The sequence below is a fragment of the Streptomyces enissocaesilis genome, from assembly GCF_039533765.1.
Taxonomy (GTDB): domain Bacteria; phylum Actinomycetota; class Actinomycetes; order Streptomycetales; family Streptomycetaceae; genus Streptomyces; species Streptomyces enissocaesilis.
In genome coordinates, this window is sequence record NZ_BAAAUD010000047.1 from 172,165 (window position 1) to 229,835 (window position 57,671).

A 57,671-nucleotide genomic window follows, 5' to 3' on the forward strand; every position below is an offset into this window, starting at 1 on the left:
ACGCCGGCGACGACCTTCTGGTCCATGAGGAGCGCCGCGATGGTGGTGCGGCTGCGGGAGACGCGCTGCCATGCCTGGTCGGGAGCGGCGTCGTCGCGGAGGGGGTCGGGGCCCAGGCGGTCGTGTATCGCCCGCTTCTCGCCGTCGGTGATCAGGGCGCAGGTGGTGGGGCCGCGCAGGTCGGCGTAGTGGCCGGCGTTGACCAGCCGCAGGCGGACCGTGTCGGTGGGGGGCGGGGCGGGCGCCGCGCCGAAGCCGAGCTTGCCGAAGAGGCCGAGGTGGATGTGGATCCAGCCGGTGTCCTCGAAGCCGAGGAAGAGGTGCTTGCCGTGCGCGTCCACCGCGTCGAGGCGGGCGCCGTCGAGGAGCGCCGCGCTGTCCGCGAACTTGCCCTGGGGGCTGGTGACGCGGACCGGGCCGCCCACGAAGCGGGCGCGGTGGTCGTCCGCGAGGCGGTGGATGGTGTGCCCCTCGGGCATGGGTCTACGCCTCCTGCGGGTGCGTTCCGCGTACCGGTGTCGCTGCTTCGGGGCGGTGCGGCGCGGGGGCTTCGGGGTCGGTGCCGCGCCGGCGCGCCCCCTTCCGCCACCGCGGCCTGCCGGGCGGCGGCGCGGGAGGAGCCGTCGGTGCGGTCCCTCCCGGCGCCGTGGGCTCCGCGGCGGGGGTTACGGCTGCTGCGGGTGGTGGGGCGGGACCGGGGGGAGGTCGCCGGTCTGCTCGTACGCCGCCAGCATGTCGATGCGGCGCTGGTGGCGCTCTTCGCCCGAGTAGGGGGTCGAGAGGAAGATCTCCACGAACTTCGTGGCCTCCGCCTGCGTGTGCATGCGGCCGCCGATCGAGATCACGTTGGCGTCGTTGTGCTCACGGCCGAGCGCCGCCGTCTGCTCGCTCCAGGCCAGCGCGGCCCGTACGCCCTTGACCTTGTTCGCGGCGATCTGCTCGCCGTTGCCGGAGCCACCGATCACGATGCCCAGGCTCTCCGGGTCCGCGGCGGTCCTCTCCGCTGCACGCAGGCAGAACGGCGGGTAGTCGTCCAGGGCGTCGTAGATGTGGGGGCCGCAGTCCACGGGCTCGTGCCCGTGGGCCTTCAGCCACTCGACGAGATGGTTCTTGAGTTCGTATCCGGCATGGTCGGAACCGAGGTACACGCGCATGGGACGAGTGTGGCACGGGAGCCGGCGGGTAGCTGTCGCCGGGGTGCGGGAGGGAACGGTGCTTCGGATTTCGTACAACGATCCGGAATCGGGTCTTCCGTCCCGCGCGACTTCCGGTTTGAATGCGGGGGCTCGTAACCCGAGAAGCTAAGGATTGTGCATGAGCGCGCAGCCGACCCTTGCGAAGACAGGCGGAAACCCTGAAGAACCAGGGAATCCGCAGGTCTCCGACGGTCTCCAGGCCGGTCTCAAAAACCGCCATTTGTCCATGATCGCCATCGGCGGTGTCATCGGCGCCGGCCTCTTCGTGGGGTCGAGCGGCGGCATCGCCGCCGCCGGTCCGGCGATCCTGCTGTCGTACACGCTCGTCGGCGCGATGGTCGTCTTCGTCATGCGGATGCTCGGCGAGATGGCCGCCGCCAACCCGACGTCCGGTTCGTTCTCCGCGTACGCGGACCGCGCGCTCGGGCGCTGGGCGGGCTTCTCCATCGGGTGGCTGTACTGGTTCTTCTGGGTCGTGGTGCTGGCGGTCGAGGCGACCGCGGGCGCGAAGATCCTCGAAGGGTGGATACCGGCCGTACCGCAGTGGGGCTGGGCGCTGATCGTGATGGTCGTGCTGACCGCCACGAACCTGGTGTCGGTTTCGTCGTACGGCGAGTTCGAGTTCTGGTTCGCCGGGATCAAGGTCGTCGCGATCGGCGGCTTCGTGGTGATCGGTCTGCTGGCCGTGTTCGGTGTGCTGCCGGGGTCCGACAACCCGGGCACCGGATTCGCGCATCTGACCGACAGTGGCGGGTTCTTCCCGCACGGGCCCGGCGCGATCCTGACCGGTGTGCTGATGGTCGTCTTCTCGTTCATGGGCAGCGAGATCGTCACGCTGGCGGCCGGTGAGTCGTCGGACCCGCAGCGGGCCGTCACCAAGGCCACGAACAGCGTGATCTGGCGCATCGGCGTCTTCTACCTCGGCTCCATCTTCGTGGTGCTCACGCTGCTGCCGTGGAACGACAAGTCGATCCTGGAGGACGGGTCGTACGTCGCCGCCCTCAACTCGATCGGGATTCCGCACGCGGGTCAGATCATGAACGTCATCGTGCTGACGGCCGTACTGTCGTGCCTGAACTCCGGGCTCTACACCGCCTCGCGCATGGCGTTCTCGCTCGGCCAGCGCGGTGACGCGCCGAAGTCCTTCGCCCGTACGAGCGGGAAGGGCGTGCCGCGGGCCGCGATCCTGTCGTCGGTCGCTTTCGGTTTCGTCGCGGTCTTCTTCAACTACAAGTGGCCCGACACGGTGTTCGCGTTCCTGCTGAACTCCTCGGGCGCGGTGGCGCTGTTCGTGTGGCTGGTCATCTGCTTCACGCAGTTGCGGATGCGCGGCATCATCCTGCGCGAGGCGCCGGAGAAGCTGATCGTGAAGATGTGGCTCTTCCCGTACCTGACGTGGGCGACCGCCGCGATGATCATGTTCGTGATCGTCTACATGGCGTTCGACGACGCGGCGCGCGAGCAGGTGCTGCTGTCCCTGCTGGTGGCGGTCGTCGTCGTCGGCATCGCGTTCGCCCGCGAGAAGGTGAAGCGCGGGCGGAAGGTGCAGGCGCAGTGACGGAAGGGCCCGCGCCTCCTGGGAGGTGCGGGCCCTTCGTCGTGCGTACGGGACGGACTCAGCCGCGGTCGCCCATCAGCTTCCACGCCGTCGGCAGGGCGCCCATCGCCAGCGCCGCCTTCAGCGCGTCGCCGAGGAGGAAGGGGACCAGGCCCGCCGCTACGGCCGCGCTCAGCGACATGCCGGCCGAGAAGGCGAGGTAGGGGACGCCCACGGCGTAGATGACCGCCGAGCCCAGCACCATCGTGCCCGCGGTGCGCAGCACGGAGCGGTCGCCGCCCCGGCGGGCCAGCGCGCCGACCACGGTGGCGGCCAGCAGCATGCCGAGTACGTAGCCGAAGGACGCGCCGCCCGCGCCCGAGGTGCCGCCCGCGAACCACGGCATCCCGGCCATGCCGACCAGGGCGTACAGCGCGAGGGAGAGGAAGCCGCGGCGGGCGCCGACGGCGGTGCCGACGAGCAGCGCCGCGAAGGTCTGGCCGGTGACGGGGACCGGGGAGCCGGGGACCGGGACGGCGATCTGGGCCGCGATGCCGGTGAGCGCGGCGCCGCCGAGCACCAGGGCCGCGTCGCGGGCGAGGGCCCGGCCGGCGGTGGTGGCGGACGGGAGCAGGTCGGCGAGGACCGCTCCGGGACGGGCGGGGGCGGCAGCAGTGCTCATCGGGACTCCGCAGGTGAGAGAGGGGGCGGGCAGGAAAGGACACCGCGACCGTAGCCCAGGGGTCAACGGGCGATCACCATCAGTGGCCGACAAAGCGGGGGTTGATCGCTTGGTGGGGTTCGGACAAAGGCCGGGCGGGGGCGCCGTGGGGGCGTGACGCTCGTCACTGAGGTCCGGGGGGCGGGGGCGCTTTTGCGGAGAAGGGGCGGGCTCGGGGAGACTGTGGGTTCTTGCCAAACGGACCGTCGAACGGTCCGCCGGACGTTCCCAGAGCTGCGAGCACCATGCACGACGACCAGGCCGAGCCCCTCGCCCACGGGCTCAAGCAGCGCCACCTGACCATGCTCGGCCTCGGCGGGGTGATCGGCGCCGGACTGTTCGTGGGCTCGGGCGCCGGGATCGCGGTCGCCGGCCCCGGCATCGTCGTCTCGTATCTGATCGCGGGCGCGCTCGCGATGCTGGTGATGCGGATGCTCGGCGAGATGTCCGCCGCGATGCCCGCGTCCGGGTCGTTCTCGGTGCACGCGGAGCGGGCGCTGGGGCGCTGGGCCGGGTTCAGCGTGGGGTGGCTGTACTGGTTCCTGCTGGTCGTGGTGTTGGCGGTGGAGGCGACGGCCGCGGCGCAGATCGCGAACGGCTGGGTGCCGGGCATCGCGCAGTGGGCGTGGGTGCTGATCTTCATGGTGGTGTTCACCTGCGCCAACCTCGCCGCCGTGAAGAACTTCGGGGAGTTCGAGTTCTGGTTCGCCGCGCTCAAGGTCGGCGCGATCGTCCTGTTCCTCGGGCTCGGGGTGCTGGCCGTCTTCGGGGTGCTGCCGGAGACCCGGCCTGTGGGGTTCGGCAATCTCACGGGGCAGGGCGGCTTCCTGCCGAACGGGTGGGAGGGCGTCGTGTCGGGTGTGCTGACGGTCGTCTTCGCCTTCGGAGGGCTCGAGGTCGTGACGATCGCCGCCGCCGAGACCGAGGACCCGGCCCGCAATGTCGCCCGTGCGGTGCGTGCCGCGGTGTGGCGGATTCTCTTCTTCTACGTGGGGTCGATGCTGGTCATCGTGACCGTGCTGCCCTGGAGCGCGCAGCGGGCCGGGCTCAGCCCGTACGTCACCGTGCTCGACGCGATCGGCGTTCCGGCCGCCGGGCAGGTGATGAACGTCGTGGTGTTCGTGGCGCTGCTGTCCGCGCTCAACGCCAATCTGTACGGGTCCTCGCGGATGGTGTTCTCGCTCGCGGAGCGCGGTGAGGCGCCCAAGGGGCTGCTCAAGGTGTCGGGAGGCGGGGGCGGTGGGGTGCCGCGCCGGGCCGTGCTGGCCTCGGTCGCCTTCGGGTTCGTCTCCGTACTCCTCAATCTGCTGTGGCCCGAAACGGTCTTCCTGTACATGCTGAACGCCGTCGGCGCGGTGCTGTTGTTCGTGTGGGGGCTCGTCGCCGCCTCGCAGCTGCGCCTGCGCCGCCGCATCGAGCGGGAGGCCCCCGAGCTGCTGACGCTGAGGATGTGGGGCTTTCCCTGGCTCACCTGGGTCACGCTGGCCGGGCTCGGCGGCGTACTGGTGCTGATGCTCACCGACGACGCGGCGCGGCCGCAGCTGCTGTGGTCGGCCGGCGCGGCCGGTGCGGTGCTGCTGGTGGCAGTGGTGAGGGAATTGCGCGCGAAACGTACGTGACTGTTCACTTTGTGTGAGCGTCGTGTCCGTATAGCGGTCAAGTGTTCCCTGTGAGCGGTGCGCGTACTCAGACTGTGGCGTCTGTTTCCCCGTATCAGCTACTGAACAGGGCCCGCCCATGTCCCGGACTCCCGCGCCGACGCCCGTCGAGGATGTCGGCGCCGTCGACAACAAGGTCGACTCGCCGCTCACGCACGGACTCAAGCAACGCCATCTGTCGATGATCGCCCTCGGCGGCGTCATCGGCGCGGGGCTCTTCGTCGGGTCGGGCGCGGGCATCGCGGCCGCCGGTCCCTCGATCATCGTCGCGTACGCGATATCCGGGCTGCTGGTGATGCTCGTGATGCGCATGCTCGGCGAGATGTCGGCCGCCAACCCGGCCTCGGGCTCCTTCTCCGTGCACGCGGAGCGGGCGATCGGTCCGTGGGCCGGCTTCACGGCCGGCTGGGCCTTCTGGTTCCTGCTCTGCGTGGCCGTCGGCCTCGAAGGCATCGGCGCCGCGAAGATCATGGTGGGCTGGTTCCCGGACACACCCGAGTGGGCCTGGGTCGCCCTCTTCATGCTGGTGTTCTGCTGCACGAACCTGGCGGCCGTGAAGAACTTCGGCGAGTTCGAGTTCTGGTTCGCCGCGCTCAAGGTCGGCGCGATCGTCGTGTTCCTGGGCATCGGCGTCCTCGCGATCCTCGGCCTCCTGCCGGGCTCCGACACCTCCTCCCCCGGCGCCGGAAACCTCACGGGCATCGGCGGGTTCATGCCGAACGGCTCCGAGGGCCTGATCGTCGGTCTGCTGGCCTCGGTGTTCGCGTACGGCGGCCTGGAGACGGTCACCATCGCCGCGGCCGAGTCCGAGCACCCCGTCCAGGGCGTCGCGAAGGCCGTGCGCACGGCGATGTGGCGCATCGCGGTCTTCTACATCGGCTCGATGGCGGTCATCGTCACGCTGGTGCCGTGGAACGACGAGACGGTGGTGGCGAAGGGTCCGTACGTCGCGACCCTGGACCACCTGGGCATCCCCGCCGCCGGTCAGATCATGAACGTCGTCGTGCTGATCGCCCTGCTCTCGGCGATGAACGCCAACATCTACGGCGCCTCCCGCATGGCCTGCTCGCTGGTCTCCCGCCGCCAGGGCCCGAAGCTCCTCGGCGCGGTCTTCGGCGGTGTGCCGCGCATCGCCGTTCTGGTGTCCTCCGTGTTCGGCTTCGTGTGCGTGCTGCTCAGCTACTGGCGTCCCAACGACATCTTCCAGTGGCTGCTCAACATGATCGGCGCGCTGATCCTGGTCGTCTGGATCTTCATCGCCGTCTCGCAGCTGCTGCTGCGCCGCAGGACGGAGCGCGAGGCGCCGGAGAAGCTGGTCGTGAAGATGTGGCTCTACCCGGCGCTGACCTGGGTCGCGCTCGCGGGCATGGCCGCCGTCTTCGTGCTCATGGCGCGTGAGGAGGACACCCGGCTCCAGCTGTACTGGAGCGGCGGCCTGACGCTCTTCCTCGCCGTCGTCGGTTACGCGCTCCAGCGGGTCCGCGCGTCGGCGGCCGGTGCGGACGCGGGAGTCGCCACGGGCAAGGAAGACTGAACGGAGCGATACGTACGTCTGTGCGCCCCGGCGCACCGGACCCCCCGGCCGCCACGGCCGGGGGGTCCTTCGCGTCCGCACCGCAGACGGGCCGGGGGCGAGCGGGCGGCCGTACGCGTCGGTGGGCGGGGCCGCGCCCGAGGACGATGTTCAGCCGTGCCGTGCCGTTGCCGGACCGCACACGGTCCTCCCGCGTCATCGCCACCGCCGGTGAAGTCCGCACCGCACACCGTGTTTTTCCGTTGCACGAGGGATTGACGCCCGACTACCGCTGTTCCAAGCTCTGTTAACCAACCGACTGCACGTGTGGGCGGAGGTCGTGACGGACATGCGCGTACCTGACCGACGGCGGTTCCTCACCCTCACGGCGGCCGCGTCCGCCACCCCCCTGCCGAGCGCCTGCGGAGCGGGCTTCGGCGGCGACGAGGAGCACAAGGGCGGCGGGTCGGCGGCCGACGACGTCACCGGCTCCTTCGACCGGAGGAAGGCGAAGGGCAGGACGGTCGCATCGACCTGGAACAGCGCTCCGGCGAACTGCTGGGCCTGCTCGGGCCCTCCGGCTGCGGCAAGTCCACCACGCTGCGGATGATCGCGGGCCTGGAGGCGGTGACCGGCGGGACATCCTCGTACGAGACCCACGACAGCCCGGCGAACCTCTTCGTGGCCGGCTTCGTCGGGGAGCCCGCGATCAACCTGCTGCCGGGGGCGGCCGGGGCCGACGGGCGCGTGCGCCTCCCGGAGGGGGTGCGGCCGGCCGTTCCCGTACGTCTGGCGGCGGGCCGGGAAGTGGTGCCGGGCGTCCGGCCGGAGGACCTGCGGCTGGCGGGCGAGGGCGCGGCGGAGGCCGTACGGGCGAGGGCCGGCGCCCGTGAGCCGCTCCTGGAGGCGGGCATCGCCACGCTCGCGCTCGACGGGGTGGCCGGGCCCCTCGTCGTACAGACCGGTCCCGGGGTGCGCCTCGACCGGGACGAGACCGTACGGGTGAGCGCGGACCCGCGGCCCACCCATGTTTTCGACGCCGAGACGGGAGAGGCCTGCGATGAGGATCCTGGCAGCCGGTGACCACTTCGTCCTCGACACGCTGATCGGTGACGCCCTGGAGGCCGCCGTCACCGCATCCCCCTTCGAGCTGACCGGACTCACCCTCCCCTGGCCGCTCGGACCCTTCGGCGGGGTGGCCGAGGCCGACGAGGCCGGTGACTGCGAGGACGCGCTGATCGAGGCGTTGCGGGACGTCGAGGTGTGCGTGACCCGGATGGCGCCGTTCACGGAGCGGGTGCTGGATGCCTCCCCCGCCCTGCGGCTGGTCGTCGTCTGCCGCGGCGGCGGCCCGGACAACGTCGACGTGGAGGCGGCGCGGGCGCGCGGGGTGCGGGTGTGCTTCGCACCGGACCGCGACGCGGCCGCCGCCGCCGAGTTCACGGTCGCGATGATGCTGGCCGCGATGCGCCGGATACCGGAGGCGCACGACTCGCTGGCGCGGCGCGGGGTCTGGGGCGGCTCGTACTCCACGTACGAGGGGTGCGGCTTCGAGCTGGAGGACACGCGGGTCGGGCTGGTCGGCTACGGCGCGGTCGGCAGCCGGGTCGCGCGGGTGCTGAGCGCGTTCGGTGCGGAGGTGGAGGTGTACGACCCGTACGTGCGCGGTGACGTGCACGGCGTGCGGGTCGCCTCGCTCGACACGCTGCTGTCCCGTTCGCGCGTCGTCACCCTGCACGCGCGCCTGACCGACGAGACGCGCGGCCTGATCGGCGCCCGTGAACTGGGCCTGCTGCCGGACTCCTCCGTGCTGGTCAATGTGGCGCGGGGTCCGCTCGTCGACACGGGGGCGCTGTGCGACGCGCTGGAGAGCGGGCGGCTGGCGGCGGCCGCCCTCGACACGTACGAGCAGGAGCCGCTGCCTGCCGGTGCGCGGCTGCGGGGCGTGCCCGGGGTCGTGATGACGCCGCGTCTGGGCGGGGCGAGCCGCCAGGTGGCCGAGAAGGCGGCGCGGACCGCGGCGGCCGAGGTGGCCAGGTACGCCGCGGGGGCACCGCTCGCGCACTGTCTGACCTGAGGAGGCCGTCGGGATGCCGGAGGTTCCGGAGGTACCGGGGACGTTGTACGTCGGTGTCGACGTGGGCACGTCCCTGGTGAAGGCGGCGGCCTTCGACGCGTCCGGGCGGGAGGTCGCGGTCGAGTCCCGCCCGGTCGCGCTCGACGTCCGCGAGGGGCGCGTCGAGCAGGACATGGACGAGGTGTACGCGGCGGTCGTGGACGTACTGGCGACGCTGACCGCGTCGGTGCCGGGGCCGGACGGGTCCGCCGCGGTGGAACTGGCCGGGCTCACGGGGCAGGGCGACGGGGTGTGGCTGGTCGACGCGCGGGGCCAGCCGGTGCGTCCGGCGATCTCCTGGATGGACGGCCGGGCGCACGCGCTCCTCGACGAGTGGATGGCGTCGGGCGTCTTCACCGCCGTCTACCGGCGCACGGGCAGCGCGATGTTCCCCGGGTGCCCGGGGCCGGTCCTGGCATGGCTGGACCACCGGGTGAACCCCGCACGGCCACCGCGTGGAGTTCCTGCCCGCCGGATTCCGCCGCGGCACCGCGCCCGAGGACTTCGGGGACGCCTTCGCGGAGTACGCGCTGCACTACGGGCTCGGCGTCGACGCGGTCGTGACCGACTTCCCGGACCTGGCGGTCCGGGCGAGGGAGGCCGCCGGGTCCCAGGACCGACGGACGACCGGGGGCTGATCGTCTCCGAGCACTCCTGCTGCTAATCTGCACTTGCATATTGGTCGCAATAAGCAGTCGGAGGGCTCGGACATGGCCACTTACACACTTCCTGAACTTCCGTACGACTACGCGGCGCTCGAACCTGTCATCAACCCGCAGATCATCGAGCTGCACCACGACAAGCACCACGCGGCCTACGTGAAGGGCGCGAACGACACGCTCGAACAGCTCGAAGAGGCGCGCGACAAGGAGTCGTGGGGAGCGATCAACGGCCTGGAGAAGAACCTCGCGTTCCACCTCTCCGGCCACATCCTGCACTCCATCTACTGGCACAACATGACCGGTGACGGCGGCGGCGAGCCGCTGGAGAAGGACGGTGTCGGCGAGCTCGCGGACGCGATCGCCGAGTCCTTCGGCTCCTTCGAGAAGTTCAAGGCCCAGCTGACCAAGGCCTCCGCGACGACCCAGGGTTCGGGCTGGGGCGTCCTCGCCTACGAGCCGGTCAGCGGGCGCCTGATCGTCGAGCAGATCTACGACCACCAGGGCAACGTGGGGCAGGGATCGGTCCCGATCCTGGTCTTCGACGCCTGGGAGCACGCCTTCTACCTCCAGTACAAGAACCAGAAGGTGGACTTCATCGAGGCGATGTGGAAGGTCGTCAACTGGCAGGACGTGGCGAAGCGTTACGCCGCCGCCAAGGAGCGCGCGTTCAACCTGCTGCTCGCGCCGTAGGCGCGCCATGGCGTCCTGCTCGTGATCGTCTTCTCAACCTTCACCTGCAGGCGGATGAAACGGCCGGCCCCCGCGAGGACGTGACTCGCGGGGGCCGGCTGCGCGCGCACCGGTACGGAAAGGGCCGCCGGTCAGCCGGCGCGGCGGGCGGAGACCGCCTTGCGGACCACCGTCACGACGGCGCAGACCAGCAGGACGTTCACGAGCGCGCCGCCGGCGAGGTGGACCATCGGGCCGAACGGGTTCGCGGCGCCCCCGGCCGCCGGGTCCCCCGCCCCGAAGAGCGCTCCGAGCGGGAGCAGGACGAAGGCGGTCACCGGCACCGACCCCGGGAAGGCCGCGAAGTACAGCTCGGCGAGGTGGTCCCGCGGGGCGCCGGCGATGCCGTGGGCCGGCCCGGCGGCCGCCACCAGGCCGACGTACAGGAGGGCCGGGGCCCGGGCCGCCGTGGCGGGGCGGGTGCGGTCCATGTCCGGAACCTGTCTTTCCGCGGTGGCCGTGTCGGGGGCGGGCCTGCGGATCCGCCGGCCCGCCCCCATTATTGAACACGTTCAACACCGTGGCCACCCCACCCGGGAGCAGCCCCCGTCAGTCGAAGACCGGGCCCTGCGTGCGCGTGCGCTTGATCTCGTAGAAGCCGGGGATCGAGGCCACCATCAGCGTGCCGTCCCACAGGCGCGCCGCCTCTTCGCCCTTCGGCGCCGGAGTGACCACCGGGCCGAAGAAGGCGATCTCCCCGCCGTCCGGTCCGGGGACCGAGATGACCGGGGTGCCGACCTCCTGGCCGACCTTGTCGATGCCCACCGCGTGGGAGGCGCGCACCTCGGCGTCGTACGTGTCCTTGTCGGCGTACTCGATCAGGTCCGCCGGGAGGTCCGCGTCGGCCAGCGCGCCCGCTATCGCCTCCAGGGTCGGGCCCTCGCCCTTGGTGTGGAAGCGGGTGCCGAGCGCGGTGTACAGGTCGCCGACCACCTTGTCGCCGTGCAGCTGCCGGGCCGCCGTCACCACCCGTACCGGACGCCAGCCCTTGGGGCCGAGCAGCTCGCGGTACTGCTCGGGCAGCTGGTCGATCTTGTCCTCGTTCAGCACGGCCAGGCTCATGACGTGCCAGCGGACCTCGACATCACGGACTTTCTGCACCTCCAGCATCCAACGGGACGTCATCCAGGCCCAGGGGCACAGCGGGTCGAACCAGAAGTCGGCGGCGGTCCTGCCGTTCTCGGACATGTCTCTCCTCATGGATGGGGCGGTCACACCTCGACGGGGGCAACACCGCTGGTCGGCGGAGGCATTCCCGCGCGTGCGGCGTCCGTGCCGCGTGGGAGTATCGGCATGTTCGAACGAGACACGAAGGAGTGCCCGTGCCCGGTGAGAATCTGTCCCGCGACGAGGCCCGCGAGCGGGCCGAACTGCTGTCCGTCGACGGGTACGAAGTGGCCCTCGACCTGCGCTCCGCGGTCGGGGAGGGCGACGGGGAGCGAACGCGTACGTTCCGCTCGGTGACCACCCTCCGCTTCCGGTGCGCGCGCCCCGGCGCGGACACCTTCGCCGACCTGCTCGCGCCGTCGGTGACGGCGGTCACGCTGAACGGCGAGGCGCTGGACCCGGCGGCCGTCTTCGACGGGACGCGGGTCGCGCTGGCGGGGCTGCGGGAGGAGAACGTCCTGGTCGTGGACGCCCAGTGCGCGTACAGCCGCACGGGCGAGGGCATGCACCGCTTCGTCGACCCGGAGGACGGCGAGGTCTACCTCTACACGCAGTACGAGCCGGCCGACGCGCGGCGCGTCTTCGCCAACTTCGAACAACCGGACCTGAAGGCGCCCTTCCGGTTCGAGGTGACCGCTCCCGACGGATGGACCGTGTGGAGCAACGGCGTGGGCGAGGTGACGGACGACGGGGTGTGGCGGTTCGCCGGCACCGAGCCGATCTCGACGTACATCACCGCCTTCGTCGCCGGTCCGTACCACTACGAGAGCGACCTGTACCGGCGCACGCTCGCCGACGGCACGGAGATCGAGATCCCGCTCGGCGCCCTGTGCCGCAAGGGGCTCGCCCGGCACTTCGACGCGGACGACGTCTTCACGGTCACCAAGCAGGGGCTCGACTTCTTCCACGACCACTTCGACTACCCGTACCCCTTCGGGAAGTACGACCAGGCCTTCGTGCCCGAGTACAACATCGGCGCCATGGAGAACCCGGGCTGCGTGACCTTCCGCGAGGAGTACGTCTTCCGCGGCAAGGTCACCCGGGCGTCGTACGAGCGGCGGGCCAACGTCATCCTGCACGAGATGGCGCACATGTGGTTCGGCGACCTCGTCACCATGCGGTGGTGGGACGACCTGTGGCTGAAGGAGTCCTTCGCCGACTTCATGGGGACGTACTCGATGGTCGAGGCGACGCGCTTCACCAACGGGTGGATCACCTTCGCCAACAACCGCAAGTCGTGGGCGTACCGGGCCGACCAGCTGCCCTCGACGCACCCGGTCACGGCCGACATCCGTGACCTGGAGGACGCGAAGCTCAACTTCGACGGGATCACGTACGCCAAGGGCGCCTCCGTCCTGAAGCAGCTCGTCGCCTACGTCGGCAAGGACGCCTTCATGGAGGGCGCCCGGCGGTACTTCAAGCGCCACGCGTACGGGAACACCCGGTTGGAGGACCTGCTGGCGGTACTGGAGGAGACGTCCGGGCGGGACCTCGCGGGCTGGTCGCGGGCGTGGCTCCAGACCGCCGGAGTCAACTCGCTCACCCCGCAGATCACGTACGGCTCGTCCGGGCGGATCACCGAGCTGGCGGTGGTCCAGGAGGCGGCCGAGCCCCATGCGGAGCTGCGTCCGCACCGGGTGGCCGTGGGCCTGTACCGGCGCGAGGAGGCCGACGGGGCGCTCGTGCGGTACGCCCGCGCCGAGGTGGACGTCGCCGGCCCGCGCACGGTCGTGGCGGAGCTCCTCGGCAGCGAGAAGCCGGACCTGGTGCTCGTCAACGACGACGACCTGACGTACTGCAAGATCCGCTTCGACCCGGAGTCGCTCGCCACGCTGCGCGCGCACCTCGACGACGTGAGCGACCCGCTGGCACGGGCGCTGTGCTGGTCCGCGCTGTGGAACCTGACGCGGGACGCGCTGCTCCCGGCGCGGGACTTCGTGGACCTGGTGCTGAGGTTCGCGGGGCGCGAGAGCGACATCGGGGTGCTCCAGATGCTGCACACGTGGACGCGGTCCGCACTGACGCACTACGCCGCGCCCGAGTGGCGGGAGGAGGGCGGCCGGCTCCTCGCGGAGGGCGCACTGCGGGAACTGCGGATCGCGGAGCCGGGCAGTGAGCACCAGCTGACGTGGGCGCGGTTCTTCGCGGCGACGGCCTGCCGGGAGGCGGACTTCCAGCTGCTCCGGGGGCTGCTGGAGGGCACGGCCAGGATCGACGGCCTGGAGGTGGACCAGGAGCTGCGCTGGGTGTTCCTCGGACCGCTCGCCTCGCACGGCGTGGCGGACGAGAAGGCGGTCGACGCGGAACTGGCGCGGGACGACACGGCGTCGGGCAAGCGCCACCAGGTGCGGTGCCTCGCGTCGCGCCCCTCGGCCGCGGTCAAGGCGCAGGCGTGGGCGGCGCTGGTGGAGTCCGACGCGTTGTCGAACGCGCTGGTCGTGGCCACGATCGACGGCTTCATGCAGCCCGGGCAGCGGGAGCTGACCGCCCCGTACGCCGAGAAGTACTTCGCCGCGATCGAGCGGGTGTGGGCCGAGCGGTCGATCCAGATCGGGATGGACGTGGTGTCGGGGCTGTTCCCGGCACTCCAGGGCGACCGGCGCACGCTGGACGCGGCGGACGCGTGGCTGGCCGCTCACGCGGGCGCGGCGCCGGCGCTGCGGCGGCTGGTGCTGGAGGCCCGGGACGACCTGGCGCGGGCGCTGCGGGGGCAGGTGTGCGACCGGGCCGCCGCGGTGTGAGGACCCGGCCGCCGGACGGACGGGGTGCGGGCCAAGGTCCGCGCCCCGGGCGGCGGCTAGGGTTTCGGCCATCGAACGGCCGTACTTTAGTGCGGAGTTGTCCCGGATTGTCGACGGGTGTGTAACAGCGGTTAGCGGGTGGGGTGCGGGCGGGAAACCCCGGGACATGAACCACAACACCCCGGTCTCCCCCCGACCCCTCGCCCACCTCGCCGGCGCCCGGCAGCGCGTGCTGTCCGCCGCGCAGCTGCGTACGCGCGGCGTGTCCGCCGCCAAGGCCGCCGGGCAGTGCCGCCCCGGCGGGCCCTGGCAGCAGATCCTGCCCGACGTCTTCGTCCTGCACCCCGGCCCGCCCTCCGGCGAGGAGCGGCTGCACGCCGCGCTGCTGTACGCGGGCCGGCCGCCCGCGAACCCGGTGGTGCCGGCGCAGGCCAGGGCGGAGAACGCGGCGGCGGGCGGGGCGGGCTCGTACGGCGACGTCATGGTCACCGGGCCGGCCGCGCTCGCCCTGCACCGCTTCCGCGGCGCTCTCCCGCTGCTCTCCCTCGACCGGGTCGACGTACTCGTGCCGCGCACGAGGCGGCTGCGGTCCACCGGGTGCGCGCGCCTGGTCCGGGTCCACACGATGCCCCAGGCCCGGCAGATCGACGGCGTGCCCGTCGCTCCCGTCGCCCGCGCCCTCGCGGACACCGTCGCGCATCTCCGTGACGCCGATGCCGTACGGCAGCTGCTCACCGAGGCCGTGCGCGGATTCCACTGCGAACCCTCGGCGGTGGTCAGGGAACTGACGCTCGCGCGACTGCTGTCCCGGCCGTACGTCGTCGACGCCGTCGACGCGCTGCTCGCCGAGGGGCGGGCCGTCGCCGAGGACCGGCTGTACGCGATGGTCCGCGACCACGGGCTGCCGGACCCGCTCTGGAACGTCGACCTGCGGCTGCCCGGCGGCCCCCACCTCGGCGGCGTCGACATCTACTGGCCCGACCAGGCGGTGGCCGTGGAGCTGGACACCCGGGCGCCCCGGCAGGGCGGGGGCACGGCGGGGTCCCCCCTGTTCGAAGGGGGCCGGGAGCTCGGGGAATGGTCGGAGTACGCCCGCAAGCGCGAGCACCTGGAGCGGCTCGGCATCACCGTCGTCCACCTCACGCCGAAGAAGCTGCGGGAGTCGCCGGAACAGCAGGCGACCGTGGTGCGGACGGCCCTGATGGCGTCGGCCGAGCGGGATCCGGCCGCTTATGTCGTCGCGCTGCCGCGCTGAGCGGCGGCGGTGCTTCTCCGGAGCGTGCCGGCGCCTCTTCGGGTCGTGTCAGCCCTTCTTCAGCAGCAGTTCCGTGTTCCGGGCGTCCGCAGGACCCGCGAGGTTCTGCCGGGCGCCCGGCGCGTTGAGGGAGAGTTCCCGGTAGAGGGCCGCCAGGCCCGTCTGGGAGAGGTCGGTGTAGTCCGTGCGGTGCGGGGCGGCGGACTCGATCAGCGTGGTGAAGAGGGAGAGCGTGCCGTCGTGGTTGTCGGTCAGTTCGACGATCCGGGCGAGCTGGGGGAACTCGACGTGCGAGGCGGTGGAGATCTCCCAGAACGTGTCGTGCGCGAGGATCGCGTTGCGGTGGCTGTGCCCGTTGATCCAGGCGACGACGTTGCGGCTGCGCCCGAGGAGCGCGAGGAGCCTGTCGCCGCCGCCGTCGTCGAACGTCCAGCTGTTGTGGTGGCTAAAGACGATGACGTGGTCGTCCTGGTGGGCGGCGAGCGTCCGCTTCAGCCAGCCCAGCTGGGCCGCGCCGATCGAGCCGGCGAAGTGGCCGCCCCGGTCGGTCGTGTCGAGGCTGATGCCGAGGACGCGGTCGGAGACGCGGAAGGAGTAGTACAGGTTCCCGGTGTCGGCGTTCTCGCGGGTGTAGCCGTGCCCGGCCGGCCCCGCGCCCGCGTACGCCGGGTCGAGGTGCGCCTCGACGTACTCGCGGGGCGTGAAGGGGGCGCGGGCCGGGTCGGGGGTGATGCGGCGCATCCGCCGGGTCTCGCGGCGCAGGAGGCCGGTGAAGTGACGGCCGCGCGGGTCGTCGCCCTTCTTCAGTACGGCTTCGAGCGCGCCCGCGTCGGACGCCGGGAGGGAGAGCAGCTTGCGGTCGCCGACGGCGAAGTCGGCGAGGAACCCGGAGGCGTCGCCGTGGGCGAAGCAGCCGCTGGGCAGGTCGTCGTGGTTGCCGACGGTGGAGTACCAGGGGACGCGCAGACCCGGGCTGTTGACGGGGCGCAGCGCGGCGGCGAGGTAGCCCTCGACGCGCGGGAAGCCGCGCTGCTTGTCGGCGTCGCGCAGGGCGGTGTCCGGGTGCCAGTAGAGGGGCAGGCCGGAGTCCTGGACGCCTTCGTAGCGGCCCGGTTCGCCGGTGTCGGGGGTGATGCGGCCGCCGCTCATGGTGCGCAGGAACCAGTCGAGTTCGGCCTTGTTGTTGTTGTCGGTGTTGTCGCCGGTCGTCATCACGAAGCCGAGGTCCGCCCCGGTCACAGGCCCGCCGCGCAGGGCGTTGACCCGCTCCACGAGCGCGATCGCGCCGTGCACGGTGAGGGCCTCCTGCGGACGCCAGGCGCCGGCCGTCCGGACGCGCAGGTACTCGGTGCGGACCGGGTGCTGTACGTCGGTGAGGTGGAGGTCGGTGAGCTGGACGAAGGAGGCGAGGGCGGTGCGCCGGTCCTCGCGCCCCGGGCGGGCGGCGGCGAGCGGGGTCCGCACGACGCGCTTCCAGCCGGGACCCGCGCCGAGCCGCCGGTAGCCGGAGCCGGGGGCGGGGCCGCGCGGTGTGGCGACCGTACCCAGCGTGGTGCCGGCCCAGGCCGGGGCGGCGGCGGGGGCCGCGCTCGGCGACGCCGCGGGCGGGTCGGGAGCGGCAGGGGCGGCGGCCGGGCCCGGAGTACCGGCGGCCGCGGCCCGGACCCCGTCCTCCGGGCGGAGCGCGAGGCCGAGGCCCGCGCCGGCACCGGCCGCTCCGGTCACGGCGAGGAACCGGCGGCGGTCGAGGGCGGCTTCGGCTGCGGAGCGTAGGCGTGACATGGCGCGGTCTCCCCGGGGTGCGATCGCATCGGCCGGGCCCGGGGTGCAACCCCCTTGCCCCACTGGATCGTTGGCATCCGGAATGACCTGCGCGTTAACGGCCCCGCAACGGTCGGCGCCGATCACCGGTCAGGGATCACTGCCCCCACGGATCACCGCAAAACGCCATCACGTCCTCCCCGGACGGATCGGCCGTGCTCACTCCCCGTTCATCTGCCGGGGAAGGCGGCGCGTCCCACGGCCGGTTTCGTACGCCACAGCTCCATGCCGGTGTCGACGAGTTCGACGTGGTCGAGGCGGGCCACCTCGTCCAGCGGGTGCCAGGCCGCGAGGTCGGTGGATCCGGTCGTCTCGTGGCGGAGTTCACCGCCGGTGATCCGGCCCTCGTACACGATCCGCAGACCCTGGAAGTCCGCGAACGTGCCGAGTCTGCGCGGATAGCGGCGGGTGACGGAGTCCACGCCGAGCAGCCGGACCGGATCGCACGCGTAGCCGGTCTCCTCCTCCACCTCGCGGATCACCGTGTCGTACGGGTCTTCGCCGTGGTCCATGCCGCCGCCGGGCAGCGTCCACCGCTTCGCGCCGTCGGGCGCCACCCAGCGGGCGAGGAGCACCTGTCCGTCCCGTACACACACGGCGTAGGCCGCCACCCTGAGCTCTCGGTTCATTGGCCGAGGTTACGGGGTTGTTATCCGGCGTGGAACGGGGCGCCCGATATCTCATGGTTCAACCCCGGTGGCGCATACCGCGTCGTGGCGGATGTGTGCCACGACGGAACTCCACCCCTGACAACTCTCCCCAAACGACCACCTCTTAGGCAAGGCTGAGCGGTCATCCGGCACCGTATTCCGGACTCCTTCTTTCACATACAGGGAAGCCCATGACCCTCGAATCATCCGGCTCCATACCCGGGGCCAGATCCGCGGCCCGCACAGCGCTCGCCGCGGGCCTGGTCGCGGCGCTGTGTGCGGCCGCGTCGGTACCCGCCCTGGCGGCCGGTTCCGACGACCCCAAGGCCACGGCGTCCGCGCCCAAGTCCGCCGCCGCGAAGCTCGGTTCCGCCGACGCCCAGCTGCTCGCGGAGGCGGAGGCCGACGGTACGAAGAGCGTCACGCTGATGATCGCCACCGCGCCCGGCTCCACCGAGCAGGTCGCGCGCCAGCTCGACGCCGTGGAGGGCGGCGTGGTCGGCCGTACGGACGACAAGCTCGGTTACGTACGGGCCACCCTGCCCACCGGCAGGGCGGACGCGGCCATCACGGCCGCCGCCAAGCTCTCCTCCGTCCACGGCATCGACCTCAAGCAGGAGATCCTGCTGGACGACCCGACGCCGGCCGGTGACCGCGGCAAGGGCGCGGACGCCGCCGCCGAGGGCACGTACTCCGGCCCCGGGAAGCGGACGCCCGCGAAGAACCCGTACAACCCGTCCTTCGAGACGGGCGCCGTGGAGTTCGTGGAGGAGCACCCGAAGGCCGACGGCCGCGGGATCACCATCGGCATCCTCGACTCCGGCGTCGACCTCGGCCACCCGGCGCTCCAGAAGACCACCACCGGCGAGCGCAAGATCGTCGACTGGGTGACGGCCACCGACCCGGTCGCGGACGGCGACGGAACCTGGCTGCGGATGAACGGCGCCGTGACCGGCCCGGTGTTCACCGCCGGCAGCCGCACGTACTCGGCCCCGGCCGGCTCGTACATGTTCCGCACCTTCGCCGAGGCCGCCACCAAGGGCGGCGACATGGCGGGCGACCTGAACCGCGACGGTGACACCACCGACGTGTGGGGCGTGCTGTACGACGCCGCCGCCGGCACGGTCCGCGTCGACCTCGACGACGACGCCGACTTCGGCGACGAAGAGGCGATGAAGCCGTACAAGGACAAGCACCAGATCCGGTACTTCGGCAAGGACGATCCGGCGACCGAGGTCGTCGAGCAGATCCCGTTCGTCGCCGAGATCCGCAAGGACGTCGTCGTCAACGCGGCGGGCGCGAAGTCCGACTACGTCAACCTCGGCATCATCGAGGGCTCGCACGGCACGCACGTCGCCGGCATCACCGCCGCCAACAGCCTCTTCGGCGGCCGGATGAACGGCGCCGCCCCCGGCGCCAAGCTGGTCTCCTCGCGCGCCTGCACCTGGAGCGGCGGCTGCACCAACGTCGCGCTCACCGAGGGCATGATCGACCTCGTCACCCAGCGTGGTGTCGACATCGTCAACATGTCGATCGGCGGCCTGCCCGCGCTGAACGACGGCAACAACGCGCGTGCCCAGCTCTACACGCGCCTCATCGACACGTACGGCGTGCAGCTGGTCGTCTCGGCCGGCAACAGCGGCCCCGGCACCAACACCATCGGCGACCCGTCGCTGGCCGACAAGGTCGTCTCGGTCGGCGCGTCCATCTCCAAGGAGACCTGGGCCGCCAACTACGGCTCGGTCGTGGAGAAGAAGTACGCCATGATGCCGTTCTCCTCGCGCGGTCCGCGCGAGGACGGCGGCTTCACGCCGACCATCTCCGCGCCCGGCGCGTCCATCAACACCACCCAGACCTGGTCGCCCGGCGGCCCGGTCGCCGAGGCCGGCTACAAGCTCCCGGCCGGCTACTCGATGCTCCAGGGCACCTCGATGGCCTCGCCGCAGGCGGCGGGCGCGAGCGCGCTGCTGCTCTCGGCCGCGAAGCAGAAGAAGATCGACCTGACCCCGGTGGAGCTGCGCACCGCGCTGACCAGCACCGCCGACCGGATCAAGGGCACGCAGGCGCACGAGCAGGGCTCCGGCCTGATCGACGTCGTGGACGCCTGGGAGGCGATCGAGGACGGCGCGACCGCGCACGACTACGCGGTCAAGGCCCCGGTGGACACCGCGATCGACCACGCGCTCAGAACGCCGGGCTTCGGCACCGGTCTCTACGACCGCGAGGGCGGCCTGAAGGCCGGGCAGAAGAAGACGTACGACGTGACCATCACGCGTACCAGCGGCCCGGACCGCGCGATCGAGCACGAGCTGGACTGGAAGTACAACGACGGCACGTTCCGCCTGCTGGGCGACGACGAGATCGACCTGCCGCTGAACCGGCCGGTCACCGTCAAGGTGCAGGCCCGGCCCGGCTCCGCCGGTGTGCACAGCGCCGTCCTGGAGGCGGACGACGAGCGCACCGGGGGCGTCGACAAGCAGATCCTCGCGACCGTGGTCGTGGCCGAGGACCTGGTGAAGCCCGCCTACGCGTTCTCCGGCTCCGGTTCGGTGCAGCGCAACAGCTCCACGTCGTACTTCATCAACGTCCCCGAGGGCGCGAAGTCCCTGGAGGTCGCGCTCGGCGGTCTCGCGAAGGGCAGCCAGACCCGGTTCATCGCGATCCACCCGTACGGTGTCCCGGTCGACTCCACGTCGTCGATCGTCTGCTACCCGAACTACACGAACCCGGCCAACACCTGCCGCCCTGACCTGCGTTCGTACGCGGACCCGCAGGCCGGTGTGTGGGAGGTCGAGGTCGAGTCGCGCCGTACGTCGCCGCTGCTCGACAACCCGTACACGCTGGACGTCTCGGTGCTCGGCGCCGCCTTCGACCCGGCCGTGCAGACCATCCCCGAGGCCGAGGTGGGCACGCCCGCCCCGGTGGAGTGGAAGGTCACCAACGGCTTCGCCACGCTGGACGGCAAGCTGAAGGGCGGCCCGCTCGGCTCCTCGAAGGACGCGCGCCCGAGCATCAAGAAGGGCGAGAAGCAGACCACCACGGTCACCGTCGGTGCGGGCGTCGAGCGCTTCGACGTCGCCATCGGCGGGGTCTCCGACGCCACCGCCGACCTCGACCTCACGGTCAAGAGGGACGGCGTCCAGGTCGGCCAGGCCGCGGACGGCGACTCGGAGGAGGCGGTCAGCCTCGTCAAGCCCGCGGCCGGTACTTACACCATCGAGGTGGACGGTTACGCGGTCGGCGCCGCCGGTACCGCGTACGACTACCGCGACGTGTACTTCGCGCCGTCGCTCGGCCGGGTCGAGGTCGACGACGCGCAGACCGTGAAGCTGGCCAACGGCGCTTCGGCGCAGGTGAAGGCCCAGGTCGTGGTGGCCGGCGAGGCCCCCGAGGGCCGGCGCTTCTTCGGTGAGGTGCAGCTGGTGAACGCGCGCGGCACGGTCGCGGGCTCCGGCAGCGCCCAGATCGAGAAGGTCACTCCGTAACACCGTCGGCACCGTTCGCCCGAGGGCGGGTCACGGAGGAGGGGCGGGCGCCCGCGCGGGCGCCCGCCCCTCCGCGTTCCCCGGTGATCTGCCCGGTGATCCCCCCGGTGGCGACCGGGACCGCCTTCGTCCTCGGTGAGTTCCACCGGCACGGCGGCGGCTGGAAGTTCCGCGCGGTCGGGCAGGGGTACGCGTCCGGGCCGGCCGGGCTCGCGACGGACTTCGGCATCGCGGTCGAGGGGGCCGTGCGGCACCCCAGGCCGCGGTACCGGCGCCCGGGACAGCGCCCGCGCCCATACCGACCGCCGCGCCCGCCCCGCACACCCCCCTCTCGCACACCCCCGCCGCGCCCGTACAGGACCGCGTCCCCCACTCCTTCGGCCCCCGGTTTCCCTCCTTCGTGCGCCGGGGCCACGGCAACGCCATCTCTCCGGGCAGGGATACGCCGTCGTACGCCACACAGGTCCCGAAACCGGGACGATGCTCGCACACGAGTCCAGGGGCGCCCTGGACCTGCCCGTCGTATGGGCGCTCGACGAGCGTCTGGAGCCGGTACGGCGGATCGCCACCGCCCCGGGCTGCACCCGCTCCCGGGCGGATTCCTGCAGATCAGGACCGGTGGCGCGTGGAGCCTGGAGAGCCGGTGACGGGTGTGCGACGGCCGTGACAACGGTCACCCGGTCCAGGGGCCGGACAATGGATTGGACAAGGCCGCCCAGGACAGACGCATTATGGACAGCACCAGGTCAAGCACCCAGCGCCACGTTCGCACCACGTTCGTACGTACGAAGGAGTCCCCGTGAGGGTCGGAATCGTCGGAGCCACCGGTCAGGTCGGCACAGTCATGCGCAGGATTCTGGCCGAGCGCGCATTCCCGGCCGACGAGCTGCGCCTCTTCGCCTCCGCCCGTTCCGCGGGCTCCACGATCGAGTGGCAGGGCAAGGACATCACCGTCGAGGACGCGTCGACGGCCGACTACTCCGGCCTGGACATCGTCCTCTTCTCCGCCGGTGGCGCGACCTCCAGGGCGCTGGCCGAGAAGGTCGCCTCGCAGGGCGCCGTCGTGATCGACAACTCCTCCGCCTGGCGCCGCGACCCCGAGGTGCCGCTGGTGGTCTCCGAGGTCAACCCGCACGCGGTGGCCAACCGTCCCAAGGGCATCATCGCGAACCCGAACTGCACCACCATGGCCGCGATGCCCGTCCTCAAGCCGCTGCACGCCGAGGCCGGTCTGACCGCGATGGTCGCCACCACCTACCAGGCCGTGTCCGGCTCCGGCCTGGCCGGTGTCGCCGAGCTCGACGGCCAGATCAAGAAGGTCGTGGACCACGCCGCCGAGCTGACCCACGGCGGCGACGCCGTGGACTTCCCCGAGCCCGGCGTCTACAAGCGCCCCATCGCCTACAACGTGCTGCCGCTGGCCGGTTCGATCGTCGACGACGGCTCCTTCGAGACCGACGAGGAGCAGAAGCTCCGCAACGAGTCGCGCAAGATCCTGGAGATCCCCGGACTGAAGGTCTCCGGCACCTGCGTGCGCGTCCCGGTCTTCTCCGGCCACTCGCTCCAGGTCAACGTCCGCTTCGAGCGCCCGCTGAGCGTCGAGCGCGCGACCGAGCTGCTCGCCGGGGCCCCGGGCGTCGCGCTGTCCGAGATCCCGACCCCGCTCCAGGCCGCCGGCCAGGACGTCTCGTACGTCGGCCGCATCCGCCGCGACGAGACCGCCGAGAACGGCCTGGCGCTGTTCCTCTCCGGCGACAACCTCCGCAAGGGCGCGGCGCTCAACGCCGTGCAGATCGCGGAGCTGGTCGCGGCCGAGCTCAAGGCCTGACCTCTTCCGTACTTCCGGTACGCCCGGCGGGGCGGGGCTCCGAGGAGCCCCGCCCCGCCACCGTGTGCACGACCGAGAGGCTGCCGGTCAGAGCGCCAAGTGCCTGCGCAGTGCGACGTCGAGCTCGGCCATGCGCTGCGCGGGCACGCGACCGATGCGGCGCAGCACCCGCTCCACCGCGACCGCCCGGACTTGCTCGCACTGGGCCTTGGAATCCGTCGCGAGATGGCATTCCCCGGCCGGCAGAAGGACTTGGAACGGGAAGACCCGCGACGTGTTCGACGTCATCGGAACGACGGTGATCACACCTTTGCCCATGCGCTGGGCGGTCTGGTTGGCCGCGTCGTTCGACACGACCACCGAGGGGCGGGCCTTGTTCACCTCGCTGCCGCGCACCGGCTCGTAGTCGATCAGGTAGATCTCACCTCTGCGCATCGGTCAGCCCGTCTCCGGCGGTCCGGTCCCAGAACGCCGCGTCCCCGCCCGCGTCCCACTCCTCGAACGCGGCCGCGTAGTCCGACTCCAGCTGGGAGGTGCGCAGCAGCTCGATCGCGGCGTGGATCACGGCGGAGCGGGACTCCGCCTCCGTCTTGGCCGCGTACGCGTCGACGAAGGTCACGTCCTCCTGCGGCAGGCTCACACTGATCTTCATACCACTCATGCTACCGAGGTATGACCACGCTTGCTACCCCACTGCGGCTGCTGTCGCACACAGCCGGGCGAGGACAGGTCACGCTCGGCGCACCTCGAAGTGGAAGCAGCCGTACTCGACGGCCCTGACGTGCACGAGCACCACCTCCGGGTCGGCGAGGGCCTCGGCGAACGCGGCGTCGAAGCCCGCCGTCGTGCCGTCCGGGATCTCCAGGAGCCGGCCGCCGGTGATCTTGCCCTCGGCGTTGTAGCGGCGCACGGTGCGCAGGGCGCCGGGGCGGGCGAAGGGGTAGCCGTCGACCGCCCCGGCCGGGCCCTCGCACCCCTGCGCGTGGATGAACACGGGGCCCTGTTCGTCGTACGCCCCGGGCCTGGCCCACGTCTCGGCCGCCCAGCGGCGCAGCGGCGTGTACGAGACGAGCGCGATGTGTTCGCCGGCCTCGCTGAGCCGCAGGCAGCAGCGCAGCGGGGCGCCGCCCTCCTCGTCGGTGTACGGGGCGCAGGCGCGGTCGGCGTCGTCGGTGTCCCGCAGCTGCTTGAGCGCGGTGGGCCCGACGGGGCGCGCGGTGTACGTCGTCATCGTCGTACGGCCGGCTTCCGCACCGCCCCGGCGGCGCACCGGCGGTCTTCGGACATCGCGCTCTGTCAGCTGCGAGCTGACTCAGCAGTCATTACAGGAGCGGCGTGGAAGGATGGCGGAAAACGACACATACCGAGGAGATGACCGGGTGCCTGGCACGAATCTGACCCGCGAAGAGGCCCAGCGGCGGGCGAGCCTGCTCACTGTCGACGCGTACGAGATCGAGCTCGATCTGAGTGGCGCGCAGGAGGGAGGCGTCTACCGTTCCGTGACCACCGTGCGTTTCGAGTTCGCCGAGGCCGGCGCGCAGACGTTCATCGACCTGGTGGCGCCCGCCGTGCACCAGGTCGTGCTGAACGGGAAGTCGCTCGACGTCGCCGCCGTCTTCCGGGACTCCCGCATCACCCTCAAGCACCTCGAGGCCGGCCCGAACGAGCTGAAGGTCGTCGCCGACTGCGCGTACACCAACACCGGTGAGGGGCTGCACCGCTTCGTCGACCCGGTGGACCAGCAGGTGTACCTCTACACCCAGTTCGAGGTGCCGGACGCGCGGCGCGTCTTCGCGTCGTTCGAGCAGCCGGACCTGAAGGCGACCTTCCAGTTCACCGTGAAGGCCCCGCCCGGGTGGACGGTCGTCTCGAACTCCCCGACGCCCGCGGCGCCCGAGGGCCCCGGGTCCGACGTATGGGTCTTCGAGCCGACCCCGCGCATCTCGACGTACATCACCGCGCTGATCGCCGGCCCGTACCACTCCGTCCACAGCTCGTACGAGAACGCGAACGGCCAGAGCGTCCCGCTGGGCATCTACTGCCGTCCCTCGCTCGCCGAGTTCCTCGACGCGGACGAGATCTTCGACGTCACGCGGCAGGGATTCGACTGGTTCCAGGAGAAGTTCGACTACGCGTACCCCTTCGCGAAGTACGACCAGCTCTTCGTGCCGGAGTTCAACGCGGGCGCGATGGAGAACGCGGGCGCGGTGACCATCCGCGACCAGTACATCTTCCGCTCGCGGACGACGGACGCGGCGTACGAGCGGCGCGCCGAGACCATCCTGCACGAGCTGGCGCACATGTGGTTCGGCGACCTGGTCACCATGGAGTGGTGGAACGACCTGTGGCTGAACGAGTCGTTCGCCACGTACACCTCGGTCGCCTGCCAGGCGCACGCGGCGGGCTCCAAGTGGCCGCACGCGTGGACGACGTTCGCGAACTCGGAGAAGACCTGGGCCTACCGTCAGGACCAGCTCCCCTCCACGCACCCGATCATGGCCGAGATCCGTGACCTGGACGACGTCCTGGTCAACTTCGACGGCATCACGTACGCCAAGGGCGCGTCCGTGCTCAAACAGCTCGTGGCGTACGTCGGCCAGGACGAGTTCTTCCGGGGCGTGCAGGCGTACTTCAAGGCGCACGCGTTCGGGAACACGCGCCTGCCCGACCTGCTCGGCGCGCTGGAGAAGACGTCCGGCCGCGATCTGAGGACCTGGTCGAAGGCGTGGCTGGAGACGGCCGGCATCAACGTCCTGCGCCCGGAGATCGAGACGGCCGCGGACGGCACCATCACGTCCTTCGCCGTCCGGCAGGAGGCCCCGGCGCTCCCGGCGGGCGCGAAGGGCGCCTCCACCCTCCGCCCGCACCGCATCGCGGTCGGCTGCTACGACCTGGACGGCGCGGGCCGGCTGGTCCGCACGAACCGGATCGAGATGGACGTCGACGCGGCCGAGCTGACCGAGGTCCCCCTCCCCGCGGGCACGCCCCGCCCCGCGGTGATCCTCCTCAACGACGACGACCTGTCGTACGCGAAGGTGCGTCTGGACCCCGACTCGTTGGCCATGGTCACGGCGCACATCGGCGACTTCGCCGAGTCGCTGCCGCGTGCGCTGTGCTGGTCGGCGGCGTGGGACATGACCCGCGACGGCGAGCTCGCCACCCGCGACTACCTGGCGCTGGTCCTGTCGGGCATCGGCAAGGAGTCGGACATCGGCGTCGTCCAGTCCCTGCACCGTCAGGCGAAGCTGGCGCTGGAGCTGTACGCGGCGCCGGACTGGCGCGAGAACGGGCTGGCGCGGTGGACGGCGGCGACGCTGGAGCACCTGCGCGCGGCGGAGCCGGGCAGCGACCACCAGGTGGCGTGGGCGCGGGCGTTCGCCGCGACCGCCCGTACGGACGCGCAGCTGGACCTGCTCCAGGGCCTGCTGGACGGCACGGAGACGCTGGAGGGCCTGGCCGTCGACACCGAGATGCGCTGGGTGTTCGTCGGACGGCTGGCGGCCACGGGCCGTGCGGACGAGAAGGCGATCACGGCGGAGCTGGAGCGCGACAGGACGTCGGCGGGCGAGCTGCACGCCGCGTCGGCGCGGGCGGCGCGGCCGACGGCCGAGGCGAAGGCGGAGGCGTGGGCCTCGGTGGTCGAGTCCGACAAGCTCCCGAACTCCACGCAGGAGGCCGTGATCGGCGGCTTCGTCCAGACCGGCCAGCGTGAACTGCTCGCGCCGTACGCGGAGAAGTACTTCGCGGCGGTCAAGGGCATCTGGGACTCGCGCAGCTACGAGATGGCGCAGCAGATCGCGGTCGGCCTGTACCCGGCGGTGCAGGTCTCCCGGGAGACGCTGGACGCGACGGACGCGTGGCTGGCGTCGGCGGACCCGAGCGCGGCCCTGCGCCGTCTGGTCCTGGAGTCCCGCGCGGGCGTCGAGCGGGCGCTGAAGGCGCAGGCGGCGGACGCCGCGGCGGGCTAGGCGACGCTCCTCCGGCCCGTACGGCCCGGCCCGTACGGCGGCCGGTGACACGAGAGGGCCGCCCCCGCGACGCGCGGGGACGGCCCTCTCCGTCCTGGGACGTGGAAACCGCCCGACGGCCGGGCGCTGTACCGCTGCCGTCCGCCGGGCGGGGGTCTGGTGGGGCGGGGCCGGCTACCGGCCGGCCACGTCCTCGTAACGGGCGCGCAGCTCGGCCGCGCCCTGCTCGGTGAGCGCCCCGTGCAGCCGCATCCGGGCGACGCCGCCGTCGGGGAAGGCGTCGAGGCGTACGTGGGTGGCGACGGCCTGCGCCGGGAGCTTGAAGCGGTGCAGGGTGTCGGGCTGGAGCCTGGTCCGCGGGATGATCTCGAACCACTCGCCGCTCTCGCCGTTGCGCCCGCTCAGGGCGATCCAGCCGGCCGAGTTGCCCTTGAGGTACGCGGTGTCGATCTCGACGGCGCGGATGGCGCCCTGCGCGACGAGACGGAAGCGCACCCAGTCGTTGGTGTCGCGGACGCGGCGACGGCGGTTCTCCCAGCCGTCGTCCATCTTGCGGGAGGTGCCCGGCAGGATGATCTGCGTCGGCGAGGAGTAGAACTTGTCGGAAGCGTCCTCGTACACACCGCCGTTGAGTACGGAGACGAGGTCGACGGTCCCGAGGAGGTCCAGCCACTGCGGGTCGGGCACGACTTCGCCGTGCACGCGCAGGCGGGCGACGCCGCCGTCGGGGTGCTGGCACAGGCGGATGTGGGTGAAGCGCCGCTCGCTCGTGATCTCGAACCCGTTGGCCGCGTGTCCGCGCACGGGCGTGGGGGCCACGATCTCTTCCCACTTCACCTCGGAGTCGAGGAGCTGCTCGGGGCCGGGCGAGCCCTCGACCGCGGCGGCCTGGACGCTCACGCGCTGCGGGTAGTTGCCGCGGAAGTGTGCGGTGTCGACGACGATGCCGCGGATGACGCCGGGGGCGCCGAGGCGGACGATGGCCCAGTCGTGGTCCTCGGGCGCCGGGAAGGGGTGCGACCCGTCGGTGCCGCGCCGGCGCCGGGTCTCCCAGCCGTCCATGATCTTGCCCTTGTGGCCGAAGTGCTCGGGGTCGAAGACGGCGCGCTCACGGATGAGGAGGTTCTCGCGCTCGGCGAAGAACTCGTCGTTGGCGGCGACGACACCGGCTCCCAGGCGCCGGTCGGCCAGGTCGACCAGTTCGGTGAAGGGGAAGTCCCCGCCCCGGTAGTCGGTGTACGGGTCACCTCCGCCGTAGGGGGCGGCGTCGTTGGCGTGCGGGTCTTCGAGGTGCGCGTCGGTCGTCGTCATGGTCCGACTGTCACAGCCCACAACCGGTCAGGTCCATCGAAAGTTTCTGGACAGGCTTTGAAGCAGAAGTGAACGATCCCGCCCGGGTCACGGCGTACGCGCCGCCGCCACCTCGCGCAGGGCCGACAGCACGCGGGCCACCGCCGGGCCCGCCTCCGCTCCGCGGCGTACCGCCGCCACCACGTGGCGCTGGGGCTGGTCCGCGCTCAGGACCCGCATGACCACCCCCGTACGCCGCTCCGCCGACGCCATCCGCGGGACCAGGGCCACCCCCATCCCCGCCTCGACCATGGCCAGGATCGCCGTCCAGCCGGCGGCGCTGTGCGCCTGCTCCGGCACGAAGCCCGCCGCCTCGCACGCGTGGCGGGTGATCTCCGACCACGGCCCGCTCCCACCGAAGATCCACGGCTCGCCCGACAGGTCCGCCAGCCGCAGGCCCGGGGCCGCCGCCAGCGGATGCCCGGCCGGAAGCGCCACGTCCAGCGGGTCGGCCAGCAGCGGGACGCGGGCGAGCTGGGGGTCGCGGGCGGTCGGGGCGTGCGCCGCCAGCGACAGCGCCAGGTCGACCGCCCCGCCCGCCAGGAGCTCGTACGCCTCGGCGGCCTCGGCCTCCCTGACCCGTACCTCCAGCGCGGGATGTGTCGTACGGAGCCGCTGCACCGCCGGCACGACCAGCGCCGGCACGGCCGTCGAGAACGCCCCGATCCGCACCTCCCCCGCCTCCCCGCGCACGTACCCCGTCAACTCGGCGTCCGCCTGCTCCAGTTGGGCGAAGACCGCCTCCGCGTGCCGCAGGACCAGATGGGCCGCGTCGGTGAGGCGCACCCGCCGCCCGTGCGCCTCCAGCAGCGGTACGCCGAGCTGCCTGCCGAGGTTGGACAGCTGCTGCGAAACGGCCGACGGCGTCATCAGCAACGCCTCGGCCGTCGCGGTCACGGTCCCCCGGTCGCGCAGGGTCCGCAGGATCCGCAGTTTCTTGATGTCCCACTCGATCATGGGACGGAATCTATCCCGGTCCGCCAGCGGGGCCCGGTCCGCCAGCGGGGCCCGGTCCGCCAGCGGGGCCCGGTCCGCCAGCGGGGCCCGGCCCGTCTCCGGAAACCGGCCCGTCACCGGAGCCCGGCCCGTCACCGGAGCCCGGCCGGTCACCGGCCCCTTCCCGCCCCCAGCATCACTCCGCCCAGGATCAGCGCCATGCACAGGAGCTGCGCCGGTCCCGTCGCCTCGCCCAGCAGGGCGAAGGAGAGCACGGCCACGCACACCGGCTGGAGGTAGTAGACGACGCCCGCCCGCGCCGCGCCGATCAGCGCGATCGCCTTGTTCCAGGCGAAGAAGGCGACGGCGGACGAGAAGACACCGACGTAGACCAGCGGCCCGGCCGTTCCCGCCGTCGGCTCGAAGCCGCCCTGGAGGGCCAGGCTGACGGCGTACGCCGGCGACAGCATCAGCGCGCCGAGCACGAACGTACTGAACAGGAAGGCGAGTCCGCCGATCCCGGCCGGCTTGCGGCGCAGCAGCGCGCTGTACGAGCCGAAGCAGACCGCCGCCGCGAGCATCCACAGGTCGCCGGCGGCGAAGTCCGGGGTGAGCGAGCCCTTGCTGACCAGGAGCAGCACTCCGGCGCAGGCGATCAGCATCCCGGTGGTGCGGCGGGCGCCGAGGCGGGCGCCGCCCAGGCGTTCGCAGACGGCCATCAGGACCGGCGAGGCGGCCATGATCATGCCCATGTTGCCCGCGGAGGTGGAGAGCCCGGCCTGGTTGACGAGGGTGTTGTAGACGGTGACACCGAGGAGCGAGGCGAGGGTGACGAACCCCAGGTGGCGGCGGAGCAGTTCTCGCTGGCGCCACGCCTCGCGGGCCGCGAAGGGGGCCACGGCGACGATCGCCACGATCCAGCGCCAGAAGGCGGCCTGCACCGGCGGGACGGAGTCGTGGAGGGCGCGGGAGGTGACGAAGCTGCCGGACCAGACCACCGTCGCGACGGCGGCGAGAACGAGGCCGACGGCCGAGGCCCTCTCCGCCGTCCCGGCCTTCGGCTTGCCGCTGGTACGGACCCGGTCCTGGACTGCCACAGGTATCCCCTCGTTCCGCTCCCCTGCCGGGAGCCTCGGTTGCGTTCGGGAGCTACCCTCGCAGCGCTCCACCCGTCAGGTCCATCGAATGTTTTCGATCGTTCCATTCAGCCGAGCTGAACGTTTTGGGCTTCGCCGTCCTCATCCGGCCCGACAGCGTCGCCCCGAACGCGATCGCCATCCCCAGCAGCCGCACCGGCGTCAGCGACTCCCCCGGCGCCGCCCAGCCGATGACCGCCGCGGTCGGCGGCGACAGCGGGCCGGGGAAGGTCACGCAGGTCGCGATGGGCCGGCCGGTGCCGCGGAACCACAGCCGGTAAGCGACCGCCGCGCTGACCGGCGCCGGGCAGAGGCAACCGGTGACGGCCCGCCCGTCCAGCGCCGCCACCACGCCGGCCGTGTCCAGCGCGGCGGTGGCGCGCAGCACCACCGGGCTCACGCCGAGCGCCTCGGCCGTCCCGGTCAGCGGGGTGCGCACGGTCGGCTTCCCGCCGAGCAGCAGCACCGCGAGCCCGGCCACCCGCAGCGGCGCGAGCGGGCCTCGCGATCGTCGACGAGGCGGTGGCGGCCGGTCCGGGGATCCAGCACGAGGCGCTCGAAGGGTTCGGCGAGGAGCAGGTCGAGCAGCTCCGGGAGCTGCCGCGGCAGCTGCTCGCCGGACCGGCCCGGGCGCAGACCCGCCGTACGGACACGCGGCCCACGGAGAAGCGCCGTACGCGAACACGTCGAGGGCGTCCTCGTCCGTACGCGGTCGCGGTACGGGCGAGGACGCCCTCGGTGAGACTCAGGAAACAGAAATCAGGAAGCCGTGCCCGCCGGCAGAACCACTGCCGGCGGGTCTGCCGTCAGGTCTGCGGCCAGGTGCGCCGTCAGGTCTGCTTCTTGGACTTGTCCAGCACCATGACGAGACCCGTGATCACCGCGAACAGCACGATCGGAGCCACGACATACAGGCCGAGCGTCTCGGCCACGCTCAGGCCGGGACCCGGGTCGTCGCCGTCGTCGCGGGTGAGCGCGAGCGCGGGGGACGACATGAGCAGCATCATCAGCGTCGTACCGGCCGCGACGGCACCGGCGCGCAGGGCGTTCTTCTTGTCCACGGTGCAAACGTAGCGAACGCCTAAGCGGGCCGCGCGTCCGGGGGTGCCGTAGGGGGTGCCACAGGAGGTCCCGCAGGAGGTGCCGGGGGTGCCGCCCCGGTCCGGAAGACGTCGATCAGCTCGTGCAGGCGGGGGGACGCGGCGAGTTCCTCCAGGGTGACGGGGCGCCCCTCGGCGTCGGCGACCGGCAGGCGCCAGTTGGGGTACTGGTCCCAGGTGCCGGGCAGGTTCTGCGGCCGCCGGTCGCCCACCGCGTCCGGCAGCCAGATGCCGACCATCCGGGCCGGGGTGCGCAGCAGGAAGCGGTACACGGCGCGGATGCCGCCCTCCTCGTCGCCCGCGCCCTCCGGCAGCAGACCGAGCCTGGCCAGGCACGACAGCCAGTCGGCGACCTCGACGGACGCCTCGGCCCGCTCGTCCGCCAGGGGCCGGGTGAGCAGGCCGAGCCGGTGGCGCAGCGCGACGTGCTCCCCCGTCAGGCGGGCGGCGGTGGACGGCAGGTCGTGGGTGGTGGCGGTGGCCAGGCAGTGCTCGCGCCAGGCCCCGGGGGGCAGCGGTTCGCCCGTACCGGCCCAGTCGCGCTCGAACCACAGCACCGACGTGCCGGACACGCCGCGCTCGGCGAGCGCGTCCCGCACACCAGGCTCGACCGTGCCCAGGTCCTCCCCTATGACGCTCGCGCCCGCCAGGTGGGCCTCCAGGGCGAGTACGGCGAGCATCGCGTCCGCGTCGTACCTGACGTACGTCCCGTCCGTCGGCGGGCGGCCCTCCGGGACCCACCAGAGCCGGAACAGCCCCATGACGTGGTCGATGCGCAGGGCGCCCGCGTTGCGCAGGAGCCCGCGCAGCAGGTCGCGGAAGGGGGCGTACGCGGTGGCGGCCAGGGCGTCGGGGCGCCACGGGGGCAGCCCCCAGTCCTGGCCGAGCGCGTTGAAGGCGTCCGGCGGGGCGCCGACCGACATGCCGCGCGCGTAGGCGTCCTGCTGCGCCCAGGCGTCGGCGCCGCCGGGGTGCACGCCGACGGCCAGGTCGTGGACGATGCCGACGGGCATGCCCGCCCCGCGGGCGGCGAGCTGGGCCGCCGCCAGCTGGGAGTCGGTGAGCCAGGCCAGCCAGCAGTGCAGGTCGACGCGGTCGTACAGCTCGTCCCGGGCGCGCCCGACGGCGGCGGAGCGCGGGTCGTCGCGCAGTTCGGCCGGCCAGGCGTGCCAGTCGGAGCCGTGCGCCTCGGCGAGCGCGCACCAGGTGGCGTGGTCCTCCAGGGCCGTGCCCTGTCCGGCCAGGAAGTCGCAGTAGGCGGCGCGGCGGCCGGGGCCGAGCGGGACGCGCCGCACCAGCTCCAGGGCTTCCTTCTTGAGCCCCCACACCGCGTCGCGGTCGATCAGCTCGCCCTTGTTCAGGACGCCGTCGCGCAGGGCCGCGGCCCGCTCCAGCAGGCCGTCGACGCGCGCCCGGTCCGCCGCCGGGACATGTGCGTACTCGGGAACGTCCTCGACCCTCAGGTGCACGGGGTCGGGGAAGCGGCGCGAGGAGGGGCGGTACGGCGACGGGTCGGTGGGCGCACCGGGGACGGCCGCGTGCAGCGGGTTGATCTGTACGAATCCGACGCCGAGGGAGCGTCCGGACCAGGCGGCGAGCTCGGCGAGGTCACCGAGGTCGCCCATGCCCCAGGAGCGCCGGGACAGGAGGGAGTAGAGCTGGACGAGGAGCCCGTAGGTGCGGCCGGGCTGCTGCGGGACCCGGCCGGGCGCGACGACGAGCGTGGCGGCGTCCCCGGTCCCGTCCGGCGTACGCACCGACAGCCGGTGCACTCCCAGAGGCAGCTGCCCCCACCCCTCGCCCGCGACGGGCGGCGGCACGGCGGCTCCGGGACCGGGGACGGAGCCGGGCGCCTCCTCGTGCGGCGGGGCCTGGGACGGACTCCGCGGGCCCCGGAAGCTCTGCGGGTCCGGGGACGGGAGCGTCCGGGACGGGTCCGGGGGCGGGGACTCCCACTCCACCGCCGGGCCCTGTTCCGTCTCGATGCGCAGCACGGTGCCCGCGGGCAGGCCGGCGAGGGCGGGCGGCGGCTGCGGGCCGTCCTCGCCCGCCCAGGACACCACCGTGGGGGGCAGCAGACGGCGGGCGGCGGCGGCCTCGTGTGCTTCGAGGGCCGTGCGCACCGCCTCGGGCGTACGGGCGTCGACGCCCAGGGCCGCCAGCACGGCGACCACCGTGTCGTCGGGGACCTGGAGCGTGCGGTGCGCCGATGGCTGGTAGGACATGGCGACGCCGTGCAGGGCCGCGAGCCGGGCCAGGCCCATCTAGACCCCCATGGGCTCCGTGCCCGATGCCGTGCCGTGGGCTGTCGGTTCGCTGGTCAGGGGGGCGGCGTCGGCCATCGGGGGCTCGCTGGTGAGCGGCGCGGCGTCGGCCATCGGGGGTTCGCTGGTCAGGGGCGGCTCGGTGGTGAGCAGCGGCTCGGCGAATCCGGCGTCGAGCGGGTATCCGGCGCCGAGGCCGGCACGGGGGGACGGCACCGGTTTGGACAGGGCGGAGAGGAGAAGCTGTGCGGCGGCCACAGGGGCCTCCCTACGGTGGACTGTACGGACACAGCAGCCTTACCCAATGAGCAGGGCCGCAGACCCATACGTTTCCTCAACGTGTCCCGCGTCACACTCGCTTCCCTGTATGAAAATTGACACCCGGGCGGACGGGTGGTGGGCTCTGGGCCCACAGGAGAAGGCTGACGCGACTGAGGAGACGGCCGTGCAGTTCGGGCGCAGGAGAGGCGCGACCGCCGTCGCGGTCGCCGTCATCGGGGGGCTGTTGGGTGGCGCGCACGGCGCGTTCGCCGCCCCTTCCGCCCCCGGTCCCGCAGCGCCCGCCACGCCCGCGGCCACGACGCAGGACCGCGAGGGCGACGCCGCCCTGCCCGCCGTGTGGCCGCGGCCGCAGTCGATACGGGCGGCCGGGCAGCCGGTGCGGGTGGGCCGGGAAGCGGTGCTCGTCACGGAGCCGGGAGCCGATCCGTACGCCGTGCAGGCCGTCGGGGAGCTGCTGCGCGGCGCGGGTGTGCAGACGCTGTACAGCGTCGGGCCCGGTGAGCCGCTGCCCGCGCGCGGCCTGGTGGTACGGGCGGGCGGCACCGGCGCGCAGGACGCGCTGCGCGCTCTGCGCGCGCCCCGACGCGCGGATCTGCCGTCCGGGGGATACCGGCTCGCCGTCGGTCGCGTCGGGGGACGCGAGACGGTCGCGCTCGACGGCGTCGGCGACGACGGCCTCTTCCACGCCGCCCAGACGCTGCGTCAGCTGGTGACGGACGGGAAGGACGGGAAGCGGATAGCCGGGGCCATGGTCCGCGACTGGCCGGGGACGGCCGTGCGCGGCATGACCGAGGGCTTCTACGGGCAGCCGTGGACGCGCGGACAGCGCCTGGCCCAGGTCGACTTCATGGCCCGTACCAAGCAGAACCGGTACCTCTACGCGCCCGGCGACGACCCGTACCGCCAGGCCCGCTGGCGCGAACCGTACCCGGCGGACCGGCGCGCCGACTTCCGCGCGCTCGCCGAACGGGCCCGCGCCGGCCATGTGACGCTCGGCTGGGCCGTGGCCCCCGGGCAGGCGATGTGCATGTCGTCCGACGACGACATCAGGGCGCTGAACCGCAAGTTCGACGCGATGTGGGCGCTCGGGGTGCGCTCCTTCCAGCTCCAGTTCCAGGACGTCAGCTACAGCGAGTGGCACTGCGACGCGGACGCGCACGCCTTCGGCTCGGGTCCCGAGGCGGCGGCGAAGGCGCACGCGCGGGTGGCCAACGCGGTGGCGGGGCATCTGGCGGAGCGGCACCCGGGGGCCGCTCCGCTGTCCGTGATGCCGACGGAGTTCTACCAGGAGGGCGACACCGACTACCGGCAGGCGCTCGCCGACCGGCTGGACGGCGGGGTGCAGGTCGCGTGGACGGGCGTCGGCGTCGTACCGAGGACGATCACCGGGCGCGAACTGGCGGGGGCGCGGGCCGCGTTCCGGCATCCGCTGGTCACCATGGACAACTACCCGGTCAACGACTACGCGCAGGACCGCATCTTCCTCGGCCCCTACACGGGCCGGGAGCCCGCCGTCGCGACCGGCTCCGCCGCCCTCCTCGCCAACGCCATGGAGCAGCCCTCCGCCTCCCGCATCCCGCTGTTCACGGCCGCCGACTACGCCTGGAACCCGCGCGGTTACCAGCCGCAGGAGTCCTGGAAGGCGGCGATCGACGACCTGGCGGGCGACGACGACCCGGCCCGCGAGGCGCTGCGGGCGCTGGCCGGGAACGACGCCTCCTCCGTCCTGGGCGGCGAGGAGTCGGCGTACCTGCGTCCGCTCGTCGACGGCTTCTGGCGGTCGCGCACGTCCACCGACCCGGGCGTACGGGACGCGGCGGCGAAGCGGCTGCGCGCCGCCTTCACCGCGATGCGCGAGGTCCCCCAGCGGCTCCGGGGCCCGGCGGGCGGCGCCTTCGACGACGAAGTGCGGCCGTGGACCGAGCAGCTGGCGCGGTACGGCGAGGCGGGCGAGGTGTCCGTCGACCTGCTCCAGGCGCAGGCGCGCGGCGACGGCCCGGCCGCGTGGCGCGCCTCGCTCGACCTGGACGCGCTGCGCGGCTCCCTCGGGGCGAGCCGGGTCACCGTCGGCAAGGGCGTGCTCGACTCCTTCGTGGCGAAGGCCGCCAGGGCGGCGGACGCCTGGACCGGCGCGGACCGTGAGGCGGGCCGCGTCTCCGAGAGCGCCGGTTCGTACACCGTGACCCTCGGCAGGCCGCGTCCCGTCGAGGCGCTGACCGCCATGACCGAGCCGGGTACGGGCGAGGGCGCGGCCGTCGAGGCCCGGGTCCCGGGCCAGGGCTGGCGGCGCGTCGGCACCCTCTCCGGCAGCGGCTGGACGCAGACGGACACCAAGGGCGCGCGCGTGGACGCCGTACGCCTGTCCTGGAACGCGGACGGCGACAGCGACAGCGGCGGCGGCGCGCCCGTGGTGCACCGCGTGGTGCCGTGGTTCGCGGACGAGCCGCGCGCCGGGCTGCGCCTGGAGCGCAGCGAGACGGACGCGGAGATCGGCGGGGTGCCGCGGCGCGTCACGGTACGGCTGACCGGGCAGCGCCCCGAGGCGGTGCGCGGCCGGCTGACGGCCGAGCCGCCCAGGGGCATCGAGGTGAAGGCCCCGCGGGAGACGACGGTGCCGCGCGGCACCTCCACCGCCGTTCCCCTGGACATCACGGTCGACAAGGCCGTGCCCTCGGGCGAGTACCGGATCCCGGTCGCCTTCGACGGCCAGGACAGCGTCCTGACCGTGCGCGCCTTCCCGCGCACGGCCGGGCCCGATCTGGTGCGCGGTGAGGGCGTCGAGGTGTCGTCGTCCGGCGACGAGACCGCCGACTTCCTCGCGCCGAACGCGGCCGACGGCGACCCGGCCACGCGCTGGACGTCGCCGATAGGCCCCTCCGCGTGGTGGCAGGCCGACCTGGCCCGGCCGGTGCGGCTGGGCCAGGTCGTACTGCACTGGCAGGAGGCGTACGCGAAGAGGTACCGCGTCCAGGTGTCCGAGGACGGCCGCACCTGGCGCACGGCGGCGACCGTCAGGGACGGACGCGGCGGGCGCGAGGCGGTGCGGATGGACGCGAAGGGCGCCCGGTTCGTGCGGGTGCAGGGCGACGAGCGGGCGCTGCCGTACGGCTACTCGCTGTTCGCGGTGGAGGCGTACGCGGTGGACGAGGTCCCCGCGAAGGCGGACGCGGCGGACGAGGCCCCCGCGGGGTAGCGGCCGGGCTGTCGGGGCCTCCGGCCGGCACGGCCCGTAGTGCGGGCCCGCTCGGCCGCCCGGAGCAGCACGCGGCGCCGGCCGCAGGGGGACGGGGCGGGCGGAGGTGTACCGCTGTTACGGCCGCCGCCCGAAAACCAGTGCGCCCGATGATCTAAAGTGCGTGCGGCGGGCATGGGCCCGTCGCACAGCACATTCACAACTTCAGGGGTGGGGATTGAACACTTCGGTATCTGCCGTGTCTTCGGAGCGGCACGGGCCGTCGGCTCTGCGGCGCGCGGCCGCCGTCGCGGTGGCCGGGGGGATGGCGCTCGCGGGCGTGGGGCTCACGGCGCCGGCCGCGCACGCGGCCGACAGTGACATCACGTTCTCGAACGTCGTGTTCAACAACGGCAAGCCCATCGTCGTCGGCATCAGCGCCGAGGTCGAGGCCCCGTTGACGTACACGGTGAAGAGCAACGTGGCGCTGGACAGCTGGTGGGTCGACGCGTACCGGGGCACCTACGGGACCAACGAGTACACGCTCTCGGGCATCACGACCCGGTGGGGCTGCCGCCAGTCCTCCGCGGGCGGCTACACGTTCCGCGACTGCAACGAGACCATCACCGTGGACCCCGACAGCATGCCGGGCGGAAACGGCAACAAGCTCGTCAACAGCGATGCCACCGCCTGGAAGACCCACGGCACGGCCATCAAGCCGGGCGGCGGTTTCGACCACGACCCACTCTCCGCGACGGTCCGCCTCCAGCGCGCCTCGCGCATCGTGAACATGAACGCCTCCCCGGAGCCCGTCGCCAAGGGGAAGCCGATCACCGTCACCGGCACCGTGCAGCGCGCCAACTGGAGCACGCACCGCTACGACAACTACGGCGGCCGACTGGTGAAGCTGCAGTTCAAGCCCGCGGGGTCCAGCACGTACACCACGGTCAAGGAGGTCACCGCGAGCAGTACCGGTTACCTGAAGACCACGGTGACCGCCTCCCAGGACGGCACGTGGCGCTGGCGCTACAGCGGCAACACCACGTCGGGCGCCGGCAACTCCTCCGGTGACTCCGTAGACGTGCAGTAAGCAGTCCCCGGTACCGGCCACGGGTGCCCGTATTCCGCTCCGGGGGTACGGGCACCTCGGCGTACGGGCACCTCGGCACGACGGGGTCGCTCGCACGGTGGTGAGGGGTGGTCACCGGGGTGCGCCGCACGACCGGTGCCGGCGCCCACCGTGCCCGGCGCATGATCGACGCGGCCCGGGGCGGCGGCCCGGGCCCTCAGGCGGAGACGCCGTCGATCCGGGCCAGCGCGTCGTCCGCGCCGAACGGCTGCAAGTACGGCAGCCACCGTGGATCCCGGTGCCCGGTCCCGATGATCCGCCAGGCCAGCCCGGTCGGCGGGGCGGGCTGGTGGCGCAGGCGCCAGCCGAGCTCCATGAGGTGCCGGTCCGCCTTGACGTGGTTGCAGCGGCGGCAGGCCGCCACGACGTTCTCCCAGGCGTGCTGCCCCCCGCGACTGCGCGGAACGACGTGGTCGACGCTGGTTGCGACGCCACCGCAGTACATGCAGCGCCCGCCGTCCCTGGCGAAGAGCGCACGGCGGGTGAGGGGGACGGGACCCCGGTAGGGAACCCGCACGAACCGTTTCAGCCGGACGACGCTGGGGGCCGGGACGGCGCGGGTCGCGCTGTGCATGAAGGCGCCGGATTCCTCGAGGCAGACAGCCTTGTTCTCCAGGACGAGGACGAGCGCGCGGCGGAGCGGTACGACGCCGAGCGGCTCGTACGACGCGTTGAGGACCAGGACATGCGGCACGGATGCCTCCTATAACGCCGGCGGCGCGTGGCTCGCGCCGGGACGATCTGCTCTCAGTCTCCCCTCATGCCTGGTCGAAGCGCCACCACGTCCGGGTAACGGGCTCGGAGTGTTTTCGACCACACGGCCTTCATGACCTTCATGCCCTGGTGAGCCTTGTCTCTCCCTCGAACATCGCACCGGACTACGCGGGATGCCCCGTTAGTGTGGTTGGTCCCCCCGTCTTCCGCCTGGAGGTCCCCGCCGTGCTGTGGTCCGTTGTGCCGGCCGCCGATCCGACGTCCGAACCGGTCACCCTCGACGAGGCGGCGCAGCAGGCGACCGACGCCGCGAGCTGGGTCGAGCAGAACTGGTCCACCTGGCTGAGCGTGGGCCTGCGCATCCTGCTGATCGTGGTGATCGCCGCCGTGCTGCGCACGGTCATCCGCCGCTCGCTCACCAGGCTGATAGCCCGGATGAACCGCAGCGCCCAGGCGGTCGAGGGCACCGCGCTCGGCGGCCTCCTGGTGAACGCCGAGCGGCGCCGCCAGCGCTCGGAGGCGATCGGGTCCGTCCTGCGGTCCGTCGCGTCGTTCCTGATCCTCGGTACGGCCGCCCTGATGGTGCTCGGCGCACTCAACATCAACCTGGCGCCGCTGCTCGCCTCGGCGGGTGTGGCCGGTGTGGCGCTCGGTTTCGGTGCGCGCAACCTCGTCACCGACTTCCTCTCCGGCGTCTTCATGATCCTGGAGGACCAGTACGGCGTCGGGGACAGCATCGACGCGGGTGTCGCCTCGGGCGAGGTGATCGAGGTCGGCCTGCGCGTGACGAAGCTGCGCGGCGAGAACGGCGAGATCTGGTACGTCCGCAACGGCGAGATCAAGCGGATCGGCAACCTCAGCCAGGGCTGGGCCACGGCCGGGGTCGACGTGCAGGTGCGCCCCTCCGAGGACCTGGACCGGGTGCGCGCGGTCATCGTCGAGACCTCCGAGGAGTTCGCCAAGGCCGAGCCGTGGAACGAGCTGCTGTGGGGCCCGGTCGAGGTGCTGGGCCTGGACTCGGTGCTGCTCGACTCGATGGTGGTGCGGCTCTCCGCGAAGACGATGCCGGGCAAGGCGCTCGCGGTGGAGCGGGAACTGCGCTGGCGCATCAAGCAGGCCTTCGACCGGGCGGGGATACGGATCGTCGGCGGCCCGGTGCCGCTCGGCCAGGAGGACGCACCGGCCGACCCGACGGCGGGCGTGTCGGCGCCGTCCGCGCTGGCCAGCCCTACGTCCCCGCAGTCCCTCGCCGCGTCCCCGATCCCGCCGTCCGCGAACCTCAGCAAGTAGTCCCGTACGCCCGTCCGGCGCCCCCGCAGGTGACGCTCCGGTCGCCGCGGGGGCGCCGTGCATGGACGGCCCTTGACGCCCGGCTCGCCCGCGCCCTACCTTCACCCCGTCGAACAGGAAACTTTCCTGACAGTGGTGTGGGGAGAGCGGGCGACCGAAGGGCGGGTGCTGTGCCGTGACCGGACCACCGGGGACGCCGCGCGTTCTGCGGGCGATGAACGACCGCGCCGCACTCGACCTGCTCCTGGAGCACGGGCCCCTTTCCCGCACGAGGCTCGGCAAGCTCACCGGTCTCTCCAAGCCCACCGCGTCCCAGCTGCTCGTCCGCCTGGAGACCGCCGGCCTCGTGGTCGCCACCGGTACGACCGAGGGACGCCCGGGACCGAACGCGCAGCTGTACGCGGTCAACGCGCGGGCCGCACACGTCGCCGGCCTCGACGTGACGCCCCGGCGCATCCGCGCCGCCGTGGCGGACATCACCGGCCGGTCCGTCGGCGCGTTCGAACTGCCGGCCCCGCAGAGCCGCGCCGAGTCCGTCGTACGCCGGGTGACCGAGGCGCTCGACGGCGCGGTGCGGGCCGCCGGGCTCGTGCGGTCCGACGTGCACCGCGTCGTCATCGGCACTCCGGGCGCCTTCGACCCCGGCACCGGACGGCTGCGGTACGCCTCCCACCTCCCCGGCTGGCACTCCCCCACCCTCCTCGACGACCTGGCGGCCGCGCTGCCCCTGCCCGTCGAGTACGAGAACGACGTGAACCTGGCCGCCGTCGCCGAGCAGCGCCTGGGCGCGGCCCGGGGCCATCAGGACTTCGTACTGCTGTGGAACCACGGCGGTCTCGGCGCGGCGCTGGTGATCGGCGGGCAGCTGCACCGCGGCTGGACCGGCGGCGCCGGCGAGGTCGGGTTCATGCCGGTGCCGGGCACCCCGCTCGTGCGCCGGGTGACCAGGGCGAACGCCGGCGGCTTCCAGGAGCTGGCGGGCGGGCGGGCCGTGACCCGGCTGGCCCGGGAGCTCGGCATCGCGGTGCCGGCCGGGGCGACGTACACCGATGAGGCGATCGCGCTGGTCGGTGAGGCGTCCCGGGCGGCCGGCGGACCGTACGGGGAGCTCCTGCGGTCCTTCGCGACCGGGATCGCGACCGGCCTCGCCTCCATGGTCGCGATCCTCGACCCCGAGCTGATCGTGCTGTCCGGCGGGGTCCTCGTCGCCGGCGGCGAACCGCTGCGCGCGCTGGTCCAGGCGGAACTGGCGGAGCTGGCCGCGCCGCGGCCCCGGCTCGTCATCGGTTCCGTACAGGAACGGCCCGTACTGCGCGGCGCTCTGGAGAGCGCCCTCGCCACCACGCGCGACGAGGTCTTCGACACCACCTCCCGCTGATCCCTTCTCCCCTGCTTCCCTCCTGCCGTCCCACCCACCCCGTCCCTGCCCCGGCCCCTGGAGCCCCGCCATGCGCGAGAACAGCAGTAACCGGCCTCCGACCACCTCGGCCGTCGCCGCGACCGTACTGGTCATGGCCCCTGTGATCGTCGTCTTCGCCCGGAAGGCGTTCGCCGAAGGCGTCACACCGACCGGAGTGAAGGGCTGACAGGGCTGATGACGACGACCGGCATGAAACTGGCAGTAGTGGGTGGCGGTTCCACCTACACCCCCGAATTGGTCGACGGCTTCGCCCGTCTGCACGACACCCTGCCGATCGGGGAGCTCGTCCTCGTCGACCCGGCCGCCGACCGCCTCGACCTGGTGGGCGGGCTCGCCCGCCGCATCTTCGCCAAGCAGGGCCACCCGGGGCGCATCACGACCACCTCCGACGTCGAGGCGGGCGTGGCGGACGCCGACGCGGTGCTGCTCCAGCTGCGCGTCGGCGGGCAGGCCGCCCGCAACCAGGACGAGACGTGGCCGCTGGAGTGCGGCTGCGTCGGGCAGGAGACGACGGGCGCGGGCGGTCTCGCGAAGGCGCTGCGTACGGTCCCGGTCGTCCTGGACATCGCCGAGCGGGTGCGCCGGGCGAACCCGGACGCCTGGATCATCGACTTCACCAACCCGGTCGGCATCGTCACGCGGGCGCTGCTGCGGGCCGGCCACCGGGCCGTCGGCCTGTGCAACGTCGCGATCGGCTTCCAGCGGAAGTTCGCGAAGCTGCTGGAGGTGGCGCCCGCCGACGTGCACCTGGACCACGTCGGCCTCAACCACCTCACCTGGGAGACGGGCGTACGCCTCGGCGGCCCCGGGGGCGAGGACGTGCTGCCGCGGCTGCTCGCCGAGCACGGCGACGCGATCGCCGGGGACCTGCGTCTGCCGCGCGCGGTCCTCGACCGCCTCGGTGTCGTCCCCTCCTACTACCTGCGCTACTTCTACGCGCACGACGAGGTCGTCCGGGAGCTGGGCACCAAGCCGTCACGGGCGGCGGAGGTGGCGGTGATGGAGAGGGAACTCCTGGCCCTGTACGGCGATCCGGCGCTCGACGAGAAGCCGGCGCTGCTCGCCCGGCGCGGCGGCGCCTTCTACTCGGAGGCGGCGGTGGACCTGGCGGCCGCGCTGCTGGGCGACGGCGGCAGCCCCGTGCAGGTCGTCAACACGTACAACAACGGCACGCTGCCCTTCCTCGCGGACGACGCGGTCATCGAGGTCCAGGCGCGGGTCGGCAGGTCGGGCGCCACGCCGCTGGCCGTAGCGGAGCTGGACCCGCTGTACGCGGGGCTCGTCGCGAACGTGACGGCGTACGAGGACCTGGCCCTGGAAGCGGCGCTGCACGGCGGCCGCGAGCGCGTCTTCAGGGCGCTGCTCGCCCACCCCCTGATCGGCCAGTTCGAGTACGCCGAGGGGCTCACCGACCGCCTGATCGCACATAACCGGGAGCACCTGGCGTGGGCGTGACCGCAGCCGTGATCGCCATCGACGCGGGCAACAGCAAGACGGACGTGGCGGTGGTCGGTCCGGACGGCTCGGTCCTGTCGGCCGCGCGCGGCGGTGGCTTCCGGCCGCCGGTGACCGGGGTCGGACCGGCGGTCGACGCGCTGGCGGAGACGGTGGCCCGGGCACTGGAGGAGGCGGGCGCGGCGGGCGCCGAGCACGTCTGCGCCTGCCTCGCCAACGTCGACCTCCCGGTGGAGGAGGAGGAGTTGGGGGCCGCCGTCCACGCACGGGGATGGGGCCGTACGTCGGACGTCCGCAACGACACCTTCGCCGTGCTCCGGGCGGGGGCCGACGAGCCGCGCGGCGTCGCGGTGGTCTGCGGCGCGGGCATCAACTGCGTCGGCATGCTTCCCGACGGCCGCACCGCCCGCTTCCCCGCGATCGGCCGGCTCTCCGGCGACTGGGGCGGCGGCGGGGGCCTGGCGGAGGAGGCCCTGTGGTGCGCGGCGCGGGCGGAGGACGGCCGGGGCGAACGCACGGAGCTGGCGCACGCCCTTCCGGCGCACTTCGGCCTGGAGTCGATGTACGCGCTGATCGAGGCGCTGCACCTGGGGCGCATCGCGCCCGCCCGCCGGCACGAACTGACGCCCGTGCTCTTCGCCGTCAGCGCGGAGGGGGACCGTGTCGCCCGGTCGATCGTGCACCGCCAGGCCGAGGAGGTCGTCGCGATGGCGACGGTGGCGCTCGGGCGCCTGGGGCTGCTCGCCGAGGAGACGCCGGTGCTGCTGGGCGGCAGTGTGCTGGCGGCGCGCCACCCGGAACTGGACGACCGCATCGCGGCCCTCATGTCCGAACGGGCCCCGAAGGCGGTCCTGCGCGTGGTGACGGCACCGCCGGTGCTGGGCGCGGCGCTGCTGGGCCTGGACCGCACGTCGGCCCCGGCAGAGGCGCACGAACGCTTGCGGGCGCATTACGCGTGAGTGGAGGGGGCGGGTGTGGCGCGGCGCCCCCTGCCCGCCCCTCCCCCGGGCCGGCCCCGGGAACCGGACCCGCCTCCGCCGCGTGTACAGGGCGGGGGGACCAGCGCGCGAGACCTTGATCGGTACAAGATCCAGTCAATCCTGGTGTGGATACCGGTGCCTGCGGCCATACTGCTTGCCGGGCACCGTCCCCCCGGCGCACCGGGAGACGACAGGCCGTCCATGACCGAGGGGGAGGTCACGTGGCACACCCGTCGAACGGGCACGGGGCGCAGCCGCCCGCGCGGAGCACCGCGTGGTCGGAGGGCGTGGCCCGGTTGCGCGCCGGGGCGACGACCGAACCCGGCCGGCTGCGCGTCATCGGCGCCTTCGTGGCCGTACTCGTCGTGGCGTTCGGAGCGGCGACGGCCTGGGAGATCTCGGACCGCGCGGCGGCCGCCGACGACGTGGTGAACCGCAGCCAGCCTCTGAGCGCGGACGCCGCGAGCATCTACCGCTCGCTGGCGGACGCCGACTCCGCCGCGGCGAGCGGCTTCCTGGCGGGGGCGCAGGAGCCGCAGGACGTGCGCGAGCGGTACGAGAAGGACATCTCGACCGCCTCGGCGCTGCTCGTGAAAGCGGCGGCCGGCACGGACGGTGCCGGCGCCTCCGGACGCGAGATCGCCGCGCTCAACGAGCAACTCCCGCAGTACACCGGCCTGGTGGAGCGTGCCCGCGCCAACAACCGCCTCGGCCTGCCCCTGGGCGGCGCCTATCTGCGGTACGCGAACGAGCGGATGACCACCGAGCTGCTGCCCGCCGCCGAGCGGCTCTACACGGCGGAGACCGGCCGGCTCGGGGACGACTACGACGACGCCCGGGCATGGCCGTTCGCCGCACTCGGGCTCGGGATCCTGGCGCTGGGCGGCCTGTTCTGGGCCCAGCGGCGCACCTACCGGCGTACGAACCGGGTGTTCAACCACGGGCTGCTGACCGCGAGTGTCGCCTCCGCCGTCGTCCTGCTGTGGCTCGGCGCCGGGCACACCGTGGCACGGGCCGGGCTGGAGGACGCCATGGCGCACGGCCAGGAGTCGCTCGAAGTGCTCAACGACGCGCGCATCCACTCGCTGAACGCCCGCGCCAACGAGAATCTGACCCTGGTCGCGCGCGGCGCCGTACTGGCCGAGGACGGCAAGCGCGACCTGTACGAATCGCAGTACGCGAACGGCATGAAGGTCCTCGGGCAGCGCCTCGGACAGGCGCGCGGGCTCGCCGACGACCCCGAGGGCAAGGGTCCGGTGGCGCGGGCCACCACGAAGGCCGAGGAGTGGCGCGAGCGGCACGCGGCCGCGCGCGCGACCGACGACGGCGGCGACTACGAAGGCGCCCTGGAGAAGGTCATCGGGGACAAGGGCTCCACGGGCGCCTCCTTCAACGCGGTCGACGCGTCGCTGGAGAAGGCGCTCGCCCACGAGCAGGCGGAGTTCACCCGGGCCGCCGAGAGCGGGCGCGGCGCGCTCACCGGACTGCCGCTGGGCGCCGCGGCCCTGGCGGTGCTCGGCGCGACGGGTGCGGTGCTCGGCATCGGGCGCAGGCTTTCGGAGTACAGGTGACAGGGGCGGGAGGAGGCGCGGTGGCCGAGGCGGGCAGCAGGACCGGTCCCGAGGGCACGGCCGGCCCCGGGGGCAGCGGACTGCACGGCTGGGGCGGGGTGGCCGGGATGGCCGCGGCCTGCGCGCTGACGGCCGCGGTGACGCTGCTGCCGCTCTCCCACGGCGCCGGGGACGGCGGGGCGGAGGCGACGGGGCAGAGTGCGGCGCGGGCCGGCGCCGCGCGGGCGGACACCTGCGAGGAGCCGGAGCGCAGTCTGCGGCCCTCGGACGCGGACGGCCCGGCGATCGAGAAGATCAAGGCGCGCGGCAGGCTGATCGCGGGCGTCGACCAGAACAGCTTCCGCTGGGGTTACCGCGATCCGGCCGCCGGTGTCACCGGTGACCTCGAAGGCTTCGACATCGACCTCGTGCGCGCCGTGGCCGAGGACATCCTCGGCGACCCGGACAAGGTCACCTACCGCGCGATACCGACCAGCCAGCGCGTCCTCGCCCTCCAGCAGGACAAGGTCGACGTCGTCGTCAGGACGATGACGATCAACTGCGTCCGGATCAAGGACGTCGCCTTCTCCACCGCCTACTTCCAGGCGGGGCAGCAGGTGCTGGCCCCCAGGAAGTCGACGGTCGAGGGCTATGACGAGTCGCTCGCCGGCAAGAAGGTCTGCACGGCGAAGGGCTCCACGGCGTACGACGCGCTGGCCGCGAAGTCGTTCGGCGCCCGGTTCGAGGACCTCACCGTCTCCAGCCAGCTCGACTGCCTGGTGCGGCTCCAGCTCGGCGAGGTGGACGCGGTGGTGACGGACAACGCCCTGGCGGCAGGGCAGGCCGCCCAGGACCCGGCGGTCGAACTGAAGGGCGAGCCGTTCACCCGGGAGTTCTACGGCGTGGCGACGAAGCTCGGCAACGACGACCTGGTGCGCCGGATCAACCGGGTGCTCGACGACTACCGCAGGGGCGGCGCCGACGGGCCGTGGATGCGGGCGTACGGCAAATGGCTGAAGGACGACCTGCCCGGCATCAGGAAACCGCCGGAGCCGAAGTACCGGGACAATTGACCCGGTCGATTCCTGGGCAGTGACTCCTGGCACGACCACACGGGGCAGCGGAAGAGCGGAGAGGTGGGCGATGGGCGTGGCGGGTGCCACCGGGCCGGTGATGGACCGGGACGAGGTGGACCGTGCGCTGGCGCGGCTCGGCGCGGAGTACGAGGCGATCGAGAGCTCGCTGCTCGCGCTGCAGGACCACGCGGGCCGCCGGCTGCTCGAAGGCGCCGAGCTGACGGGCGTCACGAAGGACCGCTGGGTCGCCGCCGAGCAGGCCATAGCGCTGCTGTGGTCGTACTTCGACGCGTACACCGCCGCCCTGCGCGGCGCCCGTGAGCTGCGGGCGAGGCGGCGCTGGCCCAGCCGCGAGGACCTGGCCGAGCTGACCGGCGTACTGCGCGGCGAGAGCGTGACCGTCGCGGGCGGCGCGGCGGTGGCGGCCGCCCTGTCGCCGGATCCGTCGTCCGCACCGCCGATCACGGGCCCCGCGAAGCTCTCCGAGCGGTTCACGCTGGCGGCGCTGGTGTCCCGGATGAACGACCTGTACGCCCACTCGCTCGACATGGTCGTCACCGCGGACGCCGTGTGGTCCGCGCTGCCCGCCCGGATCGACCTCCTGGCGGCGGAGCTCCAGCGCACCCGTTCGCTGGCCCACTCCGTCGGCGTACGGCCGGGCGAGCACCCCTCGGGCGACGACCTGGAGTCGATCACCCACGAGCTGGCGGTGCTGCGCGCCCAGGTGGTGACCGACCCGCTCGCCTTCTGGCGCCCGGGACTGGGCAGTTCGGCGCCGGGCGGCGGCCGGCCCGACACCGGGCGCTACGACCGGGCCGCCCGCGCGCTGGAGGACGTCCGGCGCGAGATCGAGGCGGTGCTGACCGTACGGCAGGACGCCGAGCAGCGGCTGGTGCGGCTGCGCGACGTGCTCTCGCGCGCGGACCGCACGCTCACGGAGGCCAGGTCGGCGCGCGGCGAGGTGCTGGCGAAGATCGCCGCCTCCGAGGTGCCCGCGGTCGGCGGCCCGCCCAGCGCGCTCCAGGAGCGGCTGGCGCTGGCGGCCGACTACCGCAGGCACGCCCAGTGGCACCGGCTGTCGCCGCTCCTGGAGTCCCTGGAGCGCGAGGCCGAGGACGAACTGCTGCGGGCGCGCGAGTCGTTGACCGCGGTCACCGCGCCGCTGGCGGTCCGCGCGGAGCTGCGCGGCCGGCTCGACGCGTACAGGGCGAAGGTCGCCCGGCACGGCATGGCGGAGGACCCGCTGCTGATCGAGCGGTACGACGCGGCCCGCCGGATGCTGTGGAGCGCGCCGTGCGATCTGCGCGTCGCCGAGCAGGCGGTGCTGCGGTACCAGCAGGCGGCGGCGGAGCTGCTGGTACCGCGGCAGTCCGGTCCCACGGACCGCACGGACCACAGGGATCACCGGGGGAGAACACCATGAGCGAGTGTCAGCGCCCCGGATGCCCGGGGTCGTACGAGGACATGGGCGGCGGCGAGGTCTACTGCGACACGTGCGGGCTCGCACCGGTCGTCCCGCCGTCCGGCCTGCTGTCGTCGCCGCCGACCGGCATCGCGGCCGGCGGGCGCGGCAGCGCCTCCGCCCGGAGCGGCTCCCGGCCCTCGGCCCGCTCCTCCTCCGGCTCGTCGCGGTCCTCCACCTCGCGCCGCTCGGTCTCCGGCCGCCTCTCCCGCTCCCTGCCGGGCACCGCCGCGTCCCGGTCGGCCCGGTCGGTCTCGGCCCGCAGTTCCGGTACGCCGTCGGGCTCGTCCGGGCGCAACCGGCTGGGCGCGGGCCTGGTCTCCGTACCGGGGGTGCCGCGCCCCGATCCGCGGTCCGCGGTGATGGAGCACCCGGAGGTCCCGGAGCGCAGACGGTTCTGCTCGCGCTCCGACTGCGGTGCCCCGGTGGGGCGTTCGCGCGGGGAGCGGCCCGGACGCACCGAGGGGTTCTGCACCAAGTGCGGGCACCCGTACTCCTTCGTGCCCAAGCTGGGCGTGGGCGACATCGTGCACGGCCAGTACGAGGTCATGGGCTGCCTGGCGCACGGCGGTCTCGGCTGGGTCTACCTCGCGGTCGACCGCGCGGTCTCGGACCGGTGGGTCGTGCTCAAGGGCCTGCTCGACACCGGCGACCAGGACGCGATGGCGGCGGCGATCTCGGAACGGCGCTTCCTCGCCGAGATCGAGCACTCCAACATCGTCCGCATCTACAACTTCGTCGAACACCTCGACCAGCGCACCGGCTCCATGGACGGTTACATCGTCATGGAGTACGTCGGCGGAAAGTCCCTCAAGGAGATCGCCAACGAGCGGCGCGGCGCGACGGGCCACCGCGACCCGCTGCCGGTCGAGCAGGCGTGCGCGTACGGCATCGAGGCGCTGGAGGCGCTGGGCCACCTGCACAACCGCGCCCTGCTGTACTGCGACTTCAAGGTCGACAACGCCATCCAGCAGCAGGACCAGCTGAAGCTCATCGACATGGGCGCGGTCCGCAGGATGGACGACGACGAGAGCGCGATCTACGGCACGGTGGGGTACCAGGCGCCCGAGGTCGCGGAGGTGGGCCCCTCGGTCGCGTCCGACCTCTACACGGTGGCGCGCACGCTGGCGGTGCTGACCTTCGACTTCCAGGGCTACACGAACGTCTTCGTGGACAGCCTGCCCGACCCCGACCACATCGAGGTCTTCCGGCGGTACGAGTCCTTCTACCGGCTGCTGGTCCGGGCGACCGACCCGGACCCGGCGCGGCGGTTCGCGTCGGCGACGGAGATGGCGGAGCAGCTGACGGGCGTGCTGCGGGAGGTGGTGGCCCTCCAGACGGGCCGTCCGCGCCCCGCGCTCTCCACCCTGTTCGGGCCGGAACTGCGGGTGACGGACACGCAGTTGTTCGCGGAGCTGACGGGCGACGCGTCGCGGCTGGGCGGCCGGACCGCCCCGGCGGGCCGGTGGGCACGCCGCGCGGCGGCGGGCACGCGGGGCGGCGGGCCCGGTGCCGGTGCCGGAGTGGCGTACGCCGCCACCCAGGGCGGCGTGCCGGCGCCCGTGACCGTCCCGGGAGCCGTGGCGCCGCCGGGGGCCGCCCCCGGAGCCGGGCCCGGCGGCGTACCGGCGCTGTCGCCGTACCTCGCACCCCTGGGAACGGCGGCCGCCGCGCTCGCGCTGCCCGTGCCGCGCGTCGACCCGGACGACCCCAACGCCGGGTTCCTCGCCGGCCTGCTCGCCTCCGCGCCCGCGGAGCTCATCACCGCGCTCCGGTCCGCACCGGGCGACTCCGTCGAGCTCCGGCTGCGCGAGCTGCGCGCCCGGCTGGAGACGGACGAACAGGACACCGCCGCCGAGGTGCTGCACGCCCTGGAGCTGCGGCACCCGGACGACTGGCGGGTCGTCTGGTACCGGGGCATCGCCTCCCTCGTCTCGGGGGACGACGAGAACGCCGCGCTGTCCTTCGACGCCGTCTACGACGCGTTCCCCGGCGAGGCCGCGCCGAAGCTCGCCCTCGCCGTCTGCGCCGAGGTCCTCGGCCAGCTGGACAACGCCGCCGAGTACTACCGTCTCGTCTGGGTGACCGACCCGGGGTACGTGAGCGCCGCTTTCGGCCTCGCCCGGGTCCAGCTCGCGGCGGGCGACCGGCCCGGCGCCGTACACACGCTGGAGTCCGTGCCCGAGGCGTCGATCCACTACACGGCGGCGCGCGTGGCGGCCGTACGGGCGCGCCTTCGCCGGCGCGCCGCGCAGGACCCGCTGATCGACGACCTGACGGCGGCCGCCGCCCAGGTGGAGGCCCTCCGGGACTTCGGGCTCGACGCCGTACGCCGGGAGCAGCTCTCCACCGAGGTGCTGGGCACCGCCCTGGACTGGGTACTCTCCGGTGGGCGCGGGGCCGGCCCCGCGCGGACCGCGCTGCTCGGCAGTGAACTGGACGAGCGCGGCCTGCGCTTCGGCCTGGAACGCTCGTACCGGGTACTTGCCCGGCTCGCCCAGCGCGGTGAGGAAAGGATCGACCTGGTGGAACGGGCCAACCGTTTCCGCCCCCGGACCTGGGTGTGAAAGATGTCGCAGATGCGCCAGCTGCCTGCTGAGCCGACCTGTCCCGGCTGCCACGAGCCGCTGGAACCCGGCGACTTGTACTGCGGGGCGTGCGGGTACGACCTGTCGGCCCTGCCGCAGGGGCCGCACGGGCCACAGGGGCCCACGGAGCCGCAGGGCCGCACCGCGGCGGACCGTACGGAGCCGGGCGCGGACCTGCCCCCGGCCGGCGTACGGCACGACGACCCGCTCCGCGCGGCACCGGGGAGCGACGACTTCACGCTCGCGGCCCCCGCCCCGGCACCGCCGGCCGCACCCGCACCACCACTGGCACCACCGCAGTCCGCCGACCCCCGCTCCGCCGGGCCCGCGCCCGCACCCCCGGCCGGCCCGCCCGCCAAGGTGTGCGTCGCCTGCCGCGCCGGCCGGATCGACGCGGACGGCTACTGCGAGAACTGCGGCCACGCACAGCCGCGCGAACGCGACCACCTGGAGCAGGAGCTGGACGCGGTCGCCGCGGTCAGCGACCGCGGGCTGCGCCACCACCGCAACGAGGACGCGTTCGCGGTCTCGTCGGCGGCCCTGCCCGACGGTTCGCCCGCCGTCGTCGCGATCGTCTGCGACGGCGTGTCCTCGGCGACCCGCCCCGACGAGGCGTCGGCGGCCGCCGCGAGCGCCGCCAACGAGACCCTCCTGGAGTCGCTGCCGCGCGGCACGCACCCGCAGCAGGCCATGCACGAGGCGATCGTGGCGGCGGCCGAGTCGGTCAACTCCCTGGCCGGCGACTCCGCCCACTCCGCGGAGCACGACGCGGGCCGTCATACGAACGCGCCCGCCTGCACCCTGGTCGGCGCGATCGTGGCGAACGGTCTGCTCGTCGTCGGCTGGGTCGGCGACAGCCGCGTCTACTGGGTGCCCGACGACCGCACCGCGCCGCCCGCCCGGCTCACCGAGGACGACTCGTGGGCGGCCCAGATGGTGGCCGCGGGCCTGATGAACGAGGCGGAGGCGTACGCCGACGAGCGCGCCCACGCCATCACGGGCTGGCTCGGCGCCGACGCGTACGAACTGGAGCCGCACACCGCGTCGTTCAAGCCGGACCGGCCGGGTGTGGTGGTGGTGTGCACCGACGGCCTGTGGAACTACGCGGAGGCGGCGCAGGAGATGGCCCGGGCCGCACCGGCCGATGCCGCCACCCGGCCGCTGCACTGCGCCCAGGTGCTGGTGGGGCACGCGCTCGACGGCGGGGGCCACGACAACGTAACAGTGGCCGTGCTGCCGTTCGCCGCGCCGGAGCAGGGGGCAGGATCGGCCTACGGCACGGCGTAAGGCCCCGCACGGCACGGCACGGCCCCTGTATTCAGACCGCCGCACGTCACTCTTCCTTCCCACGCCTGCACCGCCTCCACCGCCTGTTGCGTGGAGTCGAGTCCCGAGGAGCCGATTGACCATGGCCAACTTCTCCAAGTCGCACGTGCCCCAGTTCTCCGTCGACGTGTACCAGAACGCGTACCTGCCGGAGGGCGGCCGCGAGGTCAACGCCATCGTCACCGTGACGTCCACCGGGGGCGGCACGAGCGGCGGCGCGCTCCTGGCGGGGGCCGGCGCCCCACCCGCGCGCATACCGGGGCAGGGGCCGAGCGCCGCCGTCGTGATCATGGTCGACTGTTCGGGCTCGATGGAGTACCCGCCGGCCAAGATGCGCAACGCGCGCGAGGCCACGGCAGCCGCCGTCGACACCCTGCGCGACGGCGTCGCCTTCGCGCTGGTCGGCGGTACGCACCTCGCCAAGGAGGTCTACCCGGGCAACGGCCGCCTCGCGACCGCGAGCCGGCTGACCAGGGCCCAGGCCAAGGAGGCCCTGTACGGGCTGAGCACCGGCGGCGGCACGGCGATCGGCACCTGGCTGCGACTGGCCGACCGGCTGCTCGGCACGGCCGAAGTCCCCATCAGGCACGGCATCCTGCTGACCGACGGACGCAACGAGCACCAGTCCCCCAAGGACCTCCAGGCCGCGCTCGAATCCTGCGCGGGCCGCTTCACCTGCGACGCGCGCGGCGTCGGTACGGACTGGGAGGTCAAGGAGGTCGCCGGCATCGCCTCGGCGCTGCTCGGCACGGCCGACATCGTCGCCGACCCCAGCGGCCTGGCGGCGGACTTCGCACGGATGATGGAGAACGCGATGGGCAAGGCGGTCGCGGACGTGGCGCTGCGGTTGTGGACGCCCGTCGGTACGGAGATCAAGTTCGTCAAGCAGGTGGCGCCGGCCGTCGAGGACCTGACCGGGCGGCGCACCGAGGCGGGCCCGCGCACCGGGGACTACCCGACGGGCTCCTGGGGCGACGAGTCCCGCGACTACCACGTGTGCGTACAGGTGCCGGAGGCCGGCATCGGCCAGGAAATGCTGGCGGCCCGCGTCTCCCTCGTCCTCCCCGACCCGTCGGGCGGTCCGGCGCAGAGGCTCTCCCAGGGGCTCGTACGGGCGGTGTGGACGGACGACATGGTGGCGTCCACCTCCATGAATCCGCAGGTGGCGCACTACACGGGGCAGGCCGAACTGGCACAGGTCATCCAGCAGGGGCTGGATGACCGCAAGTCGGGCAACCTCGACGGGGCGACCGCGAAACTCGGCCGCGCGGTGCAACTGGCCGCCGCTTCGGGCAACGCGGACACCGCGAAACTGCTTTCGAAGGTGGTGGACGTCGTCGACGCGGCGACGGGTACTGTGCGACTCAAGGCGAAGGTCGCAGAGGCGGACGAGATGACCCTCGAAACGCGCTCGACCAAGACAGTTCGTGTCAAGAAGTAACCAAGTTCCTACGTGAAGTGATGATTTACGGCCTTCGGGCCGGACGAGAGAGGGGGAAGCGCCGACATGCCGACCTGCCCGAACGGACACCAGTCGGGTTCCGACGACTGGTGCGAGGTCTGCGGCCACCGCATGGCCGGCGCCGCGCCGCCGCCTCCCCCGCCGCCCGCTCCCGGTTACGGATACCCGCAGGGCCCCGGTCCCGGCCCCGCAGGTCCTGGTCCTGGTCCCGGCCCCGCAGGGCCCGGCTCGGGATACGGCTTCCCGCCGCCGGGTCCGGACGCCACCGCCCAGGCGGAGATCTGCCCGCAGTGCCGCACCCCGCGCGAGGCCATGGCCCCGTTCTGCGAGGAGTGCCGCTGGAACTACCTGACGAACACGGCGACCTCGTACACCCCGGTCGCCCCGCAGAACTCCGGTCCTCCTCCCGGCCGGGGTCCCGGTGGTCCCGGTCCGCGCTCCGGCCTCAATCTGCCGCCCGGGTTCCAGGCGCAGGCGCAGCGGCCTCCGCAGGCCCCGGATCCGTACGAGTACCAGAGCTCACGGCCGTCGCAGATGAACCGGCCGGCCGAGCCGCTGGCACCCGAGCAGTCCGGCCGCCAGGCCCCGCCGCACCCCTTCCCGCAGCAGGCCCCTTTCCAGTCGCAGGATCCCTTCCAGCAGCAGCCGGGTCCACCGCCGCCCCCACCGTTCCAGCAGCCGCCGCCGGCGCCCCCGCGGCGGGACAACGACGGTGACGACGACTGGACGCTGCCCCCGCCGTCACAGCCGCAACAGCAGAACCAGCAGAACCAGCAGCAGGCACCCCAACAGCAGTCCCAGCAGCCGCCGCAGCAGCAACCGCCCCAGCGGCAGTACCAGGCGCCCGCTTCCGCCGGCTGGACGGCGACCGTGGGGCCCGACCGCGAGTACTTCATGGCGATGATGCAGCGCAGCGGCCCCGACGCGGCGGGCCTCAGCCTGCCGGCGTACTCGCCCGAGCAGCACCGCCCGCTCACCGGCAACCAGATCACCATCGGCCGCCGCCGCCACAGCACGGGCGAGGCCCCGGACATCGATCTGTCCGTACCGCCGGAGGACCCGGGTGTGTCGCACCAGCACGCGGTCCTGGTCCAGCAGCCCGACGGCTCCTGGGCCGTGGTCGACCAGAACTCGACCAACGGCACCACGGTGAACGGCGCCGAGGAGCCGATCCAGCCCTACGTTCCGGTCCCGCTCCAGGACGGCGACCGCGTCCACGTGGGCGCCTGGACGACGATCACGGTCCGCCGGGACTGAGCGGCTCGGGCCGGGGCCCGGGACAGGCCCCGGCGGGCCCCGGTCAGGCTCCGGCCGCGGCCAGCGGCCACGCGTACGGCCCCTGCGGATCGTCCAGCCACGCCCACTCACCGTTCTCGGTGACCGTGACGCCGAAGCGCTCGCGCCGGGGCCGCTTCTCGCGGTGCCACAGCGTGAGCGCGTCGTGCGGGTCCAGGCTGCCCGCGGTGAGGGCGAGCAGGAACCGGAACAACTCGTTCTCCAGTGCCCGGCGCGGCAGGCCCCCCAGGTTCCGGGGCGAGGGCCCCGCCGGGCCGCCGCGCAGCGGGACGAAGTACGCGGGGGTGTGCAGGAAGCGTCCCTCCGCGTGCGAGGCGTCCCGTACGTCCAGCGCGATCAGACCGGTGGCCAGCGGCGCCAGGATCCGCGCCCCGGGCCGGCACTGGGCGAGCCAGGTGTGCGGTACGGACGGCAGGGCGCAGGTCGCGATGATCCGGTCGAAGGGAGCCCGGGCGGGGCAGCCGCGCGCCCCGTCGCCGGTGATCACCGCCGGGTGGTACCCGGCCGCGTCCAGGTGCCTGCGCGCCGACTCCGTGATCTCCGGGTCGAGGTCGACCGTGGTCACCAGGTCGTCGCCGAGGCGGTGTGCGAGCAGGGCCGCGTTGTAGCCGGTGCCCGTGCCGATCTCCAGTACGGCGTCCCCGTCCCGTACCTCCAGCTCCTCCAGCATCCCCGCCATCAGCGACGGCTGGCTGCTGGAGGAGATCAGCTCGCCGTCGCGTATGCGGGTGGCCAGCGGGGCGTCCTCGTAGACGCCGTCGAGCCAGCGCGCCCGCCGTGCCGGATCGGGGTCCTCGCCCCACAGCCGCCGGTAGCCCGCCGCCCCGCCCGCGAAGTAGTACGGCACGAAGAGGTGGCGCGGGACCCCGGCGAAGGCCGCGTGCCAGGCCGGGTCGTCCAGGGCCCCGGCCGCCGTCATCTTCCGCACCAGTGCCGCGCGGGCCCCGGCGTACGCATCCGCGTCTGCGCCCATACGCCCACTGTCGCGCGGCGTGCTCCGGGAGGCGAGGGGCCGGGGGCCCGGAAATCCGGGCGCCGGAGCCCCGGGCGGGCGGTGGTCCTAGGCCCAGAGACCTCGGCCGCCCGGTCTGAGACGATGGACGGGTGAACGAGATTCCGCGCGGCACGCTTCAGGAGCAGACTTTTTACGAACAGGTCGGCGGCGAGGAGACTTTCCGGCGCCTGGTCCACCGCTTCTACCAGGGGGTCGCGGAAGATCCCCTGCTGAAGCCGATGTACCCGGAGGAGGACCTGGGCCCCGCCGAGGAGCGGCTCGCGCTCTTCCTGATGCAGTACTGGGGCGGACCCCGCACGTACAGCGACGAGCGCGGCCACCCGCGCCTGCGGATGCGGCACGCGCCGTTCACCGTCGACAAGGCCGCGCACGACGCCTGGCTCACGCACATGCGGGCGGCCGTCGACGAGCTGGGGCTGTCCGAGGAGCACGAGCGACAGCTGTGGAACTACCTGACGTACGCCGCCGCCTCGATGCTGAACACCCCCGGCTGACCCGCACATTGCGGTGACCGGCGCCCGGAATCCGGTCACGATCGTGTCAAGTCCACCGTGCAAGCGGTTTCCCCCGCCATCCGACTCTGACAGCATCCCCACAGGCCGAGGGGGCGCGAGGCACCCCGGCGCGGCGGGTCCGAGCGCGGGTCCGGGTCCGGTTCAGGTTTCGGGGGGAACGGGTGGCGGGGTTCGTATTTCTGCGCGTGCGCGCGCATCGGCTGCTGCTCGCCGCCGCGCTGCTCTCCGTCCTCCTGACCACGGCCGTGCTCGCGACCCTCGCCGCCTTCTCCGCCTCCATCGGTGACGCCGGGCTCCGCCACTCCCTGCGGGTCAGGAACGCCGCGTCGGCGGCGCTGCTGATCAAGGCCGAATCGCTGACCGGACCGACCGCGGCGGCGGGCGGGGCGGCGGACGAGGCCGCGCTGGCCGGGGCGCGCGAGGCGTTCGACGGGTTGCCGGTGAAGCTGCGCAGGCTCGCCCGCTCCGGACCGTACGCCCTGCCCCCCGCTCTCCAGTCGTCCGGCGCGACCGAGGACGACCCCGACCTCACGCACCTCGCCTCGCTCGACCGCTCGCGGATACGGCTGACGGCGGGCGCCTGGCCCCGGAAGCAGCCGGGCCCCGTCCACGACGTGGCGCTGCCCGAAGCGGTCGCCGAGGAGCTGAAGGCGCGGCCGGCCGAGAAGGACCGGAAGGGCGGGAGGAGCGGGAAGGTGTTCTCGCTCACCGACCGGCTCGGCGGTCCGGCCCTCCAGGTCCGTGTCACCGGTCTCTACCGGCCCGTCGACCGGACCGATCCGTACTGGCAGCTGGACGAGCAGGGTGGCCGGGGCGTCAGCAAGCTCGCCTTCACGACGTACGGTCCGCTGCTCGCCGACCCCGCGCTCCTGGGTTCGGACCGGGTCGGCGCGGGCCACGTCGGCTGGCTGGCGACCGCCGACTTCCGTACCGTCACCACCGACCGGATCGGGCCGCTGCGCGAGGCCGCGAAGGGCAGCCTGGCGCACCTCGACGCGCGGGAGCCGCTCAAGGGCAAGGTCTCCGTCCGCACCGCGCTGCCCGAGGTGCTCGACCGGTCGGAGCGTTCGCTCCTGGTCTCGCGTTCGACGCTGCTGATCGTCTCG

The 57,671-nt window shown here is 73.1% G+C and carries 46 protein-coding genes and 4 pseudogenes (2 of these 50 only partly in view); 31 read left to right on the forward strand and 19 right to left on the reverse strand.

The genetic code is table 11. The annotated features are described in order from the left end of the window. Together ABD374_RS23200 and ABD374_RS23205 are read right to left on the reverse strand one after the other, a co-directional pair. On the reverse strand, positions 1-479 hold the 5' portion of the coding sequence (locus ABD374_RS23200) for an Fpg/Nei family DNA glycosylase (RefSeq protein ID WP_344497518.1). Its footprint begins 328 nt before the window's first position; only the first 479 of its 807 coding nucleotides appear in the window; it begins with the start codon at positions 477-479; its stop codon lies beyond the left edge, outside the window. 186 nt (positions 480-665) lie between these two features. Further along, positions 666-1,154 (reverse strand): ribose-5-phosphate isomerase, encoded by a 489-nt coding sequence (locus tag ABD374_RS23205; protein WP_344497519.1) that lies wholly within the window; start codon positions 1,152-1,154, stop codon positions 666-668. A 160-nt stretch (positions 1,155-1,314) separates the two neighbouring features. Here ABD374_RS23205 and ABD374_RS23210 point away from each other — a divergent pair, with 160 nt between their 5' ends. Beyond that, on the forward strand, positions 1,315-2,754 hold the full coding sequence (locus tag ABD374_RS23210) for an amino acid permease (RefSeq protein WP_344497520.1): 1,440 nt from the start codon (positions 1,315-1,317) through the stop codon (positions 2,752-2,754). Positions 2,755-2,812: 58 nt separating this feature from the next. Here ABD374_RS23210 and ABD374_RS23215 read toward each other — a convergent pair whose 3' ends face one another. Continuing rightward, complete coding sequence (locus tag ABD374_RS23215; RefSeq protein WP_344497521.1) at positions 2,813-3,415, reverse strand: biotin transporter BioY; 603 nt, start codon at positions 3,413-3,415, stop codon at positions 2,813-2,815. 284 nt (positions 3,416-3,699) lie between these two features. Here ABD374_RS23215 and ABD374_RS23220 point away from each other — a divergent pair, with 284 nt between their 5' ends. From ABD374_RS23220 to ABD374_RS23250, 8 genes and pseudogenes are all read left to right on the forward strand, one after another. Beyond that, on the forward strand, positions 3,700-5,073 hold the full coding sequence (locus tag ABD374_RS23220) for an amino acid permease (protein ID WP_344497522.1): 1,374 nt from the start codon (positions 3,700-3,702) through the stop codon (positions 5,071-5,073). Between the two features lie 118 nt (positions 5,074-5,191). Further along, positions 5,192-6,646 (forward strand): amino acid permease, encoded by a 1,455-nt coding sequence (locus ABD374_RS23225; protein WP_344497523.1) that lies wholly within the window; start codon positions 5,192-5,194, stop codon positions 6,644-6,646. A 528-nt stretch (positions 6,647-7,174) separates the two neighbouring features. Beyond that, positions 7,175-7,264 (forward strand): annotated as a pseudogene (locus ABD374_RS34705) (ATP-binding cassette domain-containing protein); the annotation flags it as partial. A 42-nt stretch (positions 7,265-7,306) separates the two neighbouring features. Beyond that, entirely contained in the window at positions 7,307-7,708 is a 402-nt protein-coding gene (locus ABD374_RS23235) for a TOBE domain-containing protein (RefSeq protein ID WP_425577337.1), read from the forward strand. Continuing rightward, positions 7,686-8,702, forward strand: a complete 1,017-nt coding sequence (locus tag ABD374_RS23240) for an NAD(P)-dependent oxidoreductase (RefSeq protein WP_344497525.1) — start codon at positions 7,686-7,688, stop codon at positions 8,700-8,702. The genes ABD374_RS23235 and ABD374_RS23240 overlap by 23 nt, the downstream gene beginning before the upstream one ends. 43 nt (positions 8,703-8,745) lie before the next feature. After that, positions 8,746-9,186: pseudogene (locus ABD374_RS23245) on the forward strand (FGGY family carbohydrate kinase); the annotation flags it as partial. Positions 9,187-9,199: 13 nt separating this feature from the next. Then, a pseudogene (locus ABD374_RS34710) lies at positions 9,200-9,379 on the forward strand (hypothetical protein); the annotation flags it as partial. Between the two features lie 72 nt (positions 9,380-9,451). After that, on the forward strand, positions 9,452-10,093 hold the full coding sequence (locus ABD374_RS23250) for a superoxide dismutase (RefSeq protein ID WP_344497526.1): 642 nt from the start codon (positions 9,452-9,454) through the stop codon (positions 10,091-10,093). Positions 10,094-10,224: 131 nt separating this feature from the next. Here the strand turns inward: ABD374_RS23250 and ABD374_RS23255 are convergent, their stop codons facing one another. Together ABD374_RS23255 and ABD374_RS23260 are read right to left on the reverse strand one after the other, a co-directional pair. Then, positions 10,225-10,563 carry a hypothetical protein gene (locus ABD374_RS23255; protein ID WP_344497527.1) on the reverse strand — a complete coding sequence of 113 codons (339 nt, stop codon included), beginning with the start codon at positions 10,561-10,563 and terminating at the stop codon, positions 10,225-10,227. Positions 10,564-10,681: 118 nt separating this feature from the next. Further along, the gene (locus ABD374_RS23260; RefSeq protein WP_344497528.1) at positions 10,682-11,320 is read right to left on the reverse strand and encodes a mycothiol-dependent nitroreductase Rv2466c family protein; all 639 of its coding nucleotides are present in this window, start codon (positions 11,318-11,320) and stop codon (positions 10,682-10,684) included. A 134-nt stretch (positions 11,321-11,454) separates the two neighbouring features. On the opposite strand from ABD374_RS23260, the gene pepN (ABD374_RS23265) reads away from it, so the two are divergent. Next, positions 11,455-14,040 (forward strand): aminopeptidase N, encoded by a 2,586-nt coding sequence (pepN, locus tag ABD374_RS23265; protein WP_344497529.1) that lies wholly within the window; start codon positions 11,455-11,457, stop codon positions 14,038-14,040. A 166-nt stretch (positions 14,041-14,206) separates the two neighbouring features. Next, a complete protein-coding gene (locus ABD374_RS23270; protein WP_344497530.1) occupies positions 14,207-15,295 on the forward strand; it encodes a hypothetical protein in 1,089 nt (362 codons plus the stop codon). 48 nt (positions 15,296-15,343) lie between these two features. Here the strand turns inward: ABD374_RS23270 and ABD374_RS23275 are convergent, their stop codons facing one another. Beyond that, complete coding sequence (locus ABD374_RS23275; protein WP_344497531.1) at positions 15,344-17,077, reverse strand: TIGR03767 family metallophosphoesterase; 1,734 nt, start codon at positions 17,075-17,077, stop codon at positions 15,344-15,346. Between the two features lie 209 nt (positions 17,078-17,286). Continuing rightward, positions 17,287-17,745: an NUDIX hydrolase gene (locus ABD374_RS23280; protein WP_344497532.1), complete on the reverse strand. Its 459-nt coding sequence runs from the start codon at positions 17,743-17,745 to the stop codon at positions 17,287-17,289. Positions 17,746-17,957: 212 nt separating this feature from the next. Between ABD374_RS23280 and ABD374_RS23285 the strand changes: the two genes are divergently transcribed. The 3 genes from ABD374_RS23285 to ABD374_RS23295 all read left to right on the forward strand — a co-directional run bounded on the left by ABD374_RS23285 (position 17,958) and on the right by ABD374_RS23295 (position 23,079). Beyond that, positions 17,958-21,251 carry a S8 family serine peptidase gene (locus tag ABD374_RS23285; RefSeq protein ID WP_344497533.1) on the forward strand — a complete coding sequence of 1,098 codons (3,294 nt, stop codon included), beginning with the start codon at positions 17,958-17,960 and terminating at the stop codon, positions 21,249-21,251. A gap of 107 nt (positions 21,252-21,358) precedes the next feature. Next, positions 21,359-21,898: a TerD family protein gene (locus ABD374_RS34715; RefSeq protein ID WP_425577313.1), complete on the forward strand. Its 540-nt coding sequence runs from the start codon at positions 21,359-21,361 to the stop codon at positions 21,896-21,898. Positions 21,899-22,050: 152 nt separating this feature from the next. After that, the gene (locus tag ABD374_RS23295) at positions 22,051-23,079 is read left to right on the forward strand and encodes an aspartate-semialdehyde dehydrogenase (RefSeq protein ID WP_344497534.1); all 1,029 of its coding nucleotides are present in this window, start codon (positions 22,051-22,053) and stop codon (positions 23,077-23,079) included. Positions 23,080-23,166: 87 nt separating this feature from the next. Here the strand turns inward: ABD374_RS23295 and ABD374_RS23300 are convergent, their stop codons facing one another. The 3 genes from ABD374_RS23300 to ABD374_RS23310 all read right to left on the reverse strand — a co-directional run bounded on the left by ABD374_RS23300 (position 23,167) and on the right by ABD374_RS23310 (position 24,310). After that, positions 23,167-23,514, reverse strand: a complete 348-nt coding sequence (locus tag ABD374_RS23300; RefSeq protein WP_344497535.1) for a type II toxin-antitoxin system PemK/MazF family toxin — start codon at positions 23,512-23,514, stop codon at positions 23,167-23,169. After that, the gene (locus ABD374_RS23305; RefSeq protein WP_344497536.1) at positions 23,501-23,731 is read right to left on the reverse strand and encodes a ribbon-helix-helix domain-containing protein; all 231 of its coding nucleotides are present in this window, start codon (positions 23,729-23,731) and stop codon (positions 23,501-23,503) included. The genes ABD374_RS23300 and ABD374_RS23305 overlap by 14 nt, the downstream gene beginning before the upstream one ends. A 78-nt stretch (positions 23,732-23,809) precedes the next feature. Beyond that, on the reverse strand, positions 23,810-24,310 hold the full coding sequence (locus tag ABD374_RS23310; RefSeq protein ID WP_344497537.1) for a DUF1203 domain-containing protein: 501 nt from the start codon (positions 24,308-24,310) through the stop codon (positions 23,810-23,812). Between the two features lie 148 nt (positions 24,311-24,458). Here ABD374_RS23310 and pepN (ABD374_RS23315) point away from each other — a divergent pair, with 148 nt between their 5' ends. Beyond that, positions 24,459-27,047: an aminopeptidase N gene (pepN, locus tag ABD374_RS23315; protein ID WP_344497538.1), complete on the forward strand. Its 2,589-nt coding sequence runs from the start codon at positions 24,459-24,461 to the stop codon at positions 27,045-27,047. Positions 27,048-27,221: 174 nt separating this feature from the next. Here the strand turns inward: pepN (ABD374_RS23315) and alc are convergent, their stop codons facing one another. The 7 genes from alc to ABD374_RS23350 all read right to left on the reverse strand — a co-directional run bounded on the left by alc (position 27,222) and on the right by ABD374_RS23350 (position 34,091). Continuing rightward, a complete protein-coding gene (alc, locus tag ABD374_RS23320; RefSeq protein ID WP_344497539.1) occupies positions 27,222-28,358 on the reverse strand; it encodes an allantoicase in 1,137 nt (378 codons plus the stop codon). Positions 28,359-28,445: 87 nt separating this feature from the next. Further along, the gene (locus tag ABD374_RS23325) at positions 28,446-29,354 is read right to left on the reverse strand and encodes a LysR family transcriptional regulator (RefSeq protein WP_344497540.1); all 909 of its coding nucleotides are present in this window, start codon (positions 29,352-29,354) and stop codon (positions 28,446-28,448) included. A gap of 149 nt (positions 29,355-29,503) precedes the next feature. Beyond that, positions 29,504-30,430, reverse strand: coding sequence for a DMT family transporter (locus ABD374_RS23330; protein WP_344497541.1), 927 nt, complete (start codon positions 30,428-30,430; stop codon positions 29,504-29,506). A gap of 52 nt (positions 30,431-30,482) precedes the next feature. Next, positions 30,483-30,950, reverse strand: coding sequence for a hypothetical protein (locus tag ABD374_RS23335; RefSeq protein WP_425577315.1), 468 nt, complete (start codon positions 30,948-30,950; stop codon positions 30,483-30,485). Positions 30,951-31,299: 349 nt separating this feature from the next. Next, positions 31,300-31,530 carry a hypothetical protein gene (locus tag ABD374_RS23340; protein ID WP_344497542.1) on the reverse strand — a complete coding sequence of 77 codons (231 nt, stop codon included), beginning with the start codon at positions 31,528-31,530 and terminating at the stop codon, positions 31,300-31,302. 20 nt (positions 31,531-31,550) lie between these two features. Beyond that, entirely contained in the window at positions 31,551-33,833 is a 2,283-nt protein-coding gene (malQ, locus tag ABD374_RS23345) for a 4-alpha-glucanotransferase (RefSeq protein WP_344497543.1), read from the reverse strand. Beyond that, complete coding sequence (locus tag ABD374_RS23350) at positions 33,834-34,091, reverse strand: hypothetical protein (RefSeq protein ID WP_344497544.1); 258 nt, start codon at positions 34,089-34,091, stop codon at positions 33,834-33,836. 187 nt (positions 34,092-34,278) lie between these two features. Here ABD374_RS23350 and ABD374_RS23355 point away from each other — a divergent pair, with 187 nt between their 5' ends. Next, on the forward strand, positions 34,279-37,308 hold the full coding sequence (locus ABD374_RS23355; protein ID WP_344497780.1) for a glycoside hydrolase family 84 protein: 3,030 nt from the start codon (positions 34,279-34,281) through the stop codon (positions 37,306-37,308). A gap of 238 nt (positions 37,309-37,546) precedes the next feature. Beyond that, complete coding sequence (locus tag ABD374_RS23360; protein WP_344497545.1) at positions 37,547-38,377, forward strand: hypothetical protein; 831 nt, start codon at positions 37,547-37,549, stop codon at positions 38,375-38,377. Between the two features lie 196 nt (positions 38,378-38,573). Here the strand turns inward: ABD374_RS23360 and ABD374_RS23365 are convergent, their stop codons facing one another. Continuing rightward, entirely contained in the window at positions 38,574-39,110 is a 537-nt protein-coding gene (locus ABD374_RS23365; protein ID WP_344497546.1) for an HNH endonuclease, read from the reverse strand. 245 nt (positions 39,111-39,355) lie between these two features. On the opposite strand from ABD374_RS23365, the gene ABD374_RS23370 reads away from it, so the two are divergent. The 12 genes and pseudogenes from ABD374_RS23370 (at position 39,356) to ABD374_RS23425 (ending at position 54,996) form a co-directional block, all read left to right on the forward strand. Continuing rightward, positions 39,356-40,420 (forward strand): mechanosensitive ion channel family protein, encoded by a 1,065-nt coding sequence (locus tag ABD374_RS23370; RefSeq protein WP_344497781.1) that lies wholly within the window; start codon positions 39,356-39,358, stop codon positions 40,418-40,420. Positions 40,421-40,634: 214 nt separating this feature from the next. Beyond that, a complete protein-coding gene (locus ABD374_RS23375; protein ID WP_344497782.1) occupies positions 40,635-41,798 on the forward strand; it encodes an ROK family transcriptional regulator in 1,164 nt (387 codons plus the stop codon). A gap of 112 nt (positions 41,799-41,910) precedes the next feature. Next, positions 41,911-42,006 (forward strand): annotated as a pseudogene (locus tag ABD374_RS23380) (carbohydrate ABC transporter permease); the annotation flags it as partial. A 23-nt stretch (positions 42,007-42,029) separates the two neighbouring features. Next, positions 42,030-43,295, forward strand: a complete 1,266-nt coding sequence (locus ABD374_RS23385; protein ID WP_344497547.1) for a 6-phospho-beta-glucosidase — start codon at positions 42,030-42,032, stop codon at positions 43,293-43,295. After that, the gene (locus tag ABD374_RS23390) at positions 43,286-44,254 is read left to right on the forward strand and encodes an N-acetylglucosamine kinase (protein ID WP_344497548.1); all 969 of its coding nucleotides are present in this window, start codon (positions 43,286-43,288) and stop codon (positions 44,252-44,254) included. Before ABD374_RS23385 ends, ABD374_RS23390 begins: the two co-directional genes overlap by 10 nt. 308 nt (positions 44,255-44,562) lie before the next feature. Beyond that, positions 44,563-45,846 carry a hypothetical protein gene (locus ABD374_RS23395; protein WP_344497783.1) on the forward strand — a complete coding sequence of 428 codons (1,284 nt, stop codon included), beginning with the start codon at positions 44,563-44,565 and terminating at the stop codon, positions 45,844-45,846. Between the two features lie 107 nt (positions 45,847-45,953). Next, entirely contained in the window at positions 45,954-46,898 is a 945-nt protein-coding gene (locus ABD374_RS23400; protein WP_344497784.1) for a glutamate ABC transporter substrate-binding protein, read from the forward strand. A 70-nt stretch (positions 46,899-46,968) separates the two neighbouring features. Beyond that, positions 46,969-48,324, forward strand: a complete 1,356-nt coding sequence (locus ABD374_RS23405; protein WP_344497549.1) for a coiled-coil domain-containing protein — start codon at positions 46,969-46,971, stop codon at positions 48,322-48,324. Continuing rightward, positions 48,321-50,930: a serine/threonine-protein kinase gene (locus ABD374_RS23410; protein ID WP_344497550.1), complete on the forward strand. Its 2,610-nt coding sequence runs from the start codon at positions 48,321-48,323 to the stop codon at positions 50,928-50,930. Before ABD374_RS23405 ends, ABD374_RS23410 begins: the two co-directional genes overlap by 4 nt. Before the next feature lie 3 nt (positions 50,931-50,933). Next, positions 50,934-52,238 (forward strand): PP2C family protein-serine/threonine phosphatase, encoded by a 1,305-nt coding sequence (locus ABD374_RS23415; protein WP_344497551.1) that lies wholly within the window; start codon positions 50,934-50,936, stop codon positions 52,236-52,238. A 121-nt stretch (positions 52,239-52,359) separates the two neighbouring features. Beyond that, a complete protein-coding gene (locus ABD374_RS23420) occupies positions 52,360-53,718 on the forward strand; it encodes a vWA domain-containing protein (protein WP_344497552.1) in 1,359 nt (452 codons plus the stop codon). Between the two features lie 66 nt (positions 53,719-53,784). Then, a complete protein-coding gene (locus ABD374_RS23425) occupies positions 53,785-54,996 on the forward strand; it encodes an FHA domain-containing protein (protein WP_344497553.1) in 1,212 nt (403 codons plus the stop codon). 43 nt (positions 54,997-55,039) lie between these two features. Here ABD374_RS23425 and ABD374_RS23430 read toward each other — a convergent pair whose 3' ends face one another. Next, positions 55,040-56,008, reverse strand: a complete 969-nt coding sequence (locus tag ABD374_RS23430) for a methyltransferase domain-containing protein (RefSeq protein ID WP_344497554.1) — start codon at positions 56,006-56,008, stop codon at positions 55,040-55,042. 131 nt (positions 56,009-56,139) lie between these two features. On the opposite strand from ABD374_RS23430, the gene ABD374_RS23435 reads away from it, so the two are divergent. Further along, positions 56,140-56,544, forward strand: a complete 405-nt coding sequence (locus ABD374_RS23435) for a globin (RefSeq protein WP_344497555.1) — start codon at positions 56,140-56,142, stop codon at positions 56,542-56,544. Positions 56,545-56,726: 182 nt separating this feature from the next. Next, positions 56,727-57,671, forward strand: partial view of an ABC transporter permease gene (locus ABD374_RS23440; protein ID WP_344497556.1) — the start only. The gene runs 2,481 nt beyond the window's last position; only the first 945 of its 3,426 coding nucleotides appear in the window; its start codon is at positions 56,727-56,729; its stop codon lies off the right edge, out of view.

Bases quoted from the DNA above. Each gene is read 5' to 3' on its own strand.
- ABD374_RS23375 (WP_344497782.1), top strand. From the start codon at position 40,635: ATGAACGACCGCGCCGCACTCGACCTGCTCCTGGAGCACGGGCCCCTT.
- ABD374_RS23305 (WP_344497536.1), bottom strand. From the start codon at position 23,731: ATGAAGATCAGTGTGAGCCTGCCGCAGGAGGACGTGACCTTCGTCGAC.
- ABD374_RS23225 (WP_344497523.1), top strand. From the start codon at position 5,192: ATGTCCCGGACTCCCGCGCCGACGCCCGTCGAGGATGTCGGCGCCGTC.
- ABD374_RS23205 (WP_344497519.1), bottom strand. From the start codon at position 1,154: ATGCGCGTGTACCTCGGTTCCGACCATGCCGGATACGAACTCAAGAAC.
- ABD374_RS23410 (WP_344497550.1), top strand. From the start codon at position 48,321: ATGAGCGAGTGTCAGCGCCCCGGATGCCCGGGGTCGTACGAGGACATG.
- ABD374_RS23425 (WP_344497553.1), top strand. From the start codon at position 53,785: ATGCCGACCTGCCCGAACGGACACCAGTCGGGTTCCGACGACTGGTGC.
- malQ (WP_344497543.1), bottom strand. From the start codon at position 33,833: ATGGGCCTGGCCCGGCTCGCGGCCCTGCACGGCGTCGCCATGTCCTAC.
- ABD374_RS23240 (WP_344497525.1), top strand. From the start codon at position 7,686: ATGAGGATCCTGGCAGCCGGTGACCACTTCGTCCTCGACACGCTGATC.
- ABD374_RS23280 (WP_344497532.1), bottom strand. From the start codon at position 17,745: ATGAACCGAGAGCTCAGGGTGGCGGCCTACGCCGTGTGTGTACGGGAC.
- ABD374_RS23385 (WP_344497547.1), top strand. From the start codon at position 42,030: ATGAAACTGGCAGTAGTGGGTGGCGGTTCCACCTACACCCCCGAATTG.
- ABD374_RS23300 (WP_344497535.1), bottom strand. From the start codon at position 23,514: ATGCGCAGAGGTGAGATCTACCTGATCGACTACGAGCCGGTGCGCGGC.
- ABD374_RS23310 (WP_344497537.1), bottom strand. From the start codon at position 24,310: ATGACGACGTACACCGCGCGCCCCGTCGGGCCCACCGCGCTCAAGCAG.
- alc (WP_344497539.1), bottom strand. From the start codon at position 28,358: ATGACGACGACCGACGCGCACCTCGAAGACCCGCACGCCAACGACGCC.
- ABD374_RS23215 (WP_344497521.1), bottom strand. From the start codon at position 3,415: ATGAGCACTGCTGCCGCCCCCGCCCGTCCCGGAGCGGTCCTCGCCGAC.
- ABD374_RS23260 (WP_344497528.1), bottom strand. From the start codon at position 11,320: ATGTCCGAGAACGGCAGGACCGCCGCCGACTTCTGGTTCGACCCGCTG.
- ABD374_RS23285 (WP_344497533.1), top strand. From the start codon at position 17,958: ATGACCCTCGAATCATCCGGCTCCATACCCGGGGCCAGATCCGCGGCC.
- ABD374_RS23400 (WP_344497784.1), top strand. From the start codon at position 45,954: ATGGCCGCGGCCTGCGCGCTGACGGCCGCGGTGACGCTGCTGCCGCTC.
- ABD374_RS23270 (WP_344497530.1), top strand. From the start codon at position 14,207: ATGAACCACAACACCCCGGTCTCCCCCCGACCCCTCGCCCACCTCGCC.
- ABD374_RS23220 (WP_344497522.1), top strand. From the start codon at position 3,700: ATGCACGACGACCAGGCCGAGCCCCTCGCCCACGGGCTCAAGCAGCGC.
- ABD374_RS23275 (WP_344497531.1), bottom strand. From the start codon at position 17,077: ATGTCACGCCTACGCTCCGCAGCCGAAGCCGCCCTCGACCGCCGCCGG.
- ABD374_RS23210 (WP_344497520.1), top strand. From the start codon at position 1,315: ATGAGCGCGCAGCCGACCCTTGCGAAGACAGGCGGAAACCCTGAAGAA.
- ABD374_RS23430 (WP_344497554.1), bottom strand. From the start codon at position 56,008: ATGGGCGCAGACGCGGATGCGTACGCCGGGGCCCGCGCGGCACTGGTG.
- ABD374_RS23255 (WP_344497527.1), bottom strand. From the start codon at position 10,563: ATGGACCGCACCCGCCCCGCCACGGCGGCCCGGGCCCCGGCCCTCCTG.
- ABD374_RS23250 (WP_344497526.1), top strand. From the start codon at position 9,452: ATGGCCACTTACACACTTCCTGAACTTCCGTACGACTACGCGGCGCTC.
- ABD374_RS23405 (WP_344497549.1), top strand. From the start codon at position 46,969: ATGGGCGTGGCGGGTGCCACCGGGCCGGTGATGGACCGGGACGAGGTG.
- ABD374_RS23325 (WP_344497540.1), bottom strand. From the start codon at position 29,354: ATGATCGAGTGGGACATCAAGAAACTGCGGATCCTGCGGACCCTGCGC.
- ABD374_RS23420 (WP_344497552.1), top strand. From the start codon at position 52,360: ATGGCCAACTTCTCCAAGTCGCACGTGCCCCAGTTCTCCGTCGACGTG.
- ABD374_RS23415 (WP_344497551.1), top strand. From the start codon at position 50,934: ATGTCGCAGATGCGCCAGCTGCCTGCTGAGCCGACCTGTCCCGGCTGC.